We start from the raw sequence: 57,671 nt of genomic DNA, 5'->3' as shown, positions 1-57,671 counted from the left end.
CCTGAACGCGCACGGCATTGTCGGTGAGATTCTCCACACCGGCACGAAGTTCCCAGCGCTCGTCCAGATCGCCGATGGCCACGAACCCGTTGATGCGTTCATAGCCGGGTTGGCGCAGCACTGGAGAATCCGTGATCTCCGTCGCCACTTCCGACCGGTACGATCCGTCGATATGGATCGTCAGAGCCAGATTGTCGGATATCGGCCGCTGCCAGGTCGCGCCCAGGCTGGCGTTGAAATCGGGCGCGTTGACCGGGCGCCTATCGCTGACGTCGGTAACCGCACCGCCGACCAGAATATCGAATTCGCGATACTTCGCATCGAGCAGACCGAGCGATCCGGTCAGGGTTAGCTCGTCGGTCGGGCGGGCGGAGAGCTCGAGTTCGGCGCCATAAGCGCGCGACGACGCGGCATTGGTGAACAGGCTGACGAACACACCGGTCACGGGATCGGAGCCGAAGGACGTCACCTGAACATCGGTATAGTCGTTATAAAACAGCGCGGCATTCACCATCAGGCGGCCATCGAGCCAGCTCGTCTTCGCCCCTGCCTCGTAGCTCCAGACATATTCCGGACGGAACGGTCTAAACCCGAAATCGGTATTCGCGCGCCCGTCGAACCCGCCGCTCTTGAACCCGCGCGAGGCGGACAGGTAGACCATGGCATCCGGTGTCACGTCATAGCTGATCGAAGCGCGCGGCGTGAAGGCCTCGAAGCTCGCCTCGCCGGAGATCGGGGTTCCGGCTACACCTACGCCCATCAGGAAATCGGGCGTGTTCTCGATTACCGAGACCGTGGGATCGAAGAAGTTCTCGAACAAGCGCGCCGAGGTGCGGTTTTCCCAGGTATAGCGCGCACCGGCCGAGAGGGTGAGCCGCGGGGTTAGCGCATAGGTGAGGTCGGCGAAGATCGCATAGCTATCGGTCTTCTGGCGGGTTTCCGCCAGGCTGGATGTCGGGAACCCGAAAGCGGTGACCGGAAAGCCGAACAATGTTGCCGCGCCATTATCGACCCCTGAAAAGGTCGTGTCGTCATCGTGGAAATAATACAGGCCAGCAGTCAGGCTGAACCGGTCCCGATCGTCATAGGTCAGCCGCAGTTCCTGGCTGAACTGTTCCTGTTCCTGAAGCAGCAGGATATCGAGGATGGGCAAGGGCGATCCATCGGTGTCGAGATTCAGGTCGAATTCGAACGACCGGAAAGCCGTGATCGATTCCAGCGTGATCCGGTCGCTGGCATCGAAGCGGCTGGTCAGTGCGAACCCATAGCCGGTCTGATCGTTGAGACCGTTGGCATTTACATCGACACGGTAGGGATCGTCCGATGCTGAATAGGTGATGTTGCCCGTCCCATCGAAACCGGTGATCGGCGTTTGGCGCACGGGGCTGCGCGAGGTATCCGGCCGGTCGATCCGAACATCGCCGCTGAGCAGGAATTCGAGAGTGTCGGTCGGCTGGAACAGCAGGGTCGCGCGGCCCGCAAATGTTTCGACATCGCCGTCATCTTGGCCGGTGACGCTGTTGCGCGCATACCCGTTCCGCTTGGTATAGGCTGCGGCCAGTTTGCCTTTCAGCACATCTCCCGCGATCGGGCCGCTGATCCGGCCCTTGGCGGTGACGAAACCGAAATTGCCAGCCCCCGCCTCCATATATCCCGACAGGTAATTGGTCGGCCGGGTAGACACGAACTTGATCGCACCGCCGATCGTGTTGCGGCCGTAAAGCGTGCCCTGCGGCCCACGCAGGACCTCGATCCGTTCCACATCGAACAGTTCGAGAAACGCCGCCTGCGAGCGGGCAATGAAGACATCGTCGACATAGACGCCGACCCCGGGATCGGCGAAGGCGAGCGAATCGTTCTGGCCGACACCGCGGATATAGATAACGGCATTACCGGCATCGCCCTGGTCGAGATACAGATTGGGCGTGGCATACTGGATACCCGACAGCGTATCCGCCTGGAGGTTCGAAAGCGCTTCGTCGTCGAAGGCGGAAATCGCGATGGGCACTTCCTGAAGCGATTCCTCACGCCGGCGGGCGGTGACGATGATGGTGTTCGCTTCCTCGGCAGTCGGTTCGGCCGTCGGCATTTCCTGCTGCGCCAAGGCCGGAAGGGCCTGGATCAGGGCCGTAGTGGCACACAGGGTGCTTACGAGACGCGCCCGCTTTTTCGCGATATTCATAGATGTCCTCCCATTCGGCCGCGTCTATTCGGCGTCCGTTATTTGCGGGAGACAGTGCGCGGAAGCCGGCTACGGTGTCGAGGACGCGCTCGCGCAATCAGAGAGGACATTTTCGCTCACAGTATCGGCGGCAAAGCGCGCGGGGGTCGTTCCGGTCCATTGCTTGAAGGCCCGCGCAAAACTGCGCGCGTCGGCAAACCCGAGCAGGTCGGCGACCGCTTCCGGCGAGCGCCCCGCCCCCAGCAGGCGCCTCGCGCGGCGATCGAGCATCTCGGCCCGGAGCTGGCGGAAACCATGGCCGGTCTCGGATAGCTTTCGGCGCAGGGAGGCCACGCTCATGCCGAGTGCTCTTGCGACCTGGCCCTGATCGTCCAGCCCGCTTTCAAGCTTGCTGCGAACTCTTGAGACCAAGTCGCCCGGCTGGTGTGCATCCGCTCCATCCGAGCGAGCCAGAGAGGTCAGGATGCGATCATAGACGTCGATTGAATCGAGCGTCTGAGCCGTAGAGCCAGGGGCGAGATCGCCTGCCGCTCCGGCGTATTCAAGCATATAGGCTGGCGCTCCCAACCGGACGGGCACCGACCAGTAGCCCAGCATGGCATCGCCTCCGCGCCGGGATCGGCGACTGTGTACCGCGCGCAGATGCGAGGTCAGCTCGCGTCCTGCCCACATCTCCAGCAATGTGTGAACGAAGATCAGGACTCCCTCCATCACCGTCGCGCGGGTCGAAGGGCCGCCAGCGAAGGTGAAGGGAAATTCGGCATCGTCCATCCGGTAGAGGATGCGGTTGCCCTGTCGTTCGATACGATTGTAGCTCCCGCCGTGGAGGAGATTGTAAGTCTGCGCGGAAAGGCGCATGGCATCGGCGAGGCTGGCCGCATCGCGAATACGTTCGCCAACGAGATTGGTCGCACCGAGCAAGAGCGGCCTGCTCGACAGAGCGCAGGTTTCGTCCTCGATTTCCGCCAGCCGCACCCGCATCATGCCGAAATATTCGCAGGGCGACAGATCGGGATCGATGGCGGATGCGCCATCCGCCGGATCGCGATGCTCACCCTCACCGATGGAAGCTCGTCCTGGCATCGCAAAATGCTAGGTCCCTGCCCCACAGGCGTCAATTGTCCACCGGATTTCCTGCTGCGCCGAGAAACGGCACGCCGGTCCTGCTTAGCCAGGCGCGCCGCCGACTGCCTGATACAGCCCGACAAGCGTGGTGAGTTCGTCCGCCCTCGTCTGGACGAGCGAGAGCTCCACGCCCAGCAAGGCACGCTGGGCATCGACCTGCTCGATATAGGGTGTGTAGCCCGCTCGATACCGATTGCGGGCATGGCGTAGCGCATCGGCAACCGCCGCGCGCTGGGCCTGAAGGGCGGTTTCCTGTTCACCGAGATGCGCCAGTACCGCCATGCGGTCCTCCACTTCCCGCAAGGCATTGAGCACGGTCGAACGATAGGCCCATGCCGCTTGGTCGCGCTGCGCGGTGGCGCCTTCGAGTTGAGCTTCGAGCCGCCCGCCTTGAAAGATCGGCGCCAGGATACTGCCGCCGAGCGACCAGATGCCGATGGGGTTGGCGAGCAGATCCGACAGGGCGACGCCTGCTTGGGCACCGAGATCGATCGACGGCAGGAAATCGGCTCGGGCCGCGCGCATATTCGCATCCGCGGCCACGATCCGATATTCCGCAGCGGCAATGTCGGGCCGACGCCGCAAGAGCTCGGATGGAAGAGCTGCCGGAGGTGCGGGCGCGCGCAAATCGTTGAAAGTCCCGCCGCGCTCGATTTCACCCGGCAACCGGCCGGTCAGCACTGCAAGGGCGTTTTCCTGCCGCGCGATCTGCGCTTTGAGCTGGGGAACCAGTTGCGCCGTCGCCTGGTATTCGGCCTCGGCCTGTCGCAATTCGAGTTGCGAGGTGTAGCCGACTTCGGCCCGGTCGCGCGCAAATTTGCGTGCCTGGCCACGAGCGTCGAGAGTCTGTTCGAGCACCGCCAGACGAGCGTCGAGTGCGAGCAAGGTGATGTACCCGCTGGCTGCGGCTGCTGTCACCGATAGGCGCGCGGCTTCGGCGCCAGCGACGCTCGCGGCAACACCCGCCTCCGCTGCATCGATACGCGCGGCGTTCTTGCCGAATAGATCGATTTCGTAGGATGCGCGAAACGCCGGTTGCACGGCTACCGATTCCTGCGCTCGCCCGAACGGCGAAACCTCGCGCCGAATACCGCCGTCGACCCCCACGCCCAGCGCAGGCAGAAGCAAGCCGCGCGAGCCGCGTTCGGTAGCGCGCGCTTCCTCCACCCTAGCTACGGCGAGCTGCACATCGGGATTGTTGCGGCGTGCTTGCTCGACAAGTCTGGAGAGCTGGGGGTCCCCGAAGCTTTCCCACCAATGGGTTTCGACAGGCACGACCACGCCCAGCGACGTGCGCCAATCGGCGGGGGGAACAACTGCCGCGCCTGGTGGCGCATCCTGCAGCGTCGGGGCGCAGGCGGACAGGAACAGTGCAGAAGTTGCAAGATAAAGACTGGCTCGGCGGATCACGGTCAATCCTTCGTGTGAACGGTTGCGATGACAGACATGCCAGGGCCAAGCCGCGCCGCTGCGTCCTGCCCAGGATCGAGAACGATACGCACGGCGATGCGCTGCGGAACCTTCACGAAATTGCCTGCGCCAGTGTCCGGTTTCACCAGGCTGAACTCACTGCTTGCCGCCGGAGCGATGCTTTGAACGCGCCCGGTGAGTTCGAGCCCGCCAAGCGCATCCACCTCGAGTGTGGCACGTTGCCCCACAGCCATGTCCGCAGTCTGCGTTTCCTTGAAATTCGCCACCACCCACAATTCGTCCGGGACGATGTACATGAGCTGCGTACCGGCGGTCACCAACTGGCCCACGCGGGCAGTCACTTCGCTTAGCCGGCCCGGACGCGATGCACGGATTTCGGTGCGCGAAAGTTCGAACTCGGCGAGCCCCTTGGCGGCCTGGGCACCGGCGACCTGCGCTTCCAGCGCGCGTCGGCCCACATTCACCGATCGCACATTCTCGAGCGCGATGGCACGCTGCGCCCGTGCCTGCCGAACAGCCGCTTGCGCCTGCTGGAGAGCGGCCCGTGCCTGATCGCGCTCACGCAGGGATACCGAACCCTCACCGACCAGTTCGGCAATACGGTTCATGTCCGCCTGCGCCCTTTTCAAGGCGGCTTGGGCACTCGCCACTGCGGCGTCCTGCAACTCGACTTGGGCCTGGGCCGACCGCAGGCTCTGGTCGCTGTTTGCCAGCGAAGCCTTCTGCGCGGCAGTATTGGCCGCACCTTGCTGCACTTTTTCCCGGAACGGCGTGTCGTCGATCCGGGCCAACAGGTCGCCTTTCTCAACGCGTTGGAAATCGGTGACCGGCACGTCGACGAGATATCCCGCGACCTGCGGACTGACCACTGTCGTCCGGCCACGGACATAGGCATTGTTCGTGGTTTCATCGCCACCCGCAAAGGGGGGGAGATTCCAGGCAAAGAGCGCTGCGAGGATACCGGCCAGAATAAACAGGACCGCAACGCCTATCCGGCGCCGCGACGCATTGGGAGACCAGCCCTTGTCGGTTTGCGCTTCAAGGGATTCGTCCTCGTTGACCTCGGCGTCTGCCACAGGCGGAAGAGCGGAATTCGTCATTTCCTTGTCCTTGCAAGCATGGCCTCGAGAAAGGCCAGTTCCTTGGCGAGCGGATTGCGCCCGCGAATCTTGTTGATGAGCCAGGGCATGGCCAGAACCGCGAAAGTCGCGGCGGCCAGCGTGCCGATGAGAAAGAAGACATCGTTGAACGCGAGTACGGCGGCCTCACGCCCCACCTGCTGCGAGATGTTTGACGCTGCCGCTTGCTGTTGCAGCGCGGGGTCTGCCTGCGCGGGAGCGACCCGCTGTACAGCATTCGACAGAGCCTCCGCGAACTTTGAATTGCCAAGTGTCAATGTGCTTCCGGCATCGATGAGATGCGTTTTCAACCTGATGGTATGGAAACCGGACAGCAGCGAGATCCCCGCGAGCCCTCCGATCGATTGCGAGAGCGAAAAGACGGCGATGAAGCTGATCACATAGCTTTGCCCCGCCGCCAGCGCACGAAGCATACCTTCCATCATGATCGGACCCATGGCGAAAACCGCAGCGAATGCGATGGCCGCCTGGGTGGCATACAAATCCTGCGGGCGCGTCATCACACCGGTTCGCGTATCGGCGAATGCAGCCACACAGATCACCGCCACGGCAAAGAGAACCGGCCGCGTGAGATCCTTGGGGTCGAGCCGGACGACGGAAAGGACCACGCCGCCGAACGTCGCACCGGCGAGTATCCAGAAATATCCCGTCAACTGCTCATTGCCATAGCCCAACGCGGCGAACAGGCCGCTTGCCCCGAAGCCCTGTTCGGCGACGAGAATGCGGACCGTCGCGCCGATCGCTGCAAGACCCAGAATGGCGCGGCTCGACAACCAACTAAGGTCCAGCATCGGGCTTTTGCGGTTGGCCTCGATAAGAAAACACCCGCCGAGGCCGACGATCGCTGCCACGAGAGCATAGCCGAGCCACGGCGTGTCCCACCACTGGATACGTCCCTGGACGAGGAATGCGCACAGTGCCCCCACCCCCAGCATGAACAGGGCGATACTGGGTATGTCGAGCTTTTCGAAAGTGCCTTTGCGCAAGCCAGGCGGCAGGCGCAGCCAATAGACCAGGCCGAAACCCAGCAAGGACATGGCGAACTGGAACTGGAAGACGTGATCCATATCGCCATCCACGAGAAGCGCGGGCGATATGGCGCGCGTCAACGGGAAAGCGAATTGGATGAGCCCAAGCGAGATAATGAGGCCGCCGACCCGCAAGGCAGGCGGCAACCCTTGCATGAGATAGTAGACCGAAAGTGCGGATAGCCCGCTCGCGGCAATTCCCGCGACTGCCCGTGCGGCGAGTTCCGGGTAATAGCCAGGCCCCATCATCTGGACGAAGTTGGCGGCCACCAATCCCGCCATGGCCCAGCGAACGAAGGGCTGAACGCCATACTCCTGCCGAACGCGAAACAGCAGCATGCTCATACAGGCATAGGTCGAATAGAAGGCAACGGTCAGCCACCCCTCCTCGACCGGAGTCAGCGCGAAACCGGCTCGCAAGGCGGGTGAATTGGCGATCAGGAAACCGTTCTGCGCGCCCCCGATCAGGCCCAGCAGGATGCCGATCCCAAGATAGGCCGCGCGCCGCCCCGGGGGATGATCCGGGTTTGCCGGTGATCCGGGGAGGATCGGCAGCTCGTGCGGCTTGAAGCGATAGCCGTCCACGTCATCGACAAGGGAGTGGCGGTCAGTCACCCGGCAATACTCCGTCGATCAGGGTCGTCACCAGCGCCTCTTCGAATGCCGCATCGTCCGCCAGGCTTTCGACAAGCCTGGCCAGCCGTTCGCGCCGCGCGACCGTGCTGGCCGCCGAATAGATGAAATTGGCGATCCGGAACTGCATATGCGAAGGCGGGTTTGCAACGCTGGCTGCCGCGGATTGCGCCAGCTCGAAGAAATGCCGATGGAGCGGCGTCGTCAGTTCGTTGAGAAGCCACCGGGATCTATCGGTATCGACAGTGATATCGCGCAACAGCAGGCGTGGTACTTCGGGGCGCGCCAGAAGGTAGGCAAGGAACGCTTTCATCGAATATCGCAGACGTTCGGCGTCCGTCTCCGCCTCGGCATTCGAAAGCGCATGGGCAAGGGCATCCCGCAAGTCGGAGGCAGCGTCCGACACGATAGATTTCCACAGACCCGCCTTACCGCCGAATCGATAGGAAATAAGCGCGACATCGACATTCGCGTCGGCTGCGATTTCGCGCAGCGATGTGGCCTCATACCCTTGCGCGGCAAAGCGCAGCAGCGCCGCCCTGGACAAGGCCTGACTCGTGTCCTGTTCGGTTTGTCGAGGCCGCCCGCGGCCGCGTCGCTGCGCCATCTATCACTCCTTGGAGGAGGGGATATAGGGCAGCCGAACGTATATTCAATACACGTTGAATATTTACTGCGGCTCGCAATCTCGCCATGCGGGGCTGGAAGTGCAGGCCAAGACACGAGCCATATTGCAACGCCGCACATGCGTGCCATCTCCAACAGTATTGTCGGACGTCCAGCTCCCCTTCATCGTACAGCAAGCATCCATGCGCGATGGCGCGCGCGTCGCAAGCCTGCGGCGTTCGAAATAAGGGACGGAAATCAGTCGATGCGACGCGCAACCATCGCCGCACTTCTCACGGCAACGCTTATCCTCGGCGGATGCAACACTGTTCGCGGGCTTGGCGACGATCTGAAATCGGTCGCAAATGCGGTCGATGAGGAGACCTGAGCGCTCTAGAACCCGAACCGCACCCCGCCCCACACGGTGCGCGGAACGCCCAAGTCGATCGAACCGCCCTGATTGCGCGTGACGATCGTTTCGCCAACCAGATTCTCGCCGCGAAAGACGAGGGATATCCCGTCCGAGATCGGAACGCTGGCGAAAGCATCGAGCGTCGTTACGGCGGGTAGAATATCGGTTTCCAGATCGTTCTCGAACTGCGCGCCGACATGGCGCAAGCTCATGGAAAACACCCAGTTCTCTGCCGGTCGGTAAGACAAGGTGGTCTCGCCAACGAAGCGGGGCGTCTGCGACGGACGGTTTCCGTCGAGGGCAGCGGCAAAGCCGGACCCTTGCGATTCCGCATCGGTCCAGGCCGCGGACGCTATCGCATCGAAACGCCCGAACCTCGCCGACGCGGAAAGCTCGACACCGCGTGCGTGGATTGCATCGATATTGCGGCGCTGGCGCAAATTCGTACCGATGGTGACATTGGCGATAGCGTTCTTCACGCGATTGTCGAAGGCGGTGAGCGCGATCGCCACCCCGTCGGCCGGGGTCAGATCGACACCGGCCTCGACCCCCTCGAGCCGTTCGTTTTCAAGGGCCGCATTGGCCTCGGTCACGATTGGGAAGACGACGAATGGCCGGTAGAGTTCGTTCAGCGTCGGCAAGCGCAAGCCCGAATAGGCCGCCGCGCGCAGAGCTATCGCATCGCTGGCCCGAAGAAAGGCACCGCCCCTGAACGAGGCATCCCACCCGGCCCGGTCGGAATAGGCACGCGATACAAGCGAAAACCCGTCACCATCGCGCTCGTCGAAGAATCCGTCACGGATGGTCCAGCGGTCGAGCCTGGCGCCCGCGGTCAGGACGAGCGAGCCGATCGTCCAGTCATTCTCCACGAACAGGCCGAGATCGGTGTTGGTGCCGCCGGCATTTCGCCGAGCGCGGACCGCGCCGGTAAAGGCGCTGATCGCATTCTCGTACAATTCCCCATCCGACCGGCGATAATCGACACCCAGCCGCAAGACATGCGCGTCGCCAACCGGTGGGCGCAGTTCGAGCTTGCCGCCAAGGCCCGTGGCCGGGGTGTTCCGCTGGTCGAGGACCGGCACGAAGCGCGTGGAGGAGATGATCCGATTGGTGAAGTTGCGCGCCTGGATATAGGCAATGGCATCGAACTGCCACGCGCCGCGCCCGACCAGGCGCAGGCTGGCATCCTGCCCTTCGATAGTGCTGTCCGCACCTTCGAAGCGGAGCGTCCGTTCATCGCGATAGGCGAGCCCGCGAAACTGGAGTTCGATATCGTCTGCCAGCGGCGCCACTCCGCGTATCTGCGCCGACCAGCCATCGAAGGCCGCCCGCGCGGAGAAAGGAACGCGATCTGCCCCGGGAGTTGAGAAGAACCCCTGCCCGCGATCCCATCGACCCGATGCGACGAGAAAACCGCTACCCAGCCGTGCTGCGGCAGTGGTCGAGACTTCGGTCTCTCCGCGATCATTGGCAAGGACGTGCCCGGCAACGCCTTCCAGAACATCGATCCCGGCGCTTTCCAGTTCGATCGTCCCGGCCAGCGCCCCGGCGCCGAACGGCCCGGAACCGCCACCCCGCGTGACACGGATCTGTCCCAACCGCTCCGGCGCGAGCGCGCTGAACGGGATGTAACCGAAAAAGGGATCGCTCATCGGCACGCCATCAAGAAGCACCAGGGCGCGGCTGGTCGCATTACCGCCTAACGCACGCAGCGTAGCGCCCTGAGCCGAGGCATTGGCCGAACGGCTGTCCGAGCGGCGGAACTGCTGGAATCCGGCAATTGACGACAGGGCATCCTCGATCCGTCCCGAAGGCACCGACAGAAGCGTCTCGCGGTCGATCGTCCGTGTGTCGTAAGCAGGCGCGGCCGGTGTTTCGCCCAGACCTTCGCCAGTGACGACGATCACCTGTCCACCATCCTCGGCCGCAAGCGGTGTCACCATGGCCAGCGCAAGGCCGGTACCGGCCATCCAATATCGGGAAATAGGCATCGCTCCGCCTCTTAACGGGTGATCCTCGGCAATGCGAGAGCGAGCTAGGCGATTGCACCTTCGCGGCGATTGCCTAGAGATGAGGGTGGAAGAGGAGAGATGAAATGGCCGACGCAGGTGAGCGTGCGGAATGGGTCAAGCGGCCCGCCGCAGCGATTGAAGGGACAAATTGCACGCTCGGGGATTATCAGTCTCTCTATGCGCGCAGCGTCGAAGACACGGACGCATTCTGGGCCGGCCAGGCCGAACGTCTCGACTGGTTCGCTCAGCCGACGAAGATCGCCAACTGGTCCTTTGATCCGGTGGCGATCAAATGGTTCGAGGACGGCGCCCTCAACATTTGCCACAACGCGGTCGATCGTCATGTCGATGCGGGCCATGGTGATCGGCTCGCGCTAATTTTCGAATCCGATGCACCCGATGGCGGAGTCCGCCGTATCACCTATGCCGAATTGCAGGCCGAAGTCATTCGCATGGCCAATACGCTCAAGGCGATGGGCGTCGCAAAGGGCGACCGGGTCACGATCTACATGCCGATGGTGCCCGAAGGCGCCTTTGCCATGCTCGCCTGCGCGCGGATCGGCGCGATCCATTCGGTCATATTCGGTGGGTTCAGCCCCGAGGCGATCGCGGGCCGGGTGGAAGATTGCGAAAGCGACTGGATCGTCACTGCCGATGAAGGGCTGCGCGGCGGCAAGCATATCCCCCTAAAGGCCAATGTCGACGCGGCGCTGGAAAAGGTAACGGTGAAGGCAGTCCTCGTGCTGCGTCACACTGGCGGCGATGTTTCGATGACCGAGGGCCGCGATCACTGGTATCACGAACTGTCGGCAGACGGCGCTGCCGAATGCCCGTGCGAGCCGATGAACGCGGAAGATCCGCTGTTCATCCTCTACACATCGGGTTCGACCGGGAAACCCAAGGGCGTACTTCACACAACCGGCGGCTATGCCGTTTGGACCGAAACCACCTTCCGCTACATCTTCGACTATCGTGAGGGCGAAGTGTTCTGGTGTACGGCGGATATAGGCTGGGTCACCGGTCACAGCTACATCGTGTACGGCCCGTTGTTAAACGGGGCGACAGCGGTGATGTTCGAAGGCGTTCCGACCTATCCAGACCACGACCGCTTCTGGGCGATATGCGAAAAGCACAAGGTCAACATCTTCTATACCGCCCCGACCGCGATCCGCGCCCTGATGCGCGAGGGTGAAAGCCATGTGCTGAAACATGATCTTTCGGCCTTGCGGCTGCTCGGCAGCGTCGGCGAACCGATCAACCCGGAGGCGTGGCGCTGGTATCACGAGACCGTCGGCAAAGGCGAACTCCCGGTAATCGACACTTGGTGGCAGACCGAAACCGGCGGCTGCATGATTACCACCCTTCCCGGTGCGCACGATATGAAGCCAGGCAGCGCGGGCCGCCCGTTTTTCGGGGTCTGTCCGCAATTGGTCGATAATGAGGGCGAGGTACTCGACGGGGCAACCTCGGGCAATCTGTGCATCACCCGCAGTTGGCCCGGCCAGGCCCGGACGGTCTATGGCGACCACGAGCGGTTCGTGCAGACATATTTCAGCACCTATAAGGGCAAGTATTTCACCGGAGACGGCTGCCGCCGGGACGAAGACGGCTATTACTGGATCACCGGACGCGTCGATGACGTGATCAATGTGTCGGGCCACCGCATGGGCACCGCCGAGGTGGAAAGCGCGCTGGTGCTACATCCGGACGTGTCGGAGGCTGCGGTCGTCGGCTACCCGCACGACATCAAGGGCCAGGGAATCTATTGCTACGTTACGCTCAATGCGGGTGTCGGAGAAAGCGAGGAACTGACCGCGGAACTGCGTGCACATGTGCGCAAGGAAATCGGCCCGATCGCAACCCCCGACCACCTCCACTTCACCTCTGCCCTTCCCAAGACCCGCAGTGGGAAAATCATGCGCCGGATCCTGCGAAAAATTGCCGAAAACGAATTCGGCTCTCTGGGCGACACCTCAACCCTTGCCGACCCGGGTGTTGTTGCAGCCCTGATCGATGGCCGACGAAACCGATAGCCGGGCTCCTGCCCCGGAAATCCCGACTTCCGTGTGAGACGCATGGAGTTATAGGGCGATTAACCCCGATTGTGGCATAGGGTAACTATGTACGAGGCGCGGCTACAATGTGGATCGTAAAGCAGATCGTTTCGCGTACTCCTAAATCGGGCTGGCGCGGTTTCTTTCTCATCGGCTGCGTCGTCCTTCTCGCTTTGCTTCTCGCAGGCACGAGCTGGAGTGCGTGGCGATCCTCGATAGAGCGTGCCGCTGCCGACGAACGACAATACAATACCATCGAGGTCCTGTTGGCGACCGGTAGATTGCGGGCCGCAGCACTGCAGCAGATTCGCGGTGGACGAGGATATCTCCTCACGGGAAACCCCCTTTTTCTCGAGCCGCATGCCCTTGGCAGGCAAGAGGCCGAGACGGCACAGGTCCAGCTCGCTGAGCTAGTCGGAAGCGATAGCGAGCAACAAGCGCGTGTTGAAGCGCTCGCTATACATCTTGCGCATCTGGACGCGGCCAGCGGGTCGATGATCGACAGCATGGGAAAAGGCGAGTCGCGCAATGCGTTGGCCACCATGCGCAGCGGGAGTGACCGCGATGCGATAGAAGCCATACTGCGCACTCTCGACGCGATCGAGGGCGCCGAACGCGCAGCATTGGACACCCAGACCGCGATCGCGCGACAAAGCGCCATAGCCAATGAGCGCTACCAATACCTTCTGGCCATCGCTGGCCTTGGCCTGCTCGTCCTATCGATCCTCGCAACCATCTATGTGCGAAGAGCACTCGATGCCGAGTATGCTGCGCGAAAGCAGCTCAAGCACTTTGCATCGACCGATCCGCTGACGTCCCTGCCCAACCGTCGAGCTTTCATGGAGGCCGCCTCTCAGCATATCAGACAATCGCTAGGCGACCCCGAGCGCAAGCTCAGTCTGGCTATTTTCGATATCGATCACTTCAAGCGCATCAACGATCGATTCGGCCATCCGGTTGGCGACGAGGTTATCAAGGAGGTCGGCCAGAGGGCGATCTCCGCGCTGCGCAAGCACGATTTTGTCGGCCGGATCGGAGGCGAAGAATACGGTGTCCTCCTCCCACGCACCGACCTTCAGACCGCCCACACCGTTTGCGAGCGTCTGCGTGAAGCCATCGCCGGTTCGCCGATCGTCCGGAACGACGCGATCATATCGTTCACGGCCAGTATCGGGATCACCGAGCTCTGTCGCGATGACGATGTCGACCACCTTCTGGCCCGCGCGGATTCAGCCCTTTACGACGCGAAAACCGGAGGACGAAACCAGGTCCGTGTCGCAGCCTGACCCTTGCGCCTCGTGATATGGGCGGCCTAAGCGCGCTCCATGGCAAAACATCGCATATTGTTCGTCTGCCTCGGCAATATCTGCCGGTCTCCACTTGCCGAAGCGGCCTTCAAGAAGGCCGCGGACGAAGCCGGGCTGGACGCCGAAGTCGAGAGTGCCGGGACCGCCGACTACCATGTCGGCGAGCCTCCCGACCCGCGCAGCATCCAGGAGGCCGAGCGTCGCGGGATCGACATAACCGGATATCGCGGGCGACAATTGGGCGCGCGCGATTTTCACGAGTTCGATTTCATTCTCGGCATGGACCGATCGAACATGACCGACATCGCTCGCATCGATCCGGGCGACGGCAAGGCTCGGATCGCGATGCTACTCGACCTCGTGGCGGGCCAGGAGGGGCGCGAAGTGGCCGATCCCTGGTATGCCGGACCGGAAGGCTTCGCGACGACATGGCACGAAGTCGATGCCGGTGCCCGCGCCTTGCTCGCGGTACTGCTCGATGAAACGGCTTGAGGACGCCGTAGAGCGTATCTGCGGGACGCAGGTCGCTGCGACCCAGCCCCTCGCAGGGGGCGATATTTCGGGAGCGTCTAGAGTAACGCTGGCAGATGGCCCCAGCGTCGTGGCCAAGCACGGCCCACTGACCGACAGGGAAGCGGCGATGCTTCAGGCCATGGCACAGCTTGGCGCGCCCGTTCCCGCGGTGCTGGGCACGATGCAAGGCTGGCTGGTCATGCAGGATGTGGGAGCCTCGCAGCGGTTCGATGATGCGGCCTGGCGCTCTCTCGCCCATGCCCTTGTCCCGTTGCGGGGCGCCGCGCAGAACAAGAGTTTCGGTTGGCATGAGGACTACGGATTCCGTGATATCATCGTTCGTAACGCGCGCCGTGCCAACTGGGTCGAATTCTGGCGTGAGAACCGCTTGCTGTGCCATATCGCAGCGCTCGACGTGTCGCTTGCTCGCAGGGTCGAAGCGCTGGCATCGCGCTTGGCGGGCCTGATCCCCGAAGGGCCGGACATCAGCCTGCTCCATGGCGATCTGTGGGGCGGCAATGTCGTCTGGAACGGCACCAGGGCATGGCTGATCGACCCTTGTGCCTATTACGGCGACCGCGAGGTCGATGTGGCCGCGCTCACCGTTTTCGACAATCCGCCCGCTGCGTTCTTCGATGGGCTTGCGCTGGAGCCGGGGTGGCAGGACCGCCTGCCGATCTATCGCCTGTGGATGTGGTTGGTCCACGTCCGCCTGTTCGGCGACAGCTATCGTGCAGCGGCAGAGCGCGATCTCGACGCGCTGGGTTTCTAGCCCCCCCGCAGCGTTTTCACCCCGAAATCCCGCTCGAACAGATAGAGCAGCACCCGCGCCGCCTCGCCTCGCTTGCCTTCCAGCCCGCCATCGCGTTCCATCAGCAGGCGCGCATCGTCATAGGCCTTCGGCAGCAAATCGGTGATCTGCTCCAGGCTCGCGACGCTGAACGGCGTGTCACCGGACTGCCGCGTCCCGAGCAACTCACCTCCACCGCGCAGGCGCAAATCCTCTTCGGCCAGATAGAAGCCATCCTGGCTTTCGCGCATCAGGGCCAGGCGCTTCTGCGCGGTTTCCGACAAGGTTTCGCCGTGCAGAAGGACGCAAAAGCTCTTCTCGCTCCCCCGCCCCACACGGCCGCGTAGCTGGTGCAATTGCGCCAGACCGAAACGCTCGGCCTGTTCGATTACCATCAGCGTCGCATTGGGTACGTCGACCCCGACTTCGATCACCGTGGTCGCCACCAGAAGCTTCGCCTCGCCGCGGGCAAAGCGCTCCATCGCCGCATCCTTGATTTCGGGTGCTAGCTGGCCATGAACCATGACCACATCCTCGCCGAACCGCTCCCTCAGCGCTGCATAGCGCGCTTCGGCGGCGGCGATATCGTCCGGCCCGTCCATTTCCCGCACCATCGGGCAGACCCAATAGGCCTGACGGCCCTCCGAGATTTGGGCGGCCAGTCGCTCGACCAAAGCGCCGATCTTGGCCTGGCCCATCACCACCGTGTCTATCGACTGCCTGCCGGGAGGCAATTCGTCGAGCTTGCTCACGTCCAATTCGCCATATTGCGCCAACGTGAGAGTGCGCGGGATCGGCGTCGCGGTCATTGCAAGCACATGCGGAGCGCGCTTGCCCTTGCTCGCCAACATCAGCCGCTGGCCGACACCAAAACGGTGCTGTTCGTCGATCACCACCATGGCAAGGTTCTTGTAAGCGACCTTGTCCTGAAAAATCGCATGTGTGCCGACGACGATGTCGATACTGCCATCGAGCAGGCCCATCAGCGTCGCCTCGCGCGCTTTGCCCTTGTCCCGGCCAGTCAGCAGCGCGACCCGTGCGCCGGTGGGTTCGGCCATTCGGCGCACGCTGTCGAAGTGCTGGCGTGCCAGAATTTCGGTCGGCGCCAACATGGCCGCCTGCGTCCCGGCCTCGACAGCGATCAGCATGGCTTCGAGCGCGACCACCGTTTTGCCGGCGCCGACATCGCCTTGCAGCAGCCGCAGCATCGGGGCTTCCTGCGCCATGTCGCCCTCGATCTCGGCGATCGAACGCCTTTGCGCGCCGGTCAGCGGAAATGGCAGCTCGAGCCTGCCGCGATAGCTGCCATCGCCCCGCAAGGGCTGCCCCTTGCGCTTGCGATTGTCTGCCCGCACCAGCATCAGCGCCAGGCTGTTGGCGAGCAATTCGTCATAAGCCAGCCGGTCGCGCGCGGATGTATTTTCCCCCTTATGCGTCAGCACGAGCGCATCGCGCCAGGTGGGCCATCCCTCCTTGTCGAGCTGCGAGGGCTCGATCCATTCGGGCAGTTCGGGCGTACGCGCCAGCGCCTGTTCCACCAGCCCTGCGATTTTGGGCTGGGTCAGTCCCTCGGACAGGCGGTAGACAGGCTCACACAGCCGCTGGAGTGTCTCGCCGCCTTCCTCGACCACATGGTCGGGATGGACGATCTGGAGCATGTCGCCGAACCTTTCCAGCTTGCCCGCCACCCAGCGCGTTTCGCCCACCGGCAACTGTTTCTTTGCCGTATAGAAAGCACGGCCGAAATAAGTCAGCGCGAGGACATTGCCCACGCTGTCCTGTGCCAGCACGCGATAGGGCGCGCGTGGGGACCGACCGCCGCGATGCTCCGTGACGGTCAGCCTGACCACGATCTGCTCGCCCTCGCCCGCCTCGTCGACATCCTCTACCGCCCGGCGCGTGACGAAACGTTCGGGCAGGTGATAGTCGAGATCGCGCACCCGCGTCAGGCCGAGCCGGTCGAGCGGTTTTTTCATTTTCGGCCCAACGCCCTCGAGCGTTTCCGTCTCGGCAAACAGCGGATTGAGAATATCGGGGCGCATGGCCCTTCCATAAGCACTATCGTCATCCCAGCAAAAGCCGGGATCTCCCACGATCCGCTTGGTGCTTGTGGAAAGAGATCCCAGCTTGCGCTGGGATGGCGTGCAGGATAGTCGCCCCCCCATGCCCGATCTGCTCACTTTCGAAGGCCGCAAGCAGCGCGCGAAATTCCGCGCCTGGCACCGCGGCACGCGCGAGGCCGATTACATGATCGGCGGTTTCTTCGATCGCTATCATGCCAATTGGGGTGAGGAAGAGCTCGCCTGGTTCGAAGCCCTGCTGGAAGAAGACGATGTCGATGTGATGGCCTGGGCGCTGAAAACGCAGCCCGCACCGCCGCGCTTCGAGGGCGATCTCATGCGCGCGATGCAACAGCTCGATTACGTCGATATTCCGCGTTGACGCCCTGCCTCCGGGCACTATCTCGCCACTGACGAATTTCCCCAGCACCCCTTCCCGTCCGGGCGGGGGGCAATCGTGCGTGTGCAGCCCGCAGCGCCCCGAACGCCAGGACACCGATGCCCGACCTTTCCCGTATCCTGAAAGCCGATACGCCCCTCACTCTGGCGCAGGTCGCGCGCGGCGCACAGCCGCTCGTGATGGCCGACCTTGCCCGAGCCAGTTCAGGTCGCGCGGTGTTCATCGCGCCCGACGATGCGGCGATGCGCGGGATCGTCGATGCAGCGGCCTTTTTCGCTCCCGAACTGGAAGTGATCGAATTCCCCGCATGGGATTCGCTACCCTATGACCGCGCCAGCCCTGCCCTCGCCATCAGCGCGCGACGGCTGGCTGCGCTATTCCGGCTTCAGGCTGGCAAGGCCAAGGCACAGCTCGTTGTCACTACGGCCAACGCCGTACTCCAGCGCGCGCTCACTCCGTTTCGCATTCGCGAGAGCGTGCGCGAGTTCAAGCCGGGCATCGAGATCGGGCGCGAAAGCCTATCGCTGCTGCTGCAGAAACAGGGCTACAGCCGGAGCGACACGGTGATCGACAAGGGCGAATATGCCGTACGCGGTTCGATCGTCGACATTTTTCCGAGCGGCATGGACGAGGCGCTGCGGCTCGATTTCTTCGGCGACGAGCTGGAGAGCCTGCGCACCTTCGATCCCAATACGCAGATAAGCACAGGGCGGCTCGACTCGCACCTGCTGCTCCCGGCGAGCGAAGCGCTGCTCGACGAGGACAGCATCAAGCGCTTCCGTGGCCGCTATCGTGAGATGTTCGGGGCGCATGCAACGCAGGACCCGCTTTACGAAGCGGTCAGCGAAGGTCGCCGCCTTGCCGGGATGGAGCACTGGCTGCCCCTGTTCGAGGAGAAGTTGACGACGCTTTTCGATCACTTGGGCAAGGACGACCTCGTCGTGATCGACCAGGCGTCGTTGGCGGCCGCCGACGAGCGTGTAAGAGACGTGGCCGACTATTACGAGCAGCGCACGGCCATCACCGGGCAGACCAAGGGCAATTACCGCCCTCTCGAACCTGATGCGCTCTACCTGACGGGCGAGGAGTTCAAGCAGGCTCTCGCCAGCACGCCTGCCCACCGCGCCACGCCCTTCGATGAACCCGAAAGCGATAGCGTTGTGTCCTTCGGATTCCGGTCAGGTCGCGATTTCGCGCCCGAACGCGCACGCGGCGACAATGTCTATCCGGTGCTGGCCGAGCATCTGAAGACGCTTTCGAAAACGGGCAAACGGCCATTGTTGGCGGCCTATTCGATGGGCAGCCGCTCGCGCATCGCCTCGATTCTCGAGGAAGCGGGTACTCCGGTGCAGCTAGCCGACACCTGGCAGGAGGCGCTGGGCCTGTCGGCCAAAGGCAAACCGGCCGCGATGGTGCTGCCGATCGAGGCCAGCTTCGCGAACGACGAGATGGAGCTGCTGACAGAGCAGGACATTCTCGGCGACCGGCTCGTCCGCCGCAAAAAGAAACGCAAGGATGCAGACGCCTTCCTCGCCGAATTGCAGGCCCTCAGCGTCGGCGATCTCATCGTCCACACCGAACACGGGATCGGCAAGTATCTCGGCCTCGAACCGATCCCGGTGGGCAAGTCGAAGCACGATTGCGTCCAGCTCGAATATAAGGGCGGCGACAAGCTGTTCATTCCGGTCGAAAACATCGACGTTCTCAGCCGCTATGGTTCATCCGAAGAAGCAGTCATGCTCGACCGGCTGGGCGGCGAGGCCTGGCAGAAGCGCCGCGCACGCCTGAAAGAGCGCATCCGCGAAATCGCGGGCGAGCTGATGCAGGTCGCAGCCCAGCGCGCGCTCAAGAAAGCACCGGTGCTGGAAGTGGAGGATGGGGCGTACAACCAGTTCCTCGACCGTTTCCCGTGGGAGGAAACCGACGATCAGGAACGCGCGATCGAGGACGTGCTGCGCGACCTTGAAAGCGGCAAGCCGATGGATCGCCTCGTCTGCGGCGATGTTGGCTTCGGCAAGACCGAAGTCGCGCTACGCGCTGCTTTCGTCGCGGCGATGAACGGACAGCAGGTCGCGGTGGTCGCCCCCACCACTCTTCTCGCGCGCCAGCATTACGAGAATTTTGCGAATCGTTTCCGTGGCTTTCCGCTCAAAGTTGGCAGGTTGTCTAGGCTCGTCCCGGCCAAGGAAATGAAGGAAACGCGCGAAGGTCTTGCCGATGGCCAGGTCGACATCGTGGTCGGCACGCACGCTATCCTTTCGAAGCAGACCAAGTTCAAAAATCTCGGCCTAGTTATAGTCGACGAGGAACAGCGCTTCGGGGTCACACATAAGGAAAAGTTGAAACAGCTCCGCGCGGACGTGCACATGCTCACGCTTACCGCCACACCGATCCCGCGCACGCTGCAAATGGCGATGACCGGTCTGCGCGAACTGTCCACCATCCAGACCCCGCCGGTCGATCGCCTGGCGGTGCGTACCTATGTCATGGAGTGGGACGACATGGTGATGCGGGAGGCATTGCTGCGCGAACACCATCGCGGCGGACAGAGCTTCATCGTCGTGCCGCGCATCTCCGACATGGAAGCCATCGCCGACTGGCTGCATGAACATGTGCCCGAGGTAAAATTCGTCTCCGCTCACGGCCAGATGAGCGCGGGCGAGATCGAAGAGCGGATGAGCGCCTTCTACGAGGGCAAATACGAAGTTCTCCTCGCCACCACCATCGTCGAGAGCGGGCTCGACCTGCCGAGCGCCAATACGATCATCATTCACCGCGCCGACATTTTCGGCCTCGCCCAGCTCTACCAATTGCGCGGGCGCGTCGGTCGCGCGAAACTGCGCGCCTATGCCTACCTGACCTACGCCTCCGATACGCAGTTGTCCGAAGTGGCGGAGAAGCGCCTGAAGGTGCTGGGCGATCTCGACAGCCTCGGCGCGGGCTTCCAGCTCGCTAGCCACGATCTCGACATTCGCGGGGCCGGCAATCTGCTCGGCGACGAACAATCGGGCCATATCCGCGAGGTCGGGTTTGAACTCTACCAGTCCATGCTCGAGGATGCGATCCTTGCCGCGAAGGCCGGTGAGCTGGGTTTGGAAGCCAAGCCCGAGAAAATCAGTCCGCAGATCACGGTCGATGCCCCGATCATGATCCCCGAGGATTACGTGCCCGACCTGGCAGTACGCATGGCCCTGTACCGCCGCCTCAACGATGCCGAAGACAAGGCCGAGATCGAGGCGCTCGCCGCCGAAATGATCGACCGGTTCGGCGACTTGCCGCCCGCGACGGCGAATTTGGTCAAGCTGATCGAAATCAAGCACCAGGCGATCGAAGCCAATATCGCCAAAATCGATGTCGGCGCGCAGGGCACGCTGGTTACGTTTCACAATGACGACTTCCCCGATGGGCCGGGCTTGATCGCCTATGTCGACCGGCTTCAGGGCACCGCCAAGCTGCGCCCCGACATGAAGCTAGTCATCAGCCGCGCGTGGAATTCGCCCGAAAGCAGGCTCAATGGTCTGTTCCAGCTCACCAAGGGACTATCGGGTATCGCAAGGAAAGCGAGAAAGCGCGACAGGAAAGCAGTTTAACTCTCTACGATTTCGAGAAATTCATCAGCGCTCATCGGCTGGGCGCGCAGAAACCCTTGATAGGATTCACACCCTTCGTTGCGCGCCAAATCGCGCTGCGCCTCGTTCTCGACTCCCTCGACCAGGACTTTCAGATCGAGCGCCACGGCCATTGCCAGTATGGCGCGAAACACGGCAAGGTCGCGCTCGTCATCGAGCACACCGTCGAGCATCGAGCGATCCAGCTTGATGCAGTCGATCGGCAGGACCTTGAGATAGCGGAAGTTGCAGAACCCCGCGCCGAAATCGTCGAGCGCGATCCGGATGCCGAACAGTTTAAGCTGGTCGAGCACGCGGCTGACACGGTCGAGATCGGCAAGCAGAACCTGCTCGATAATCTCCAGCGTGATTCGTTCGAGCGGAAAACCGATCTCTTCTGCCATTCCGGCGAAATCGAGCGCGAAATTGTCCGCTGCAAGATCTGCGGGCGTGATGTTGAGCGAGAGCCGCAAGCCGTCCGGCCACTCGCGAGCCTTCTCCAGCGCGCGCCTGGCGATGTGCCGCGACAGATGCGCTACGTGGTCGGCGCGTTCGGCGATCTGGAACAAGGTTCCGGCACCGATCCGGCCGATGACCGGATGATCCCACCTGGCCAATGCTTCGGCACCAACCATCCGATCGTCTGCGAGTGCATATTGCGGCTGGAACAGGATCTCGATCTCGTTGCGGTCGATCGCTTCGAGAAGGTCGGCCTCGAGCTGCTGGTTGGACCGCCCGGCGCGGGCCACTTGCCCGGTCGACCAGTCGATCCGTCGCCGATTGCTTACGCGCATGCGCGCGGCCACTTCGGACAAGCGGTCGAGCACGCTGTCGGGATCGTCGTTTTCGGTCACGCGCATCAAGGCCAGTCGCGGCCATAGGCGCAAGCTCGCCCCGCCTTCCGGATTGGCGATCGGCATCGCGATCGCGTCGGCCAGCGCTTCGGCCAGCCACTGCCAGCGTTCGCGGCTGCATTCCTGCCGCGCGACCAGCAGGAAATTCCCGCCGCTCAGCCGTGCCGCGAACCATGCGCTCGAGCTTTCCAGCTCGTCTCCCGCGAAATGCTTGATGCGCTGCGCGATCTCGACCAGCGCGCCATCACCGGCAGTCTCGCCGAACGCGACGTTTACCGTGTCGATCCGGCCAAGCGTGATCATCATCGCCTGCATCGGGCAGGCGATCGATTTGTGCGGCCAGTCACGCTGCCATTGCGCGATGGTTTCGCGCGCTTGCGCCTGATCCGCCAGGCCGGTGAGCGTATCGCGGGTTTCGTAGATCATTTCTTGGGACAAGCTCGCCATGCAGCGTTCCTTATCGCGGCCTTCGCCGAGCTTTGCCAGTTTTTCCGGCATGTTGCCAAATGGGACGCGCAACCATAGGTAGCGCGGCGTGCCCGGATAGCCTTGGCCGGGACGGGAGGATACGAGGGACGATGTCCGAATTCAGTCGTTTGGCTCTGGTCGTGTCCGACGCGCCGTTAGCGCGCGAAGCCGCCGAAACCGAATTTCGCAATGTCACGGACTGGGTGCCGCTGGACGAAGCCGAGGCCGTGGTGGTGCTCGGTGGCGACGGGTTCATGCTGCAAACATTGCATGGCATGCTCGATTCGGGTCGGATCATCCCCGCTTACGGCCTCAACCTTGGCACGGTCGGTTTCCTGATGAACCGAAACCGCAATCCCGAAACCCTGGTCAAACGGATCAATAAGGCCAAGCCGCACCATATCGCCCCCCTGCGCATGTGCGCCGTCACGCAGGACGGCAAGAAGCATACCTTCTGCGCGATCAACGAAGTCAGCCTGCTGCGCGAAACGCGCCAGACCGCCAAGCTCGAAGTGATGGTCGACGACAAGGTGCGGATCCCCGAACTGGTCTGCGATGGCGTGCTGCTCGCAACCCCTGCGGGATCGACCGCCTACAATCTCTCGGCCGACGGGCCGATTTTGCCGCTCGATTCCAACTTGCTGGCACTGACTCCGATCAGCCCCTTCCGCCCGCGCCGCTGGCACGGGGCGATCCTGCCCGACCGCAGCCGTATCTCGCTGCGCGTGCTGGAAGAGGAAAAGCGGCCGGTCTCGGTGGTGGCCGACCAGCGCGAACTGCGCGACGTCGCCCGGGTCGACCTCGAGATCGCGCGCGACAGCGAATTGACTCTGCTGTTCGACCCCGGCCATGCACTCGACGAACGCATTGTGGCCGAACAGTTCGTGGTCTGAGAACACTTTCTCACCGCGCCGCACAATTTTTGCCATTTGCCCGCTTGCCAAACCGGAATCGCGCCCATATAGGCGCACCCCTGCCCAGCGGGCTGCTCCCCGATAGCTCAGCGGTAGAGTAGGTGACTGTTAATCACTTGGTCGTTGGTTCGAATCCAACTCGGGGAGCCACTTTTCTCACAAATTCAACAGCAAGCGCCCGCCCACCCAGGCGGTAAGCGCGGCTGTGCCGAGCCGAATCCAGCGTTGCGGCAGGTATTTGAGTGCCAGCAGGCTGCCGATCTGACCACCGATGGCCACCGCGACGATGAGAGGGAGGCCGAGGTCCACAGCCGTGCCCAGGCGCCCCGCCCCGCCTTTCAGCAGCTGTCCGGCGAGACCAAACAGCGAATTCACCAGGATGAACAGGCTTGCAGTGGCCGCAATCGCCCGCGCACTGTCCCATCTCGCAAGATGAAGAAACGGCGCGAGGAAAATTCCGCCACCTATTCCGACCAGGCCCGCAAGATAACCGAACGATGCCGCGAGCAAGGGCATCACACCGGCAAGCCGCATCGGATGTTTTTTCGGCGTTTCCTGCACAGGCACGAGCAGCGTCAGTGCCGTGAGAACCAGGCTGACGCCGAGTATTCCCAGAAAGACTTTTTCCGAAATCGGAGTAAGCCCGCCGAGAAACGCCGCCGGCGCTGCGATCCCGGTGAGGACCAGCGCTCCACGCCAGGGCGTTATCCCTGCGCGGGCGAAGCGCAGCGAGCTACCCGCAACGACCACGATATTGCAGGTCAGGGCGAGCAGGGGGAGAATTCTGTAGTCCACCTGCGCAAGCGCCAGCAGAGCCGTATAGGTCGATCCTCCGCCGAAACCCACACTGGCATACAGCAGGGCTGTAACGAAAAATGCGATTGCGAGGGCGGGCATGCAAGCCGTCTAGACCGACATTGCGGGGCGGGCTAGCATCTGCAAGTTAGGAGGGAGGCTGAATTGCTGACAAGCGATATCGATCTGGACGGGACGCTTGCGCGTGCTGGCCCCGGCGATGCCGACATGATCGGCGATATCACCGCCGACGCTTTTCGCCACGATCCGTTCAACCTGTGGGTTTTCCGCAAATTTGCGGGGATCGAACACCTCTTCCGTTTGCAGGCGCGCCGCATCTATGTCCCGCGCGGCTTCTGCTATGCTCGGGGGGATGAGGGCGCCTGCATGTGGATGCTGCCGGGCGGAGACGGGAACTTCGGGCTACGGGACTATGCGGCTTTCGTTATGCCAACCCTGCTGCACTGCGGTCTGGGTGCCGTGAGCCGCGCCGTTCAAACGGGCAAGGCCATGGAAGACCGGCACCCAACCTTCGAACACGCCTATCTTTTCAGTATCGGTGTTCGCCCAGCGGCACGCGGCAAGGGGCTTGGCCGTAAGCTCATCCAGCCCGTGCTGGATGCTTGCGACCGCCAGGGACTTCCCGCCTATCTCGAAAATTCGAACCCGGCGAATACCGGATTCTATAGCTCATGCGGTTTCGAACCGCTCGGCCAGCCAATCCATCCCGAACCGGGCTGCCCACCGCTCATGCCCATGGTGAGGCAGCCCCGGCGCATCTAGCATCGGGGCTGCCATGCCCGCTCACGCCCTTGCGCTGATCGCGCCGTGGCAGTGCTTGTATTTGTTGCCCGAACCGCAGGGACATGGCGCATTGCGGCTGATGTCCATTTCGGCATAGGGATTCTCTTTCGCCGAACCGCCGGGACCGACGGCCGCGCGGGCGCTGCCGGCCAGCGCACCGAACAGGGCTTCGCGCCCCCGCGAACCATCGTCATCATCCGAATTGTCGATGCCGGTAAGCGGATCGATGTGGCCGGTCAGGAAATCGGGAAGCTCGGGCAGGTCCACATCCGGCAGCGGGGCCGGCTCGACCAGCTCGAGGCGGATCAGTTTGTTCGTCACGGTTTCGCGCAACTTGTCGAGCATGGATTCGAAAAGACTGAACGCTTCCTGCTTGTATTCGTTGAGCGGCTGCTTCTGAGCATGGGCGCGCAGGCCCACGACCTGGCGCAGCGCGTCGAGCGTGGCGAGATGGTCCTTCCACTGCCCGTCAAGCTCTTGCAACAGGACGCTTTTCTCGATCCGGCGCCAGAGTGAAGGGTCCGCCGCCGCGATCTTGTTTTCCATGATGCGATCAGCTTCGGCAGCCAGGCGTTCCTCGATGATCTCGGGTTCGACCTGATCCTCCTCGACCCATTGTTCCACTGGCGCATCGAAATTCAACACTTCGTGCACGCGTGTCTTGAGGCCATCGATATCCCACTGTTCGGGATAGGAGCCCGGCGGGCAGGCTTGGGACACGATCGAATTGATCGCATCGTGGCGCATGTCGACAACGACATCTTCCACTGCTTCGCTGTCCATGATTTCCGCGCGCTGCTCGTAGATGACCTTGCGCTGGTCGTTCATCACGTCGTCGTACTGCACGACCTGTTTGCGGATTTCGTAGTTGCGCGCCTCGACCTTCTTCTGCGCAGTCTCGATGGCCTTGGACAGCCATTTCGAGCCGATCGCCTCGCCATCCTCGAGGTTGGAATTCATCATCTTCGCAAACAGCGTATCGGGGCCGAAGATGCGCAGCAGATCGTCTTCGAGGCACAGATAGAAGCGTGAAAGACCCGGATCGCCCTGACGGCCCGAACGGCCACGAAGCTGATTGTCGATACGGCGGCTTTCATGCCGCTCGGTGCCGAGCACAAAAAGCCCCCCCGCATCGAGCACCTTCTGACGCTCCGCAGCGACTTCGGCCTTGATACGCTCGATCTCGAGATCCTTCTTGGCGCCTTCTTCCATGTCGCGGAGTTCATCGTCGATACGGAAATCCACATTGCCGCCCAGTTGAATGTCCGTCCCGCGACCGGCCATGTTGGTGGCGATGGTCACGGCCCCGATACGGCCGGCCTGGGCCACGATATGGGCCTCCCGCTCATGCTGGCGTGCGTTGAGGACTTCATGTTCGACACCTTCCTGCCTGAGGAACTCACTGAGCAGTTCGGATTTCTCGATCGAGACGGTGCCAACCAGCACCGGCTGCCCTATGGCGTTCTTCTCGGCGATCGCCTTGGCGATGGCTTTGAACTTGTCTTGCGTGTTCTTGTAGAATTCGTCGTCCTCGTCGATGCGCGCGACGGGAACATTGGTCGGGATTTCGACCACGTTCATCTTGTAGATGTCCCAGAACTCCGCTGCTTCGGTCGCCGCGGTGCCGGTCATACCCGACAGCTTGGGATACATGCGGAAATAGTTCTGGAAGGTGATCGAAGCGAGCGTCTGGTTCTCGGGCTCGATCTTTACACCTTCCTTGGCCTCTACCGCCTGGTGCAGGCCGTTCGACCAGCGGCGCCCGTCCATCATGCGGCCCGTGAATTCATCGATGATGACGACCTTGTCGTCCTTCACGATATAATCCGTGTCGCGTTTGAACATATGCACCGCGCGCAGGGCCTGGTCGAGGTGATGGACGACCTGGGTGTTTTCGACATCGTAGAGGTTTTCGGTCTCGAGCAGGCCACGCTCGATCAGCAGTTTCTCGACCTCCTCGGTACCGTCTTCGGTGAGCTGGATGCTGCGCTGCTTTTCGTCCTTCTCATACCAGTCCTCGGGGAACTGCTTCACCACCTCGTCAATGGACATGTAGAGGTCGGACTTGTCCTCGGTCGGGCCGGAAATGATCAGCGGTGTGCGCGCTTCGTCAATCAGGATCGAATCGACTTCATCGACGATGGCGAAATTGAAGGGACGCTGGACCATCTGGCCCCGCTCGTGCTTCATATTATCGCGCAGATAATCAAAGCCGAGTTCGTTGTTGGTCGAATAGGTTATGTCCGAATTATAGGCTTCGCGGCGCTGGTGTTCGCTCAGGTTGGGGACAATCACACCCACAGTCAGGCCGAGGAACTTGTGCAAGCGGCCCATCCATTCCGCATCGCGCGCGGCGAGATAGTCGTTGACGGTAACGACGTGTACGCCCTTGCCTTCAATCGCGTTCAGATAGGTCGCCAGCGTCGCGACCAGCGTCTTGCCCTCGCCGGTGCGCATCTCGGCAATCTCGCCGCGATGGAGAACGATACCGCCGACCATCTGCACATCGAAATGCCGCATGCCGAGCACACGGACCGACGCTTCGCGCACCGTGGCAAAAGCTTCAGGAAGAATATCGTCGAGCGCTTTGCCATCGGCCAGTTGCGTGCGGAACTTGTCGGTTTGCGCGGCGAGTTCGTCATCGCTCAGAGCCTGAAGCTGCGGTTCGAGCGCGTTGATCTGGTTGACGATCTTGCCGAGAGATTTGACGTAGCGGTCATTGGATGAGCCGAATACGGCCTTCATTATGGAATTGAGCATGTGAGGGGCCTTCGAGCCTTCCTGATGAACTATGGCGGGAACACCCGCGCACAATCATGGTGGCGGGAGGAAATCGGATGTCTTGGGAGAGCGCGCGCTATTCGTAGGCGCGGTCAATGCCCAATTGTACGGTCGGAATGAAAACCGTAACAAAGGGTTCAGGCTTACAAGGCTTCGCGGTGCGCGGGCCGTCCAGCGACCGGCGAGCCGCGGCACGGCGTTCGCAAGCCTCGCCCTTGCAGGGCTTTTCGGCCCCGGCAGCAACTTCGACACCCGACGCGGCGCTATAGACAACCGCATGCGCAGGCGCACCAGCGGCAGCAAGGCCGGTTAAAAGCGCAAGCAGGGTAATCAGGCGACGAAGCATTGCATCGCTCAGATAGGGCGTGTCACCGAGCGCGTCCACCCCGCTTGACCGTTTACCCCGGGCCAGTCTGCCCCTATTCGGCATGCGCAATGGAACTCGATCGCTCTCCCCTCGCCCGCCCTTTCCCCGAATTGCCGCATATCGACGGCGTGACGCTGCGCGTGGCGCGCGCGGGTTACAAAGCGTGGGAACGTGCCGATCTGACCTTTGCCGAACTGGCTGAAGGCACAGCGGTGGCGGGCGTCTTTACCAAAAGCGCCTGCGCCTCGAGCGAGGTCGAGATGGGGCGCGAGCAGATCGGGCAAGGTCGTGCCCGCGCGCTGATCGTCAATGCGGGCAACTCGAATGCCTTCACCGGCTATCGCGGACGCGAAGCGGTCGAGCAGATCGTCGAGCAGGTTGCCGGTGCGCTGGGTTGCGAGAGCGAGCAGGTCTTCGTCTCCTCGACGGGTGTGATCGGCGTGCCGCTGCCCAAGGACAAGGCACGCAGCGGGGTCGAAGCCGTCCTCGCCGCCGAACCCTGCGGATGGGAAGCGGCAGCTACCGCCATCGGCACGACCGACACCTTCACCAAGGGCGCGCATACCTCCGCAATGCTCGGAGAGACGCGGGTCGAACTGGCGGGTTTCATCAAGGGCAGCGGGATGATCGCGCCCGACATGGCGACGATGCTGGGCTATATCTTCACCGACGCAGCCGTGCATCCCGCTTTCCTGCAGGAAATGCTGTCGAAGGCGAATCAGGCGAGCCTTTCCTGCATAACGGTCGATGGCGATACCTCGACCAGCGACACGGTGCTGCTGTTCGCGACCGGCAAGGCCGGCAATGCTCCGCTTGCCGCCTGGGAGGATGCCGGGGCGGACGCATTCTACGCAGCCCTGCTCCAGCTGTGCCGCGAACTGGCGCAGCTTGTTGTTCGCGACGGCGAAGGCGCGCAGAAGTTAATCGAAATCGCGGTGGCCGGAGCGGCGGACGACGCCAGCGCGCGCCGCATCGGCCTTTCCATCGCCAATTCCCCGCTGGTGAAGACCGCGATCGCGGGCGGCGATGCCAATTGGGGGCGCGTGGTCATGGCCGTCGGCAAGGCAGGCGAACCGGCGGACCGAGACAGGCTCTCTATCGGGTTCGGCGGGACCTGGGCTGCAAGGGACGGACAGCCGCTCGCCGATTACGACGAAGCGCCGGTCGCGAAACATCTGGAAGGCCAGGACATCCGGATCGATGTCGATCTGGGCATCGGCGATGGCCGCGCCACGGTGTGGACCTGCGATCTGACCCACGGATACATATCGATCAACGCGGATTATCGCTCGTGACCCCGAGGAGTACCGAGACCCTCGACCGCGAGATCCTCGCATTGATGCGGCGCGTGACCGAACGGGCGATCATGCCGCGCTACCGCAATCTTGCCGCGGGCGAAGTCGAGGACAAGGGCGGCAACGATCCCGTAACCATCGCCGACAAGGAAAGCGAAGCGCTGCTGCGCGAAGGTCTGCTGCAAATCGACAGTACGTCGGCCTTCGTCGGCGAGGAAGTGGCTCATGCCGATCCCGCGGTGCTCGACCGGCTCGACCGGCCCTGCTGGATCGTCGATCCGGTCGACGGAACGCGCAATTTCGCCACTGGCAAGCCGCCTTTCGGGATCATCATTGCGCAGGCAATGGACAGCGAAGCGCAGTCCGGATGGATTTACGATTGCCTATCGGGCCGCTTCTGCGCCGCGCATAAGGGAAAAGGCGCCACCATCGACGGCGAGCGGATCGTTGCGCGACCGACCGGAAAGGCGCCGCCAATCGGCGCGATCTCGCTGATCTTCATGGAAGAGGAACGCCGCGAGGCCACGCGCCGCCATATCTCGCCCAATTACGAACTGGTCGACATTCCGTTTTGCGCGGCTGAGCAATACCCTCGGCTGGCGCTGGGTGTAAATGACGTCTCGATCTTCGAGCGCACGCTCGCCTGGGATCACGCGGCGGGCGTTTTGTGGCTCAACGAAGCGGGCGGCAAGGCAGCAAGGCCCGACGGATCCGCTTATCGTGTCGACCAGTGGGATCGGCCGGGCCTGTTGGGTGCGGCAAGCCCGGCCCTGTGGGACGAACTTGCCGAACTATATGCGAAAATGAATTAAAGTTCGCTTTCAAGCCACTGCTTGAGCTGGCCTTTGGGCGCCGCGCCGCGCATCTGCGCCGCCGGTTCGCCATTCTTGAACAGCACCAGATAGGGAATCGACTGGACACCCATTTCGCCGGGAATGCCGGGGTTCTCCATGATATCCATCTTGGCAATGGTGACCTTGTCGCCCAGTTCCTCGCTCAGTTCCTCGAGCGCGGGTGCGATCATCTTGCAGGGACCGCACCAGTCAGCCCAGAAATCGACCAGCACCGGCTTGTCGCTTTCGAGCACGTCGGACTTGAAGCTGGCATCGGTAACGGCGGTGGTTGCCATGGGGTATCTCCTGGAAACATCGTATAGCGCCCGATGTGGGCGGCAGTCTGGATTACTCAATGGGTGGCAGGGCAAAACTTTCCTGCGTCTCCGCAAACGCGTCCTTGTAGGCGGCAAGGCGGGCGACCGGCAAGGCGAAGAGCTGCGGCGTCTGGGTATAGAGCACGGCCGCCTCGATGGCGCGTCCCGGATAGATGATTTCGAGCGCGGCGACATAGGCGGCCATCTGCTTCATCGTGCTCTCGGGTATCGCGTCGAGCGATTGGGGGGGCCTGCGAGCGGTTTTGAAGTCGACCACGGTGACTTTCTCGGAAGTGACCAGAAGGCGGTCGGCGGTGCCCATGACCACCTGCCCCTCGACCGTCGCGGCAAGCGGGACCTCGGCCAGTGCCTGCGGCCCGAAGACCTCGGCAAATTGCGGATCGTCGAGCACGGCCAGCGCACTGCTTAGCATTTCCTCGCGCTCGACCTCCCCCAGATCGGCAGCCTGCCGGGCAAGCCACTCGCGGGCTTTTTCCGCACGCGCATCGGGTGCGATTTGCGGCATCCGCTCGAGCAGGGCATGGATCAGCGTGCCGCGCCGCGCAGCTTCGGTCGCCTGGCCCGGCGGAAGCGGCGGGTCGCTGCCCTCCACCTCGCCCAGCCCAGATGGGGCCAGCGGACGCGGAGGGCGTGGTTCGGGGCCGATAGGAGCAAGCGCCCAAGCGGGGAGCGCCGGCTCGGCATTGGACATCGAAGGCTCCGAGGCGACTTCCACGCTCGGTGCCCTCTCGCCGATCTCCCAGCGGGCACCCCAGATGTCGTCGGCAAGGCCTTCATCCTGGCCGAACAGCGGTTTAAGGCGCGCATACCAACTGTCCTCATGCGGGCCATTCTTCGCATCACGCGGGCCGAGCGAGCCGGTAATGAACAGCGCCTCCTCCGCGCGGGTCAGCGCGACATAGAGCAGCCGCCAGTGTTCCTGCATCGCTTTGGCCGCCTCGGCCTCATCCGCTAGCGCGACCGGACCGACCTTCTCGTCCTTGCCCAGCGCGGGAAGCGGAATTTCGCGCAGCTCGCCGCCTCCCGGCAAATCCTCGCGCAGCACCAGATCGCCCGCCCCATCGGGCCGGATCGCCGCATCGGCCAGGATAACGATGGGCGCCTCAAGCCCCTTCGAGCCGTGGACGGTCATCACGCGGACCTGGTCGCCGCCTTCGCCCGCTTCCCGCTTCAGCTCGCCGTCGCCCGCGTCGAACCAGCGGATGAAGCCCTGCAGGCTCGCCGTATGCGCACTGGCATAGGCGTTTGCGGCGTTGAGCAGCTCGTCGATCGGATCGTTCGCCTCGCGACCGAGCCGCGCGACCAGCGCGCGCCTGCCGTCCATCGGCCCAATCAGCATCCAGTGGAGCAATTGCTGCGGGCTGTCGTAATCGGCGCGGCGCAGGATTTCGCGCAGGGCCGCGACCGTTTCGGCAACAAACGGCGTATCGCTTTCGCGCAAATGCTCCCACAGGCGCTTACCCCTTGGCCGATGACCATGGGCAAGCAAGTCTTCCTGGCTCCAGCCCAGGAGTGGTGAGACCAGCAGGCTCGCAAGCGTGAGATCGTCGAGCGGCTGCGCGGCGAAACGCAGCGCCGCCATCAGGTCCTTCACCGCCAGCGGATTACCCAGGCGCAGCCGGTCGACCCCTGCCACCGGTACGCCGTGACGGTACAGCCGCGCCACGATCAGCGCGGCCAGTTCGCGCCGCTTCTGGACGAGGATCATGACATCGCCCGCCGTGGCGCGACGCTTCTTGCCCTTCGATAGCGTGAAGCCCTCGCCTTCCGGGTCTAGCCATGCGGCCACCTGTTTCGCGATATTGTCCGCTAGCTTCCGGTCGTGTCGGGCGAGCCACCCTTCCCGCTCGCCGTCCTCGTCCTCTTCCTCGGCGACACGCACCACCTGCCACAGGCTGACCAACCCCGGTTCGCGGCTGCCACTATGCGGGTCGGAAGGCGTATCGAGACCAAAAGCATCGTATCCGATCGCATCGATCGCGCGGTCCACAAAGCCGAGCACTTGCTGGTTGGTGCGATAGCTGCGGCCGAGGCCGTATTTCTCGAGCGGGCGTAAGCGGGGGCCGCCACGTATCGAACCCGCCGCCTCGGTTGCACCGCTGATCCTTGCGTCGAAATAGTCCCGCGCCTCGCGGAAATTTTCCGGACTCGTGCCCTGGAAACCGAAGATCGCTTGTTTGTAATCGCCAACCGCGAAGATCGTCCGCACCGCCCCGCCCTGCGCGCCCTCGCCATCGAAATAATCACCGGTCAGCGCTTTCACGATGGCCCATTGCGCGGCATTGGTGTCCTGCGCTTCGTCGACGAGGATGTGGTCGAAGCTGCGGTCGAGCTTGTAACGGATCCAGTCGGCCATGGCGCTGTCGGACAGCAGAGTGGCCGCCCGCGCGATCAGGTCGTCGAAATCGACCAGCCCCTCGCGCTCCTTGGCCTTGTGCCAGGCAAGGGCGAAAGCGCGTCCGGCCTCGAGCTGCGGCGCGAGGAAACCGGCGAGACCGAGCAGCGCCCGCCTCTCGCCGACCTTCGCCACCGCCTCGGCAATCGTTTGCTGGTTGTCGGGAAAGGAGGGATCGGCCTTCTCCGCCCCGCCCATCTTGCGAGGGCTTCCGTCCTTCTTGAGCAGCGTGTCGAGGAAACCGTCGAGCCTTGCTAGGCGCGCTTCTGCATCGCCTTGCAGCCAGCCGTCGATGAAATCCGCTGCCGCCTGTCCGGTCTTGGCCGACCATGCACGTGTTTTTGCTTGGCATGCCCGCAAAGTGGAAACGGGAAAATCTCCGTCCGAGCACGCCTCTGCCACCCAAGCCTCGTCCGCATCGGCGGGAATTCCGAGCAGCCGGTGTACGCGCGGCCCCATCGGTGGTTGCCAGCTTCCCGGCCCTTCCCACAAATCCATATGCCGTGCGCAACGCATCAGCCAGCCGCGCACCGCATCGGGACCCTTGCGCTTGCTCATTTCGGCGATTGCTGCGGTGATGCGGGGATCGCCTTCGGCCAGCAGGTCGGACAGAACCTCGCGGCTCAGCAGGTCGCGCTCGCGGTCCTCCATCGGGCGTGATCCCGGCAGAATGCCCGCCTCGCCTGGAAAGGCTGCGAGGAGATATTGCGCAAAGGCATGGATCGTATCGATGCGCAGCCCCCCACCCGGGCAATCGAGCACGCGGGCGAACAGCGAACGCGCGCGAGCCTGCGTTTCGGGATCGATAGGCGCACCGAGATAGCCAAGCTCTCGCGCAAGATCGGTGCTCTTCAACCGCACCCAGCGCGCAAGCACGGCGTTGACGCGCACTGCCATTTCCGCAGCACCTGCTTTAGTGAAGGTCAGGCACAGCACCTGCGCGGGATCGGCCCCCGGCTCGAGCAGCAGCCGCAGCACGCGCGCGGACAGCACCTGCGTCTTGCCCGTTCCCGCGCTCGCAGAAAGCCACACGCTGCCCAGCGGATCGACCGCGAGGCGTTGCTTGTCTTGCAGTTCGTAGACGGTCCCGCTCATGCCTCGTCCCCACCGTCCTGATGGGCAATCCATTCATCGAGGCGCATGAGCTGGTCGTAAGTGTCGTAGGCCGGGTAGTCGGGGTTCTCGCGCGCCGTGAAGGGATCACGCCCCTTGATGAAGCGGTTGATCGCGAGCGCGAGCTTGTCGGCGGCGAGTGGCAGGAAATCCTCCGGCAGCACGCCCGAGGTCTTGCGCCCAACCTTCAGCGGAACATCGACATAGCCGAAACCGAAGGGATTGTCGTCATTCGCCTTGCCCAGCGACCAGTATTCATAGCCCTCCGGATCGCCAGACAGCCCTTCGAACCCGCCGCGTTCGGCGATGAGGCCGAGAATACCGAGTTGCAGTGCAAAGCCCTGTTCGACCATCGCCGCGCTGGGCGGTTTTCCGGTCTTGTAATCGATGATTGCGAGGCTGCCGTTCTCCAGCCGGTCGATACGGTCGGCACGCCCGTGAACCGGCACGCCTTCGAAACTCATCCGGCCTTCCTTTTCGACTGCAAGCACGCGGCGACCCTCGTAGCTCTCGACCTCGTGCTCGACCCACTGAAGCGCGGATTCGAGCCGCGGTTGCCACAGCCCGCGCATCAGCGGGTCGGCATTCTCCTCCTCGAGCACGGCCTCCGTGATCGGCCCAAGCGACGCGCTATTATCCTTCTCGCTCGCCTCGTGCCAGCGCTGGAGGATGGTATGCGCGACATTGCCCTGCCACAGCGCCGACGGCTCGGCATCGAGGACGTCGAGATCGGACAGGCCCATGATCTTGCCCGCGTAGAACTGGTACGGATCGCCCAGCAGCCGGTCGAGCGCGGTGGCGGAAATGTCGACGTCGCGCTGTTCGGGCGTGGGGTTGGTCGCAGGACGCGGATAGCGTCCGGCCATGGCGGCACGGGTCATGGCGCGCGCGAGATCGACCGCCTCCTTTTCCTCATATCGGTCCAGCATTTCTCCGAGCAACGCCTGTACCCGCAGGAGGAAACGCGAGGGGATGGCAGGTCCGGCCTCGTCGCGCTCGGAACGGGAAAGCACGACCTCGGGCGCCCCCATGGCCCCAGCGAGATCGTGCGCGGACAGGCCGATGCGGAAATCGGAACCGGGAACGCCCAGCGCGCGCAAGACCGGCGGTGCGAGCAGCGCATCGACCCCGCCCCGCGTCGGCCAGACGCCCTCGTTCAGGCCGGCGCAGATCACCAGCTCCGCCCGGTTCATCCGGCTTTCGAGAAGGCCGAGGATCTGCACACGCGCATGGCCGCCATAGGGTGGCCGCACCGCGACCTGTTCCATCGCATCGCGCAAGGCAATCGCGGCATCTTCGGGTGCGAGGGCAAAACCCGCCTCGCGCGCATGAAGGCGAAAATCCTCGACGAAAGCGGCGAGCGCGCGGCCGTCTTCCTTGGCCCACAGCTTCTCACCGCATAACGCCTCACCGGTCGCCGCCAGCATATCGAGCAGTTCGGCGAGGGAAACGTGCGGCCGATCGCTCAGCGAAAGCAGCGGATCGAGTGCCTCTTCGACGACGACAAACCACTCCCCGACCCGCGCATGCCGTTCGGCCAGTCTGGCGGCAATCTCACCGATCGGTTTGAGGCCACCCGCCCTGCGCGGTCCGCGCAGTTCGCGTTCGACGCGGCGCAACTGGCGCAGCCACACACCGCGTTCCATCCCGCCATCGACCAGCGGGTGAGCCAGAAGTGCCATCAGGGGCACGGGAGGAGCCTTGTCGGCCATTATCTCGGCGAGCAGCAGCAACAGGCGACCGGCGGGTGTTTGCGACAGGGGCCGCCCCGCAGAATCATCGGCTGCAATATTCCAGCGGTCGAGGTGATGGACCACGCGCCGCGCCAGAGCGCGGTCGGGCGTGACCACGGCAACGCGCTTTTCCGGTTCCTCCAGCGCCTCGCGCACCAGCAAGGCAATAGCCTGCGCCTCCTCTTCCGGATTGGCGCATGTCAGGATCCTGACGCCCGAGAGGCGGCGTTTTTCGGCTGGCAGATCGACCCAGCCCTTGCTCGCTTCCGGCGGGAGGAAGAGCGACCCGATCGCATGGCTGCGCTTCGGCGGCGCGGCGGCAAGACCCTTGCGATGCCAAGGCTGCACTTCTGCGCGCCCGACGCCCATCCGATTGAGCAGCAGCTTGAGATGGTATTGCGGGTGCGTCACCGCATCGTCGCGTGCGAAAGGCGTATCGCCAGGCTCCGGTGCTGCACCCGCCCGACCCAGTTCGTCCCACACCGGCTGGGATAGTGTGAGATCGAAATCGGGCAGGACGACAGCGCCGTTTTCCAGATCGGCGATGACCCGCAGCAGTTTCGCCAGCGAGGGCGCCGCGCTGGTCACGCCGACAGCGACGATGGGTGTTTCCGGCGGATTGTCTTTCCACCGCCGTCCGGCCCATTCGAACAGGCGATTGCGCCGCGCGGCGGCATCAAGCAGCCCCTCCCGCGCAAGCTCCTGCTTCCACAGGATCTGGACTGCCGAGAAATCCCGCAGGCTGTTCTGCCAATGGGCGGACAGATCGGGATAAATGCCCGTCACCGCATCATCCAGCAGGTCCGCGGGATCGATATCTTCCACCAGGAGCCGATCCATCGTCGCCCCCGCCTCCCGCGCGAGGCGCAGCAAGGTCGCCCCCTTGGGTGCGCGCTCGCCCATCACGCCGGTCAAGAGCTTCGCCAGTTCGAACAGGCGCCGCTGAGGATCGATGGCCGGCGGTATGTCCGCCGCCCCCAATGGATCGAGCAACGGGCCGAGCGTTTCATCGAGGTCGAGATCGCCGACCACCGCCATGCGCGGCATCAGCAGCCCCGGTCGACCCATTTTGCCTGCGTGACGGATGAAGGCTTCGGAAATCGTCCGGCGCGCACGGCTGCTAGGCACCAGCAGCGTCAGCCCCGCCAGCCCGAATTCGGCATCGGCATAACGCGGGACGAGGCCCGCAACCAGCGCATCGGCGAACCCGCGATGCGCGGCGATCGAATAGACCTTCGGCTGTGCGCGCTCAGCCACCCGTGAGCGCCTCCTCGGTCGGGCGGATATGGGCGGGCGTGCCGACTTCGTACCACTGGCCGGTAAAAGCCACACCGAACAGACGTCCCTCGGCGATGGCCCGGTCCCACAACAGATTGGTGGAGAACTTGCCGTCCGGCGCATCGCGCAACAGGCGGTGCGAGACGATCTGAATGCCGGTATAAATGAACGGCGCGATCCGGCCCGGCAGCTTGCGCTTCAACTGCCCCGAACCATCCATGTAGAAGTCGCCCGTGCCATCGAAATTGAAGGCGCGCGAATGGGTAACGACCAGCAGCAACGCATCCATCTTCTGCGGATTCCAGCGCGCCGACAGGTCGGCAAAGGCATTGCGCGGGCCATCGAGCCAGATGCTGTCGGCATTGCAGGCGAAGAACGGGTCGGGAAGCAGATCGTCCGCCCGGGCTTTAACCATGCCGCCGCCGGTTTCGAGCAGAAGATCGCGCTCGTCGGAGAAGGTAATCGCGGGAGCCTTGCGCTGCCCGACATGTGCCTCGATCGCATCGGCAAGGTAGTGGACGTTGACAACCGCCCGGGCCACGCCCGCTTCCTCCAGCCGGTCCAGCGCGCGGTCGATCAGGGCCTTTCCCGCTACGCGCACCAGTGGCTTGGGCGTGGCGGCAGTCAGCGGGCGCATACGCTTGCCCAGTCCGGCGGCCATCAGCATGGCAGTATCGGAAGCGAGCTTCGTCACTGGATTTCCCCTCCGAAAGTATCGCGAATTTCCTGCGGGATATTGGCCGCGAACCACTCGGCCACGGGTGCCATGCCCTCATGTGCAAGATCGCGCTCCATCGCTTTCCAGACACGCGGGATCATCGCGAGATAGCGAGCCTTGCCATCGCGCTTCCACAGGCGGGTGAAAATACCGACGATCTTGGCATTGCGCTGCGCGCCCAGTCGCGCATAATCCGCCTCGAAATTTTCGCCCGGCTGCGCCGCCACGCGGTAATGCTCGAGCATTGCGGCTTCGAGCTCCTGCGACACGTCGCGGCGTGCATCCTGCAACAGGCTGACGAGATCGTAGGCGGGATGGCCGACGAGAGCGTCCTGGAAATCGATCAGCCCCTGATCTCCACCAGGTTTGCCGGGTTCCAGCAGCATGATGTTCTCGGCGTGGTAATCGCGCAGTACGGTAACGCCGGGATTCTGCCGATCAAGCAGCGGAGCGAGCGCCCGTTGCCACGCCTCGACCCAACCCTGGCCATCCACGGCAAGGCCCATCGCCGGGCAATACCACTCGACGAATAGGTCCACCTCGCGCTGGTAAACAGCCATGTCGTACGGCTCGAACGGCCCGGGCGGCAGTTCGTGCAACCGCACCAGCGCATCGATAGCCCTGGCGTAGACACCGCGTTCTTCGTCGGAGTGGTCGTCGACCCGCTCGCGCATACGCTGATCGCCGAAATCCTCGATCAGAACCCAGCCTTCCCCTGCGTCTTCGGCGAAGATATGCGGAGCGCGCATCCCGTTGTTCTCGAGCCAGTGCGCGACTTGGAGGAAGGGCTTCGGATCCTCGTGCGGTGGCGGCGCATGCATCAGCATTGCGCTCCGTCCGGCCATACGCAGGCGGAAATAGCGACGAAAACTGGCATCGCCGACAAGCGGGGCGATTTCCGCCCCTTCCCATTCGGTATCGCCAAGAAAGCTATGTAGGCCGTCGGGCAGCGCGTCACTCATGGCCAACGGCTTTGCCAAGATGTACCGGGCGTTACAACGGCTTCGCGCCCGTCTCCCACTTTTTCGAGCGCTATCGAAAGGCAACCCGCCTCGTGTGCGAAACCACCTGCGTGATCGGGCCATTCGGCAAGCAGCACGGCCCCTTCGCGATAGTCGTCGAGGCCGAGTTCCTCGACTTCGGACGGATCTTCCAGCCGGTAGAAATCGGCGTGAACGAGCGGCAGCCGCGTATCGTCATAGGTCTCGATAATCGTATAGGTGGGCGACGGCACTTCGCCGACATGGCCGAGCGCCGCCACGATCGCTCGCGCCAAGGTCGTCTTGCCGGTGCCCAAGGTCCCCGTCAGCGCTACCACGTCTCCTGGAGCCAGTTTTCCGGCGATCCGGCGGCCGAAAGCGTCCATGGCTACAAGGTCGGGAAGTGCGATCCTCATGGCAGGGTGATGGTGGCGGTGGTTCCGCCATTCTTGCGGCTTTGAATGTCGAGCGTCCCATCGTGTGCCTCGATCAGCTGCCGTGCGAGCGGGATGCCCAGGCCTTGCCGACGTTCGATACCCTTGCCGCCCGGCGCCATCCGAATCCCTTCGAGTGCGCGCGCCAGTTCATGCTGGCTCATCCCACGCCCATTGTCGGATATAATGATTTTCGTTTCGCCGCGCTTGCGCCCGATATCGACAACGATCCGGCCCCCCCGCGGAGTTCCTTTGATGGCATTGTCCAGCAATTGGGAAATCGCGCGGCGCAGTTGTTGCGGATCGGCCGTCACCGACTTGTCGGGGTTGCCTTTCAAATCCAGCGTCAGTTCGCCATCAAGAATGCGGCCTTCCTGCTTGCGAACGATCTGGGTGATGAAGGGTAGCAGCTCGAGCTCGGTCTTGCGCAGCGGCATAAGGCCCGCTTCGGACTGCGACAGGTCGAGCACGTTCTCGACCTGCTCGGTAAGTTTGCCGACCGACAGCGAGATTGCCTGGGCATATTCCTTCGCCTGCGGGGTCAGCTCGCCGGCAATTCCACTCGTAAGCAGCTCGGCGAATCCTCCGATCGAAGTCAATGGCGTCCGGAATTCGTAGCTCATATTGGCGAGAAAGCGTGTCATCACCGCATCGGCTTCTTCCAAAGCGCGGTTGCGTTCGCGAAGCGCCTCTTCCGCCTGGCGCGAGGCCGTGACGTCGAGCACAGTCAATAGGCCATTGCCATCGGGCAGCGGCACGCCTGCGAAATCGAGCGTGCGGCCATCGGACAGTTCGATGCGGTCATCACTTTTCTTGCGGTCCAGCGTCGCCGCGCGGATGACCTGGTTGATGCGCGACACGGCCGCCGGATCGGCAAGGTTCTTGGCGATCGCTTCGAGTAAGTCCTCAGCCTGCGGATGCCCGTCCAGAACCTCGGGATCGATCCCCCAAGCGCCCGGAAAGCCGCGATTCCACAGCTCGAGATGTCCATCGGGCGCAAAGACCGCGAGCGCCTCGAACAGATTGTCGAACGTCGCCGTGCGAGTGCGGAGCAAAGTGTCGCGCGTGGCGGACAGCGCGAGTTGTTCGGTGCGGTCTTCCGCGATCATTACCAGGCCACCATCGGGCAGCGGCTGCGCGATAATCCGCAAATGGGTGCTATCGGGCAGCGGCCACGCTTCCTCATGCGGTTCGTCGCGCAGGAACCATTCGGCGAGCTCGTTGCGCCAGGCGGGGAAATCGCGCACTTCGGGAATGCGACCGTTTTCGCGGGCGATCAGCAGCATCTGCTGGAACGTCGTCCGCTCGTTCACCACACCGGGAGGCAGGGCGAACACGCGGTGGAACGGCTGGTTTGCAAATGTCATGCGGTGCGCGGCATCGAACTGAGCAACCCCGATCGACAACTGATCCAGCATCGAACGCTGCGCTTCGCGGAAGGCCCGGAACTCGCGCGCCTGCTCCTCCATCTCCTCGATATCGACCGCGTATCCGGCAATCCCCTCGCCCATCAAAGGCAGGTCGGTAACGCGAATGGTGCGACGCGCATTGTCGATCGTGGCGCTCAGGATACGCTCGATCGGTTGGCGGCGATCGGCAGCCTGCTGCGCGACCTGAGCTGCGGTTCTGCCATTGACGGTTTCGACGAGTTCGATCTGGTCGGCAACGACCTGATCGGCGCTTTCGGCGCCGACTGCGGAAACATAAGCCTTGTTGACCAGCCGCAAGAGCATGTCCGCACCGCGGAACCACATCGGCATGGGGGCGGCTTCGATCAGACCGACCAGGGCACCGAAATCTTCGCGGGCGCGCGCTGCCTCTTCCCGCAATTGCGCAAGCTCCGCCTCGCTGTCGCTGAAATCGAAGACCCAGACCAGCGCCGCTCCACCGGGCGAAACTGCGGGATCCGCCAGCGATCCATGCATAGCCAGCGACTTGCCAGATCCCGGCACGACGGCAACCTCCATGCGAAACGGGCGTGCCGTCCTCTGGGTACGGCGGACATTGCGTGTGAGATCGTCGATCTGCTGCTCGGTCAGCCCGCGCCCGTCGGGACCGGACAATTCGCTGAGATAATCCGGGACCTTGTCAAGCCCGATCCACCGCGCGAGGCGATCCGGAGCCTCGATACGGCCATCCGCCCGGACCAGCAGTGGTATGGCCGGCCCCTCCTCGATCAGGCGCGAAAGCCGAAGGGCAAGCTTGCGGCTGGCGAGCGATTTCTGCTCGCGACCGCTGGCACGCAACATCACCCACACCGCACCGGCGGTCCACAGCGCAAGCAAAAGGCCAAGCAAGGCCGACAATGCGGGAGAACTTTCCATTACCCGCCAGCTATGCCGACCCGCGCGGGAGTGCAATGCCCCCGCGCGAGTTCATGCGATGCAATTTCCGTCGCTTGCGACGATCAGTAGCGGTAATGTTCGGGCTTGAACGGCCCCTCTACCGGCACGCCGATGTAGTCGGCCTGCTTCTGGCTGAGCTGAGTAAGTTTAACGCCAAGCTTGTCGAGATGCAGCGCAGCGACCTTTTCGTCGAGGTGCTTGGGCAGAACATACACGTCGTTCTGATATTCGTCGCCCTTGGTCCACAGTTCGATCTGCGCCAGCGTCTGGTTGGTGAAGCTGAAGCTCATCACGAAGCTGGGATGGCCCGTCGCGCAGGAGAGGTTCACCAGTCGCCCCTTGCCCAGGACGATGATTTCCTTCCCGTCGGGGAACTTGACCAGGTCGGTGCCCGGCTTCAATTCGTTCCACTCGTAATTGTCGAGCGCCGAGATCTGGATCTCGCTGTCGAAATGGCCGATATTGCAGACAATCGCCTTGTCCTTCATCGCTTTCATGTGCTCGGCGGTGATGACGTGTTCGTTACCCGTGGCGGTGCAGAAGATGTCGGCGACCTTCACCGCTTCTTCCATGGTCACCACTTCGAAACCGTCCATCGCCGCTTGCAATGCGCAGATCGGATCGATTTCGGTCACAAGCACGCGCGCGCCGCCATTGCGGAGCGACTGGGCGCTGCCCTTCCCGACATCGCCGAAACCGGCGACGCAGGCGACCTTGCCCGACAGCATGACGTCGGTCGCGCGGCGGATCGCATCTACCAGCGATTCGCGGCAGCCGTAGAGATTGTCGAACTTCGACTTGGTCACGCTGTCGTTCACATTGATCGCCGGGAACGGCAGCTTGCCCTGCCGGGCGAGATGATAAAGGCGATGAACGCCGGTCGTGGTTTCCTCCGACACACCGACAATGTTCCTGACCGATTTGGTCAGATAGCCCGGTTTGTCCTTAATGAAGGCCCTGAGCGCGCGCTGAAATTCGATTTCTTCGGCATTCTGCGGTTCGGGCAGTTCCTCGCCCGCCTCGAGGCGCGCGCCCCACAGGGCGAACATGGTCGCATCGCCACCATCGTCGAGAATGATATTGGCCGTGCGGTCGGCATCGTCCTCGGTCGACCAGTCGAATATCCTGCCGACATAATCCCAGTAATCGGCAAGGCTCTCGCCCTTGATCGCGAACACCGGAATGTCCTGCGCGGCAATGGCGGCAGCAGCATGATCCTGCGTCGAGAAAATATTACAGGTAGCCCAGCGGACATCGGCTCCGAGCGCGACCAGCGTTTCGATCAGCACGGCGGTCTGGATGGTCATGTGGAGCGACCCGGTGATCCGCGCACCCTTCAGCGGCTTCTCCGCATATTCCTCGCGCAGGGCCATCAGCCCCGGCATTTCGGTTTCTGCAATGGCGATTTCGGCGCGGCCATAATCGGCGAGCGCGATGTCCTTGATCACGTAATCGGTAAATTCGGTCACGAAGTAGTCCTCGGCTTTCGGAATGGTGGCTGCACTAAAGACAGGGCAGCCGCCCTATTGACGCCGCCCCTAGGCTTTCAGTGAACGGAGGGCAACAGCCGCTATCGCACGCCTCACGGGGCGTGCCCACCGCGCCACTTGGCCAAACGATCCCTGCCCCGATGCAGAGCTTGCCTAGCATGACTTGTCATCCTACCTCACTCGGCGGACGGGATAGACGGAGTTTCCAACATGACGATTTCGGTAGGCGAAAAACTGCCCGACGTAACGCTGGTCAAGGCAACCGATGCCGGACCGGAACAGGTGAGTTCGAGCGATTATTTCAAGGGCAAGACCGTTGCACTTTTTTCGGTGCCCGGGGCCTTTACGCCGACATGTTCGGCGCGCCATTTGCCTGGATATGTCGAAAAGGCCGGAGACCTGAAGGCAAAGGGTGTGGACGAAATCGTCGCCACCGCGGTCAATGACGCATTCGTCATGGGCGCTTGGAATAGCGCGGCCGGTAGCGACGACATCACCATGCTGGCAGACGGCAATGGCGAGTTCGCCGAAGCCGTGGGCCTGACGATGGATGGTTCGGGATTCGGCATGGGCAAGCGTGGGCAACGCTATTCGATGGTGGTCGAAGATGGCGTGGTGAAGCAGCTCAATGTCGAGGCCCCGGGCGATTTCTCGGTCTCGTCGGCAGAACACATGCTGGGCCAGCTATAACGCCCGGGCAGGTCGAACCTGTGTATCGTATTGCCCCGCCCGGCTCCTGCCTGGCGGGGCAATTGTCATGCGGGGCCGAAGGGATTGAATGGCTCCGACCGGATGGCCGGGCGACGAGGAACAGGTCAGTGTTCTGCGGCTCCATTTTCAATGGTGCTTACTGGCGGGCGCATGCACCCCCCTCGTCCATCGGGCAGACAAACGCCATTCTTCCGACATGGATTGCGGTATCAAGTGAAAGTGTCGGAATTCGGCGAAAATTTACAATACCGAATCATATTGTTGTGAAAGCGTTCACCGTGACGGGTGGGCATGGCGGTCGGGTGACGATCTCGACTTCCGCTTGAGCACACGACGTCGAAAAGGCTGGTCATGAATGTACCATCGCCGATCCTGAAACAGACGCGGCACCACGCCGAAACGCGGTACTCGTCCCGGCCCATCGCCGGCGGAGGAGGCAGTCTCCCTGTCGAACCATATCGCTCGCCGCATGCCCCAACCGCCGCCCCCTTGCACCCAAGCGGCGAAACGGGACACCGGCGCGATTTGTCTTGCGCGATGAGGCGCACGACAGCGCTTCACAAGCGCATGAGACAGAGCGGCAAGGTCTTCGGGGTGCGAAACGACCTGCGGCCGCCGCGACGCCCCCTGCTGCGTATAAATGCGATGCCAAAGCCGCCATTCGCGCGCGGACGGCGGTGTTGCAGAACCCATGCGCTCCGGTCGATCCCGATCCGGTTGGGGTTGGCGAGCGGCGACGATGTACCAAGGCAAGATCGCGGCTTTCTGCCCCGGCCGGGCGGCGAACGTATTGCGCGCCTAAAAGCTGAAAGGACCTGCGCATGAATGGCGAATTCTTTGCAGATGGTCTGAAAAAGGCCCGGCCCCAGTATGAACGGACCACCGCCGATCTACACGCGCAGCGCCTGAAAGAACGCTTGTCGGAGCGAGAGAATCAGGTTCTTCAACTTCTTATCGGAGGCTTCACCGGACGCGAGATCGCTTCCAGGCTGAATATCAGCGTACGCACGGTGGACGTCTACCGCGTCCTCATCAATCAGAAACTGGACGAGAGCGAATCCACCTTCGCCTTTACCCGCTCATATCCACCAGGCTAGTCGGGCGTGAAAGCCATGGGCAACGGGCATCGCGGTGCCCCTGCTCTACAGGGAGGCGGGACTGCGCGAATGCCTCAGCCGTAACCCATCAGGCCCATAACCTCCTCGCGGCTGCGCTGGTCTTCGAGAAACGTGCCCATCATCCGACTGGTTACCATGCTGACTCCCGGGGTCCGCACTCCACGCGCGGTCATGCAGCTATGGGCCGCTTCGATCACCACCGCCACGCCCTGCGGCTGGAGGTTGTCCCAGATACAATCGGCGACTTCGGCGGTCAGGCGTTCCTGCACCTGCAGACGGCGCGCATACCCATGCAGAACACGGGCCAGTTTCGAAATCCCCACCACGCGGTCATTGGGCAGATAAGCGATTGCGGCCTTGCCGATGATCGGCGCCATGTGATGTTCGCAATGCGATTGAAACGGAATGTCTTTGAGCAGAACGATCTCGTTATACCCGCCGACTTCTTCGAAGACGCGGCTGAGATGATAAGCGGGGTCCTCGCCATAGCCGAGGCAGTATTCCTTCCATGCACGGGCGACGCGAGCCGGCGTGTCGAGCAAACCCTCGCGCGATGGATCGTCGCCGGCCCATTCGATGAGTGTCCGAATGGCGTCCTGAACATTTTCGGGCACCGGAGGCTTGCCTCGGGGGTCATCCTCGTCGGGTCCAACTAGGCTGCTCACGATTCTTCAATCCTCCTGAACCTGTCGCGAAAGCGTGCGAGCCTGCTCCCCTTGCGGAAAAGACCGCCCTTTGCAAACGGCTCGAACATGTCTTCCGGCCCTTCCGGGTCCAGTATGGCGCTTTGTGCCAGGGTTTGCTTCACACCATTGAGTTCGGGAGGATGGTAGCGCCGCAAAAATCGCTTTCGGTCCCCTTGCGCATGATCGATCAGCCCCGCCATCGAACCGTGGCGCGCCAGAAGCTGGCCGACCTCCTTCTCCTCCAGATCGCAGTGCTCGCCCAGTAGCGAGCGCCGGAGCGCGGCAATGGCGTCACGCGCATGTGCGTTACCGTCGCGGTTCGAATCGATGAAGACATCGCATTCGCTGTCCAGCCCCATCGAGCGATTGTTCAGATTGGCCGAACCGATGCGCAATATCTCGTCGTCGACGATCATGATCTTGGCGTGAACGTAGATCGGCGTTTCCCCGGTGAAGGGCGACCAGATGGAAAACCGCCGTTTCTCATCCGCTTTTTCGATGGCCCGCACCAGTTCGGCGCGGGCATGGTCCATCGCCTGTTGTTCCAGCCAGCCATCGGCATTGCACGGATGCACGATCACGATCTCGGGCGGATCGGGTTCGCTCAGCCGTTCGATCATCGCCTCGGCAACAGCGCGTGACGCGAAGTACTGGCTCTCCGCGTAAATGAAGCGCTTCGCACCCGCGATTTGATCGAGATAGAGTTGCTGGATTTCGTCGACCTGGTCCCAGTCGCGATAGGCCGCCCGGGTTCGGGCGATGCCGATTTCGACATTCTCGAACTGGACCGCGAGCGCATCGGGCCAAGGCGTTCCCGGCCTTTTTTCGATGTCGGGAAGCGAACCGCCGCCCGCGCAGGTCCAACGGTCTTCGCCGAGTTCCGCCAGCGCATGGGCGACGTCGCCCTCCATCATCATAGCAGCATCGTGCCACGGCGCGTAAGGCCTCCCCCAAGGCGTCTTACGTCGTGGATCGTCTTCCTTATGTTCGCGCGTATCCCAGCGCTTGTCGGTGATATCGATACCGCCGCATACGGCGACCTGATTGTCGAGCACCGCGATTTTCTGGTGGTGAGTGCACCCCACCGGATGAGCCGTGTCGAATTTGAAGGTGATCCGCCGGTGCCGCACCCATCGGGCCAGATCCCACCACATCGAGGCACGCCCGATGGTCGAAAGAGCCCCTACGCTCCATTTGAGAATGCGGATATCGAGCTGTTGACGGTGGCGGGCGAGCCAGGCGAAGAAGCTGCCCAGCCGCGATGGGAATCCCCGCTTCCATGGCCGCTGCCACCATCGGCGCCCTCTTTGGAGATGGATGCGGGTATCGAAATCCCACCCGATCAGCAGGATGCGTCGCCGCGAGTTGAGCATCGCCTCCTGCATGAAGGCGAAGTAATCCGCCGCGTCCACGATGACGCTGGCCCGCGACGCCGAGGCGTAGCGCCACACCCCCGGCTCAACCGACGGCGCCAGACGGGAGACCCGGCTGGCATCGGGGGCCTCAGCCTTTGTCACGGCCCTCCCCATGCCGGGATCATTCCTTGGCATCTTCCTTCTTTTCAGGCGTCACCTCGGCATCGGCTTTCTCTTCCTGCTTGCGACGATCGAACACCGATTTCATGTGCTGCATATCCTCCTCGTCGAGATGCCTCTCGAAGTCGGGGAAATGGTCGTCCTCTTCCTCGTCGATATGATGGCGATAGCGATGATCGAAGCTCTTGAACTTGGTAAGCCAGCCGCCTTCCGACATGTCCGTGGCGGCGAGATCGTTCAGCGCCTCCTCGATTTCGTGATGTTCCGCAACCGAATGGCGCGTTTCACCCGTCGTCGGCGGTTTCCTCAGCATGGTGGAATAAAGCGCCTGTTCTTCGGCAGCGGCGTGCGACTTCAATTCCTTGGTAAGTTCTTCGAACAGAGCCTTGCGCTCGTCGCTATCGCCCGATGTCTCGAGTAGCTTGTCGAGCAATTCACGATGCTTGTCGTGATCCTTCTTCAGGCGCGCGAAAATTTCGGTGGCATCGGTCATGCAACTTTTTCTCCTTCGAGACATGAACAGGATACCGGCAGTGCGGTTCCAATCTTGTGTCGCTGGCCCGGCGATCCCATGTCGGCCAGGAGATGCACGACCGACAAGCCCCCACCAGATTGCAAATGCAGATGATGGCGGAAGCCGCGTTTGCGGCTCTGCCCGCGAAAATCCGCGAGCAGATGGGCGATGTCGTTCTGCGGGTCGAGGATTTCGCCACGCAGGAGCAACTTGCCTCGGTCGATATCGACAATCGCTGGCATCTGTCCGGCCTGTATGAGGGCGAGCCGCTGCCCGACCGATCGATATGGGAAAGCGGGCGCCTGCCGCCGCGCATTTGGTTGTTTCGCCAGCCCCTGATTGCCGAATGGCGTGAGACGGGCGTGCGCATGGACGATCTCGTCCGCCACGTGGTCGTACACGAAGCCGGCCACCATTTCGGCTTCAGCGACGAGGACATGCACTGGCTGGAGGACAAGGCCGACTGACCGGACACCCCTGCTCGCTCGCGACTGCTTTCATCGCTCGAGAATCTGGAAGCCCTCTTCCTTGCCCGAAAAGACGTGCCGCCGCGGACGGCAGCCCTACCCTGGAACCATAAAAGGCCACCCTCCCGGAAGAAGGATGGCCTTTTATGGCGCGCCCGAGATGACATTAATGGGCACTCAAATTATTGGGAAATTTTGATGGCGTTGATTTAATGAGTTGCGATTTACCGCCGCTGCGTAGGGTGTGCGCCCTAAGGCTTCCCCATTGCGAAGGTCGATGCGGTGATGATGCGGAATCGTTCTCAACGTCGATGAGTGACGAATAATCTAAGCTTCGCGAGAGCCGTTAGGACGGTTCATTAGAAGCAATATAGCACTTCCGGCTCCGATAATCGGTACGCCGAACCCCAGTCCGATGAGAAGCACGTCCAGCAAAGATGCCGAGCCGCTCATCAACGAATTAAGTGCTTTGGCAATGGATACGTCACCGAGAGCAACCGCAAACAAAGAAACAAAAAAGGCAATTGCTATCAATGCCTTTTGGTTCCTCTGCAACAGTACCGACGCTATCAACAAGATGGAACTCGCGGAAAGTATAATTGGGCAGAGTCCCGCATAAAGAGCTCCTTCACCCTGATAGAATGAGAGTAAGACGAAGCCTAAATGCAGAACGGCGACCCCCAATCCTGTAATGAAGCAAACTTGAAATGCTCTTGGGAGAAAGGTACTCGCCGTCATCAAAAACCTCCCGATTTCCAACCATTGAAGTCTTGATACAGGACCATCAACCGCGCGTTCGGATGCACACTCCGTATCCGCGGTGCAAAGCTTCTATCGCCTGGGCTCGCTCCTGACTGCACAATTTTCCGATCTTGGACTGCCCCGGCAATATCATTGAAGGGACTACCTTGCCCCGCAGGCACACCGGTTCCGGTATGGGTATGAGCTGCGAGTAAAAGCTGTTGCCCAGAAGCAAGCCCAGGGTCTACGGACGCGGGACTGAAGAAGCCACCTTCGGGTCCTTCGAATAGTTGCAATACATATTCGCCAGCTTCGGCATCGAGTGAAACCGTCACCGCATGCTCTCTCGAAAAATCGGACGCTTCGGTCAAGTTAATGGCGGCTTGCGCGTATACAGAAGTCCGTTCGTTGAGCGCCTGCGAATTCGAATTTCCATCGCTATCGGTCGTAGCAATTCTTTCTGATTGCAATAGCTGCGTACCTTTGTCGGTCCCGTAGGATTCGCTAGTTCGACTGCCGTCCAGCCTCTGACAAATCCTACTGCCCGTCTGCGTCTCGCACATCCCCGTCGGATCGACCCCATTAATCGGATCATTTGCGACATAGGCATAGAGGTTGAACTGGTCCTCATACCCAATCGGATCGGTCTGCAGGAACCGCCCCAGCGTGGGCGAGTAGATGCGGGCTTTGTAGTAATACATGCCCAGCTCGGGGATCCACACTTGGCCGGTGTAGCGGAACCGGCCCTTGGTGGCGATGTCGTCGCCCGAGGCGGTGTCGGGGATGCCGTATTCGTCGTAGCTGTTGGTATGAAGCGGGGCGCCCTGATAGTTCGTCACCATCACGATCGAGCCGCGCGGATCGGCGTGGAGATAGCGCCGCGAGGCAGCGCTCACCCCCGCGCCTTCATAGACGAAGCGCTGCGTGCCCAGGCTGCCCCCGCTGACCTGATGGAGCCGCCCGAGCGGATCGTAATGCAGCCGAACCTCGAGCGCGCCGGTATAGGATAGCGCGGCGCAGTTGGTGTTGGTGCTGCCCTGCACGCGCCGCTCGACCAGGCGGTTCTCGACATCGTAGAGATAGACGCTCGTCCCGTCGGCGGTGAGATTGCCATTGGCATCGTAGCAGAAGCTCGCGCTCCCGGCGCCAGTATACTGGTTGAGACCGTTGGTGGTGTAGGCGCGGACCGCATCGACATGGCCATCCCAGCTATAGGCATCGTTCGACTGCGTCTCGGACGCGATCTGGGAAGCGAACTGATCGACACCATGCTTACCCGCTACCACGCACAACACGGACAGGAGAGCGCCAACGCCGCCTGATCCCCTCTCAGCCGCTCCCTAGCGGCAAGTCAGCGCGGGAACGACGACAAGGGGCCGGGACAAACCGCAAGCCCCCAGGCGGAGCCTTTTGGCTGCTCTCAATACGATTGGATCAGGACGGCGCATCACCGTTGCAATCGCTCTCCCACGCACCGCCCGGTTGCAACCCCTTGCAACGCCAAGCCACTGACATCGCACAACAACCACGCTGCCCACGCGATCTTGCAACCCGTTGCAACTTCTCCGAACACGCCCTCCGCGCCCGCAAGCCTCTGGATTTGCGCGGCTATCTCGTTGCAACGACGCACGGTTCTACCGTGTAGGGTGTGCTTACTTAAGGGACTGGACCGCTGACCTCGATTCTGAGCCGGTCGGACTGCTGCGAGGTGGGGTGGTTTTTCGCCTGGAACGGGCCGCTGACAGGCGGAACATGACCCCACCGCACCGCCTCGATTGCATGGAGCGCACCGCAACCTTGCGGGTCAAAGTGACTCAGTCGAGGCGCGGAGGATTTGTCAGCTATCGCAACGGCTTGGAGCGCGATTAGCACGTGCTGTGCCGCAGATTTGCCACCGGGTCACAACCGGCACAGAAGATGCTATCCGCCAAAATCAGCCGTAACTCGCTGATCTAACTCACCTTCATCAACAGCAGGCGCTGTGTACGGTGTGCGCCCTAAGGCTTCCCAAATTGCGCAGGGGCGATCCGGTCACTGAGCCGGATCGTTCAATGAAGGGATTAGCGGGGCACTTTGGGACGAAGTTTGAGCGCTAGTCGCTTTGCGAGCCCTCCGATCAGATAGACGATCGGAAGCGGAAGGACGAAAATAAGCAGATTCTCGGTGCCCTCGATTGGGTTGAGGGCAAGGAAAATGAGTGCCGATAGCGTATAGGCTCCGACGCAATAAAATCCAAAGCGCAGGCGATCCTGAAAAGCCAAGTGAGCTGCTAAACTGGTCACAACATATAGGCTTACGATGAAGAACGTGAAAACCAGCGCGAATGAAAGATAGAGCTGCCTGATCCAATCCGGGTTCTCGTCAGGGTAGAGGACGATTGCGTAGACCAATAGGGCGACGGTAAATAGAACTACCTCCGCTGCCTTCGCGATGATGTATCCAATGAACTTATTCATATCAGCAACTTTTTATACGAGTTCCAGTTTGATCACATGCGCCCGATCTTCTTGCATCTCTGACCAGAGCATTCCCGATCGCTTCACGGTCAGACTGGTTCGCAAAATCGATATCTCGCCCAAGGTCTTCTCTGACACCATCTAGCACTCGCATGTAGCTCCTGTCAGAAGCAAACTGAGAACTCGCAGTCCTTTCAAGCAAGCCTCCATTCAGCAACCCATTGATCTCCCCGATAGCGCTCGCGTAGCCTTCGGGGTTGTTTTGAGCGAAAGAATCGAGACCCGCCTGAACTGCAGTTTGTTCGTAGTGCACAAGCCTCGCGTCCAGATTTCGACCGCCCCACTGGCCCGTTGCCACTCGCAATGCGGCGGTTTCGTTCGCGCGCTCCAAGCCGGAGCTGATCGCTCCTAGCAGTGATCGCGTTGTCGAGCTGGTGAACATTCGCCCGGCAATCGGGTAGTCCATGTTCGCGAGGAACTCGACTGTCCGCGCGGCTGCTGAGAAAAACCGCGTTTGTCCTCGCAAAGCAGCATCGTAGCCACGATATTTCCGAGCGCGAGCGCAATAAGGACTGCCGCTATTTAGAGCTACGCATGCCTGCCCCGTCGGATCGACCCCATTAATCGGATCATTCCCGACATAGGCGTAGAGATTGAACTGGTCCTCATACCCGATCGGATCGGTCTGGAGGAACCTACCGAGCGTCGGCGAGTAGATGCGGGCTTTGTAGTAATACATGCCCAGCTCGGGGATCCAGGCCTGGCCGGTATAGCGGAACCGGCCCTTGGTGGCGATGTCGTCGCCCGAAGCGGTGTCGGGGATGCCGTACTCGTCATAGCTGTTGGTATGGAGCGGGGCGCCCTGATAGTTCGTCACCATCACGATCGAGCCGCGCGGATCGGCGTGGAGATAGCGCCGCGAGGCATCGCTCACGCTCGCGCCCTCATAGACGATCAGCGGATCGTCGGCCTCCATGCTCGGGCCATGGACATAGCGCCGCCGCAAGGTGCCGGCGCTGTTGTATTCACCGATCAGCGCATTGCCATCGTAAAGGAACCTTTGCGTGCCCAGGCTTCCGCCAGAAACCTGATAGACTCGGCCTGTAGGATCGTACCGCAACGCAGCCTGTAGCGTGCCACTATAAGAGAGCGCTGAGCAATTGGTGTTGGTCTGCGCTCTTTTGGATATCAAGCGGTTCTCGACATCGTATTTGTAGACGCTTGATCCGTCGGCAGTCAGATTGCCATTGGCATCGTAGCAAAAGGCCGCGCTGCCCGCGCCCGTGTATTGGTTGAGACCGTTGGTGGTGTAGGCACGGGTCGTATCGACATGGCCATCCCAGCTATAGGCATCGTTCGACTGCGTCTCGCTGACGATCTGCGAGGCCGGATTGCGCGTGTAGCTCCAACTGACATCGCGCGTGGAGCCGTGCAGATTGAGCGCGATAGAGCCGAGCCGACCGGCACTGTCATAGGCCAGTGTCTTCGCATGGCTGCTGGCCTTCTGATAGGTCCAGGCCATTTGCGACGGAAGGCCCCGTGCATTGTAGCTCGCCACGCCCAGCACGGTTCCCTGCTGGCGCACCCTGATGACACGGTCGAGGCCGTCATAGTCGAACGTCCAGTACTGCCCGTCCGGATGCGTCACGCGCGTGCGGTTGCCATTGGCATCGTATCGCGAGGATACCGTACGGCTGATCCCATCGGTGTTCTGCGTCTCGGCCGTGAGGCGCCCGAAGCCGTCATAGGTGTAGGTGATGCCCGCACCCGTTAGGCTATCGAATCGCGCCTTGGTCTGGAGCCCACGCAGATCGTATTCGTAGAACACATCGCGCCTGTGGGTGGATGGAATCGCCGAACAACTTGCGGTCCCGCTTGAGCACAGGTCTTTCTTGGTCACACGGTTCAGCGCGTCATAAGTGTAAGCGATCTTCTTCCCATCGCGCTTGCGCAGCGAAGTGCGATTACCATTGGCGTCGTAGCCATATTGCTCGTAATTGGCGGGATTGATCGGTCCGGCTGTCGCCAAGGCGGTCGCGGGGGTCGAGGGATTGAAAGCGGAAGGGCGGGCCTTGGACGGGAATATCCACTTGGTTTGCCGGTCGTGCCCGTCATATTCCAGCTTGGCCCGGTTGCCATTGGCATCGACGACATATTCGATCTTGCCATTGCGCGTGTAGCTATAGGTCACATCGGCAATCTCGATCGAAGTGCCGACCGCCTTGCGGACCTGTAGAACCTGGCCGGCGGCGTCGTAGATGGTCTTGGTGATGCGATCGGGGCCGTCGCCACCCTGTGCACCAAGCGTGCATGCGCTCACCGGCAGTGAACTGTAGATCGCGGGGTTCATCCGCTGGACCGAACAGAGTGGGCGATTGAGCCCGTCATAGTTTTGCTGGACCACCGAGACGGCCTTGTTATCCGCGCCCTTGACCACAATTTTTGTTGCGAGGCGCCGACTGTTATAGCTGGTGCCGACCTGCTCATGGGCTACGAAATTGAGCGAGGTCAAATCGGTAAGGCGACCCTGCTCAACTTTCTCGACCTGGTCATCGCCGCGATAGGTGATGCGCGTGGCGAGCCGTATGCCGTTACTGTCGACCGGTGAGATTTCCATGATCTTACGGCCGACGGTATCATAACGATAATGCACCGCATCGTCGGAACCCGGTAGAGGACCATCCTCGCTAAGCAGCCGCCCAGCCTCGTCATAATTATAGCGGGTTTCGAGAAAATTTGTCGGATCTTCCGGGTCTATCTGACGCACTGTTTCGGGCAGAAACGTATCGCGCCAGTAGGTGTACTCGGTAATGATGTCATAGCCATCGGCGCACGAAGAGTTATCGTCGCATACGCGTTCGGAAATTTTTCGCGTGAGAGCGATGACGTTCCCATATCTATCTATAAAGTCTGTAGGATGAATCTCATATTCGACATCGGTCTTGCGTCGTATTCCTGAGTTATCTTCCGGTTCGAGCCTCGAAGTTAATTGGCCGCGCGAATTATACTCGTAATATGTACGCTGACTTCTAAAATTTTCGGTCCATTCCGGCCTCCAGCACCTGACGGTTTGATGGCAATAGGGAATTAGGCCGTATCGTGAGGTAGCCAGCCTTCTGACGCCGGTATAATTGTACTTGGTCTTTTCGGTTATTGCAGCTTGCCCCAAACCGGGTTTAGGAGATACCGTTCTTTTTTCGATGCTGCCGTTAACGTCATAAGATAAATCGATACGGTTGCCCTCGGGAAAGACCGAAGAAACCAATCGACCATTGCCATCGTATTCATAACGCGTGGTTCGGTTAAGTGAATCCGTAACAGTTTCGACACGGTTATAATATCCTAGCCAATTGGGATCATTTGTTACATTGGTATCGTAGACCATCCTATAGCCTTGTGGCCCCGTTACCGTAACCTTATCGAAAAAATAATTACTTCCCGTTCCGATTTCAATATCCGAATAGCTATAGTTATACCGGACCTCATCCGCTGTTATGGAATCAATCACACTGTACCCAGATTTTTTTCGGGCTGTTACCGTTGCCCCCGTCTCGCCTGGCAGGGTCATCGTATATTGGGCCCCCTCTAATGGGCGACCAAGTGAGCCTCCCGTCACCCCGGCATAGAACCGACCCGCAAGATCGGTCGCACCCTGGTCCGTGTAGGTAAATCGGGCAAGCGGAGTGTTTGGATCGGCATCGCTGTAAATCGCAACCACTGATGGCTTGCCCCATCCGATATCTCCGAAATTCTGCCCTCGATAGCTAATTGTCATGTGATACCCGGTATTAGTGGATATCCTAACCGGTCGAATACACTTTTGGCCAAACTCACTACAGGTTCCAGCGCTGTCATAAGCAAAAGCAAGAACCTCCCCGTCCGGGTAGGCAATCGTAGTCACGGAGCGATTAAAGTACCACTCTTTGTATAAACTGGTGTTCGCAGGAGAGGAAAGCGTTGTATAACCAAACGTATAAATAGCACCGGTGCCACGTTCGGTGAATATACTACCCGGATAATTCAGCGCCGATCCAGAATTATCTTTACTATGGCAAAATCGGAAGCGATCCCCCTCATCTAGTTCATCGCTTTCACAATGAAACGTTTCCGATGTGCCGTCATATTTATGAACCGTATAGGTTCCGGATATGCCCGCACCATAGTCCGTCCAGTCCTCTACACCCTTCCCGCTAGAGAATGGCGCTGCGTTCTGTATGGTGTCGAACCTTAAGCGCGGCGCAGCGGGTATCGACAGCGCAGGAACCTGCGGAGTAGCGCGCCCAGTTGCGATGTTCACCCCGTTCGGGTCCGACTGAATCACGATCGGCGAGAGTTCCGGAATAGGCTCGCCCTGGGCAAAACCCGTTTGCGACAAGCACATAAACGCCATCCCTGCGCAGATGCTAACAGCCCTCGCACGCGTGACTTTCGTCACAAATTGTAAAGCAAAATTCATATCTATTTCTGCTCTGCCCCCGAACTTCAGTAACTTCTGGCTATCAGAAGATTTAAGCCCTCGCTTCGCCGCAATTCGCGACACAGACCATGTGAGCTTGTCAGCAAAAAAAGTCGCCACACATTGGATCGTCATCATCGTCGAGGATGGTCCCAACCCCTTGTGAGTCCGCAATCGTTGCGCCGACAGGATTGGACAAATTGATATAGAACCTCTCGTTAGCCTCTATTTGACTGTCCTGCTTGGTGGATACGGAAATTGATTTACTCGTCTGCCCAGCCGAAAAGGTCAGCGCACCAGACACGGCCGTAAAATCGCCTGAACCCGCCGTTCCGTTTGCGCTGGCATAATTGACACTAACACTTGAGCCAGAGGCCGCCGACAGAGTGACGGTAAAACTCATGGCTCGTCCTTCTACGGCACTACCGTTGCTGATCGCGATGGACGGCGTCGGAGAAGGCGTCGGTGTGGGAGTGGGCGGAGGAGGAGGCGGTGGTGGTAGCGAGCCCTGTGCACAGGCCGGAATCGCCCGGTTACTCCGCGCGTCGTAACTCGTTCTGTTCCCCGCAGCATCATAGCAGATTGCATGCGCATCGCCATCATTCGCGCCACCAGTGGTTACAACCGAAATCAGTCGACCTAGTGCGTCGTAGTCGTAAACCTCGGTGCTCGATTGCGCTGAGGCAACATCTGCGCAGGCGATGGCAGCCAGAGACACACTCAAAAATAGTTGCTTCACGATGCCACGCCCCTGTTCGATACTTCTAAACAGGGAGTATTTCATCACCTATAGGGTGTGTCCAGTCACTTATAACAATATTGCGGTTGATATTTTGAATGAGATAGGCAGCCTATGCACTTGGAGGTTTCGGTTCACTTCCCGCCTTTACGTGAGGATCCGAGCCAATAAGCACTGCTTTGGAGAAATTAACTGGACTCCACGCTGCGTACGGTGTGCTCGCCAGATTCCCCATTTCACAGGCGTGATCCGGTAATTCAGCCGGGGCGGTCAATGGAGGGTATCATTAGCTGAAAGATGCTTCAGGTCTCGTGGTCTCCGCTAGTAGAACTGCCGCCCGCCGATCCTTTCCGTAAATTCGACCAAACCAGATAAGCCAGTTCCACGAATCCGAACGCCGAAAGAAATCCAAATATGATGCGAAGGCCGACAGCTGCCTGATCGTAATTCAGGATGAAGAACAGGCCGCCGAACGCGAAGATGAGCGCGGCTATCACATTAAAGATGAACTGGCTCGACATGCTCAACCCCCACCCGGAGCTTGGCATGATCCGTCGGCGATGTAGCTGAGCTGATCGAGCCGATCTTGGATGCCATCTACGTAGGCATCATAGTGCGCATACGTGGCGGCACCGAGAACCATACCAGCTCGGCCTCCGGCCTCAACGGCACCTTTCGTCGGAGCAGCCGGGTTCCAGCGGTTGGCATACACAACGATAGCTCCCAGCGCACCCAATACACCGCCATCACGCCGGTTGTCTTGATATGTAAGCTGGAAGAACCTCAATGCTGCGCGATCATTCCATACTTTTGGCACGGTAACTCGACCTAGCAGAGCGTCGCGAGCCCTTGCTGCCGCATTATGCAAATCTTTGCATATCTGCGGCTCCTCCTTTTTCGGCTCTTCTTTTTTCGGCGGGCGACGTCCACCTCCACCAGGACCAAATGGACCGGACGGGGGACCAGAAGGCCCGCGCGAACGGGGCGGGGGACCGCCGCCGCCGCCTTCTTCA

43 protein-coding genes and 1 tRNA gene (1 of these 44 running past the window's edge) are annotated in these 57,671 nt (G+C 61.7%); 15 read left to right on the top strand and 29 right to left on the bottom strand.

The genetic code is table 11. The features are described 5' to 3' along the window. The 6 genes from L5849_RS00215 to L5849_RS00190 all read right to left on the bottom strand — a co-directional run. A protein-coding gene (locus L5849_RS00215) for a TonB-dependent receptor (RefSeq protein ID WP_236923800.1) crosses the window boundary here: on the bottom strand, positions 1–2,182 show its 5' portion. Its footprint begins 89 nt before the window's first position; the window shows 2,182 of its 2,271 coding nt (coding positions 1–2,182); its start codon is at positions 2,180–2,182; its stop codon lies off the left edge, out of view. 69 nt (positions 2,183–2,251) lie between these two features. Further along, positions 2,252–3,265 carry an AraC family transcriptional regulator gene (locus L5849_RS00210; RefSeq protein WP_236923799.1) on the bottom strand — a complete coding sequence of 338 codons (1,014 nt, stop codon included), beginning with the start codon at positions 3,263–3,265 and terminating at the stop codon, positions 2,252–2,254. An 84-nt stretch (positions 3,266–3,349) separates the two neighbouring features. After that, entirely contained in the window at positions 3,350–4,717 is a 1,368-nt protein-coding gene (locus L5849_RS00205; protein WP_236923798.1) for an efflux transporter outer membrane subunit, read from the bottom strand. A gap of 2 nt (positions 4,718–4,719) precedes the next feature. Continuing rightward, positions 4,720–5,838 (bottom strand): HlyD family secretion protein, encoded by a 1,119-nt coding sequence (locus tag L5849_RS00200; protein ID WP_236923797.1) that lies wholly within the window; start codon positions 5,836–5,838, stop codon positions 4,720–4,722. Then, on the bottom strand, positions 5,835–7,520 hold the full coding sequence (locus tag L5849_RS00195; RefSeq protein WP_236923795.1) for an MFS transporter: 1,686 nt from the start codon (positions 7,518–7,520) through the stop codon (positions 5,835–5,837). The genes L5849_RS00200 and L5849_RS00195 overlap by 4 nt, the downstream gene beginning before the upstream one ends. Then, complete coding sequence (locus L5849_RS00190) at positions 7,513–8,145, bottom strand: TetR/AcrR family transcriptional regulator (RefSeq protein WP_236923794.1); 633 nt, start codon at positions 8,143–8,145, stop codon at positions 7,513–7,515. The genes L5849_RS00195 and L5849_RS00190 overlap by 8 nt, the downstream gene beginning before the upstream one ends. A 264-nt stretch (positions 8,146–8,409) precedes the next feature. Between L5849_RS00190 and L5849_RS15860 the strand changes: the two genes are divergently transcribed. Next, positions 8,410–8,532, top strand: a complete 123-nt coding sequence (locus L5849_RS15860) for a hypothetical protein (RefSeq protein WP_255703634.1) — start codon at positions 8,410–8,412, stop codon at positions 8,530–8,532. 5 nt (positions 8,533–8,537) lie between these two features. On the opposite strand, the gene L5849_RS00185 is transcribed toward L5849_RS15860, so the two are convergent. Further along, positions 8,538–10,547 (bottom strand): TonB-dependent siderophore receptor, encoded by a 2,010-nt coding sequence (locus tag L5849_RS00185; protein ID WP_236923793.1) that lies wholly within the window; start codon positions 10,545–10,547, stop codon positions 8,538–8,540. Positions 10,548–10,651: 104 nt separating this feature from the next. Between L5849_RS00185 and acs the strand changes: the two genes are divergently transcribed. The 4 genes from acs (at position 10,652) to L5849_RS00165 (ending at position 15,214) form a co-directional block, all read left to right on the top strand. Further along, a complete protein-coding gene (gene acs, locus L5849_RS00180; protein ID WP_236923792.1) occupies positions 10,652–12,601 on the top strand; it encodes an acetate--CoA ligase in 1,950 nt (649 codons plus the stop codon). Positions 12,602–12,708: 107 nt separating this feature from the next. After that, positions 12,709–13,908, top strand: a complete 1,200-nt coding sequence (locus L5849_RS00175; RefSeq protein ID WP_236923791.1) for a diguanylate cyclase — start codon at positions 12,709–12,711, stop codon at positions 13,906–13,908. Positions 13,909–13,947: 39 nt separating this feature from the next. Continuing rightward, positions 13,948–14,421: a low molecular weight protein-tyrosine-phosphatase gene (locus tag L5849_RS00170; protein ID WP_236923790.1), complete on the top strand. Its 474-nt coding sequence runs from the start codon at positions 13,948–13,950 to the stop codon at positions 14,419–14,421. After that, complete coding sequence (locus L5849_RS00165; RefSeq protein WP_236923789.1) at positions 14,408–15,214, top strand: fructosamine kinase family protein; 807 nt, start codon at positions 14,408–14,410, stop codon at positions 15,212–15,214. Before L5849_RS00170 ends, L5849_RS00165 begins: the two co-directional genes overlap by 14 nt. On the opposite strand, the gene recG is transcribed toward L5849_RS00165, so the two are convergent. Then, positions 15,211–17,274: an ATP-dependent DNA helicase RecG gene (gene recG / locus L5849_RS00160; protein WP_236923788.1), complete on the bottom strand. Its 2,064-nt coding sequence runs from the start codon at positions 17,272–17,274 to the stop codon at positions 15,211–15,213. The two genes, L5849_RS00165 and recG, sit on opposite strands and share 4 nt — an antisense overlap. 121 nt (positions 17,275–17,395) lie before the next feature. On the opposite strand from recG, the gene L5849_RS00155 reads away from it, so the two are divergent. Beyond that, positions 17,396–17,674, top strand: coding sequence for a succinate dehydrogenase assembly factor 2 (locus L5849_RS00155; RefSeq protein WP_115416593.1), 279 nt, complete (start codon positions 17,396–17,398; stop codon positions 17,672–17,674). Between the two features lie 116 nt (positions 17,675–17,790). Next, positions 17,791–21,282: a transcription-repair coupling factor gene (mfd, locus tag L5849_RS00150; RefSeq protein WP_236923786.1), complete on the top strand. Its 3,492-nt coding sequence runs from the start codon at positions 17,791–17,793 to the stop codon at positions 21,280–21,282. Here mfd and L5849_RS00145 read toward each other — a convergent pair. Next, positions 21,279–22,601, bottom strand: coding sequence for a bifunctional diguanylate cyclase/phosphodiesterase (locus L5849_RS00145; RefSeq protein ID WP_115417871.1), 1,323 nt, complete (start codon positions 22,599–22,601; stop codon positions 21,279–21,281). The genes mfd and L5849_RS00145 overlap by 4 nt on opposite strands. A gap of 131 nt (positions 22,602–22,732) precedes the next feature. On the opposite strand from L5849_RS00145, the gene L5849_RS00140 reads away from it, so the two are divergent. Together L5849_RS00140 and L5849_RS00135 are read left to right on the top strand one after the other, a co-directional pair. Continuing rightward, the gene (locus L5849_RS00140; RefSeq protein ID WP_115416591.1) at positions 22,733–23,515 is read left to right on the top strand and encodes an NAD kinase; all 783 of its coding nucleotides are present in this window, start codon (positions 22,733–22,735) and stop codon (positions 23,513–23,515) included. A gap of 96 nt (positions 23,516–23,611) precedes the next feature. Further along, positions 23,612–23,686 (top strand) — tRNA-Asn (locus L5849_RS00135). 6 nt (positions 23,687–23,692) lie between these two features. Here L5849_RS00135 and L5849_RS00130 read toward each other — a convergent pair. After that, positions 23,693–24,433: a sulfite exporter TauE/SafE family protein gene (locus L5849_RS00130; RefSeq protein ID WP_236923784.1), complete on the bottom strand. Its 741-nt coding sequence runs from the start codon at positions 24,431–24,433 to the stop codon at positions 23,693–23,695. Between the two features lie 63 nt (positions 24,434–24,496). Between L5849_RS00130 and L5849_RS00125 the strand changes: the two genes are divergently transcribed. Beyond that, complete coding sequence (locus L5849_RS00125) at positions 24,497–25,114, top strand: N-acetyltransferase (protein WP_236923782.1); 618 nt, start codon at positions 24,497–24,499, stop codon at positions 25,112–25,114. 21 nt (positions 25,115–25,135) lie between these two features. Here L5849_RS00125 and secA read toward each other — a convergent pair whose 3' ends face one another. Together secA and L5849_RS00115 are read right to left on the bottom strand one after the other, a co-directional pair. After that, entirely contained in the window at positions 25,136–27,895 is a 2,760-nt protein-coding gene (secA, locus tag L5849_RS00120; protein ID WP_236923781.1) for a preprotein translocase subunit SecA, read from the bottom strand. A gap of 97 nt (positions 27,896–27,992) precedes the next feature. Next, positions 27,993–28,301 (bottom strand): hypothetical protein, encoded by a 309-nt coding sequence (locus L5849_RS00115; protein WP_115416587.1) that lies wholly within the window; start codon positions 28,299–28,301, stop codon positions 27,993–27,995. Between the two features lie 50 nt (positions 28,302–28,351). Between L5849_RS00115 and argJ the strand changes: the two genes are divergently transcribed. Then, positions 28,352–29,578: a bifunctional glutamate N-acetyltransferase/amino-acid acetyltransferase ArgJ gene (argJ, locus tag L5849_RS00110; protein ID WP_236923780.1), complete on the top strand. Its 1,227-nt coding sequence runs from the start codon at positions 28,352–28,354 to the stop codon at positions 29,576–29,578. Between the two features lie 44 nt (positions 29,579–29,622). Further along, entirely contained in the window at positions 29,623–30,390 is a 768-nt protein-coding gene (locus L5849_RS00105) for an inositol monophosphatase family protein (protein WP_236924591.1), read from the top strand. Here L5849_RS00105 and trxA read toward each other — a convergent pair. The 8 genes from trxA to ahcY form a co-directional block, all read right to left on the bottom strand. After that, positions 30,387–30,707, bottom strand: a complete 321-nt coding sequence (gene trxA, locus L5849_RS00100) for a thioredoxin (RefSeq protein WP_115416585.1) — start codon at positions 30,705–30,707, stop codon at positions 30,387–30,389. The two genes, L5849_RS00105 and trxA, sit on opposite strands and share 4 nt — an antisense overlap. 52 nt (positions 30,708–30,759) lie before the next feature. Beyond that, positions 30,760–34,239 carry a double-strand break repair helicase AddA gene (gene addA / locus L5849_RS00095; protein ID WP_236923779.1) on the bottom strand — a complete coding sequence of 1,160 codons (3,480 nt, stop codon included), beginning with the start codon at positions 34,237–34,239 and terminating at the stop codon, positions 30,760–30,762. After that, the gene (addB, locus tag L5849_RS00090) at positions 34,236–37,247 is read right to left on the bottom strand and encodes a double-strand break repair protein AddB (protein ID WP_236923778.1); all 3,012 of its coding nucleotides are present in this window, start codon (positions 37,245–37,247) and stop codon (positions 34,236–34,238) included. Before addB ends, addA begins: the two co-directional genes overlap by 4 nt. Next, positions 37,240–37,962: a nucleotidyltransferase family protein gene (locus tag L5849_RS00085; RefSeq protein WP_236923777.1), complete on the bottom strand. Its 723-nt coding sequence runs from the start codon at positions 37,960–37,962 to the stop codon at positions 37,240–37,242. Before L5849_RS00085 ends, addB begins: the two co-directional genes overlap by 8 nt. Further along, positions 37,959–38,948, bottom strand: coding sequence for an aminoglycoside phosphotransferase family protein (locus tag L5849_RS00080; protein ID WP_236923776.1), 990 nt, complete (start codon positions 38,946–38,948; stop codon positions 37,959–37,961). Before L5849_RS00080 ends, L5849_RS00085 begins: the two co-directional genes overlap by 4 nt. Continuing rightward, positions 38,945–39,382: a tRNA (adenosine(37)-N6)-threonylcarbamoyltransferase complex ATPase subunit type 1 TsaE gene (gene tsaE / locus L5849_RS00075; protein WP_115416582.1), complete on the bottom strand. Its 438-nt coding sequence runs from the start codon at positions 39,380–39,382 to the stop codon at positions 38,945–38,947. The genes L5849_RS00080 and tsaE overlap by 4 nt, the downstream gene beginning before the upstream one ends. Beyond that, positions 39,379–41,724, bottom strand: a complete 2,346-nt coding sequence (locus tag L5849_RS00070; RefSeq protein WP_115416581.1) for a PAS domain-containing sensor histidine kinase — start codon at positions 41,722–41,724, stop codon at positions 39,379–39,381. Before L5849_RS00070 ends, tsaE begins: the two co-directional genes overlap by 4 nt. Before the next feature lie 83 nt (positions 41,725–41,807). After that, positions 41,808–43,214, bottom strand: a complete 1,407-nt coding sequence (gene ahcY / locus L5849_RS00065) for an adenosylhomocysteinase (RefSeq protein WP_236923775.1) — start codon at positions 43,212–43,214, stop codon at positions 41,808–41,810. Between the two features lie 231 nt (positions 43,215–43,445). Here ahcY and L5849_RS00060 point away from each other — a divergent pair, with 231 nt between their 5' ends. Then, complete coding sequence (locus L5849_RS00060; RefSeq protein ID WP_236923773.1) at positions 43,446–43,925, top strand: peroxiredoxin; 480 nt, start codon at positions 43,446–43,448, stop codon at positions 43,923–43,925. Between the two features lie 842 nt (positions 43,926–44,767). Next, on the top strand, positions 44,768–45,043 hold the full coding sequence (locus L5849_RS00055; protein WP_236923772.1) for a LuxR C-terminal-related transcriptional regulator: 276 nt from the start codon (positions 44,768–44,770) through the stop codon (positions 45,041–45,043). 74 nt (positions 45,044–45,117) lie between these two features. Here the strand turns inward: L5849_RS00055 and folE are convergent, their stop codons facing one another. Genes folE through L5849_RS00040 form a run of 3 tightly spaced genes read right to left on the bottom strand, consistent with a single transcriptional unit; the run spans position 45,118 to position 47,778 of the window. Beyond that, complete coding sequence (gene folE / locus L5849_RS00050) at positions 45,118–45,729, bottom strand: GTP cyclohydrolase I FolE (RefSeq protein WP_236923771.1); 612 nt, start codon at positions 45,727–45,729, stop codon at positions 45,118–45,120. Further along, positions 45,726–47,267, bottom strand: a complete 1,542-nt coding sequence (locus L5849_RS00045; RefSeq protein ID WP_236923770.1) for a phospholipase D-like domain-containing protein — start codon at positions 47,265–47,267, stop codon at positions 45,726–45,728. Before L5849_RS00045 ends, folE begins: the two co-directional genes overlap by 4 nt. A 19-nt stretch (positions 47,268–47,286) precedes the next feature. Continuing rightward, positions 47,287–47,778 carry a hemerythrin domain-containing protein gene (locus L5849_RS00040; protein WP_236923769.1) on the bottom strand — a complete coding sequence of 164 codons (492 nt, stop codon included), beginning with the start codon at positions 47,776–47,778 and terminating at the stop codon, positions 47,287–47,289. 92 nt (positions 47,779–47,870) lie between these two features. Here L5849_RS00040 and L5849_RS00035 point away from each other — a divergent pair, with 92 nt between their 5' ends. Further along, complete coding sequence (locus L5849_RS00035; RefSeq protein WP_236923768.1) at positions 47,871–48,266, top strand: metallopeptidase family protein; 396 nt, start codon at positions 47,871–47,873, stop codon at positions 48,264–48,266. Positions 48,267–48,593: 327 nt separating this feature from the next. Here the strand turns inward: L5849_RS00035 and L5849_RS00030 are convergent, their stop codons facing one another. The 6 genes from L5849_RS00030 to L5849_RS00005 all read right to left on the bottom strand — a co-directional run bounded on the left by L5849_RS00030 (position 48,594) and on the right by L5849_RS00005 (position 57,179). After that, positions 48,594–49,004: a hypothetical protein gene (locus L5849_RS00030; RefSeq protein WP_236923767.1), complete on the bottom strand. Its 411-nt coding sequence runs from the start codon at positions 49,002–49,004 to the stop codon at positions 48,594–48,596. Continuing rightward, positions 49,004–50,293: an RHS repeat-associated core domain-containing protein gene (locus L5849_RS00025; RefSeq protein ID WP_236923766.1), complete on the bottom strand. Its 1,290-nt coding sequence runs from the start codon at positions 50,291–50,293 to the stop codon at positions 49,004–49,006. The genes L5849_RS00030 and L5849_RS00025 overlap by 1 nt, the downstream gene beginning before the upstream one ends. 774 nt (positions 50,294–51,067) lie before the next feature. Continuing rightward, on the bottom strand, positions 51,068–51,463 hold the full coding sequence (locus L5849_RS00020) for a hypothetical protein (protein WP_236923765.1): 396 nt from the start codon (positions 51,461–51,463) through the stop codon (positions 51,068–51,070). A 1-nt stretch (position 51,464) separates the two neighbouring features. Then, the gene (locus tag L5849_RS00015; protein ID WP_236923764.1) at positions 51,465–56,057 is read right to left on the bottom strand and encodes an RHS repeat domain-containing protein; all 4,593 of its coding nucleotides are present in this window, start codon (positions 56,055–56,057) and stop codon (positions 51,465–51,467) included. Further along, positions 56,020–56,322, bottom strand: a complete 303-nt coding sequence (locus L5849_RS00010) for a Calx-beta domain-containing protein (RefSeq protein WP_236923763.1) — start codon at positions 56,320–56,322, stop codon at positions 56,020–56,022. The genes L5849_RS00015 and L5849_RS00010 overlap by 38 nt, the downstream gene beginning before the upstream one ends. Positions 56,323–56,960: 638 nt before the next feature. Continuing rightward, positions 56,961–57,179 (bottom strand): hypothetical protein, encoded by a 219-nt coding sequence (locus tag L5849_RS00005; RefSeq protein ID WP_236923762.1) that lies wholly within the window; start codon positions 57,177–57,179, stop codon positions 56,961–56,963. Positions 57,180–57,671: the final 492 nt, after the last annotated feature.

It is taken from the genome of Erythrobacter sp. SN021 (assembly GCF_021864455.1).
This window is presented reverse-complemented; position numbering and strand designations above follow the sequence as displayed.

Coding starts and splice junctions, on each gene's coding strand:
- acs (WP_236923792.1), top strand. CDS start 10,652: ATGGCCGACGCAGGTGAGCGTGCGGAATGGGTCAAGCGGCCCGCCGCA.
- mfd (WP_236923786.1), top strand. CDS start 17,791: ATGCCCGACCTTTCCCGTATCCTGAAAGCCGATACGCCCCTCACTCTG.
- L5849_RS00155 (WP_115416593.1), top strand. CDS start 17,396: ATGCCCGATCTGCTCACTTTCGAAGGCCGCAAGCAGCGCGCGAAATTC.
- L5849_RS00040 (WP_236923769.1), bottom strand. CDS start 47,778: ATGACCGATGCCACCGAAATTTTCGCGCGCCTGAAGAAGGATCACGAC.
- L5849_RS00030 (WP_236923767.1), bottom strand. CDS start 49,004: ATGACGGCGAGTACCTTTCTCCCAAGAGCATTTCAAGTTTGCTTCATT.
- argJ (WP_236923780.1), top strand. CDS start 28,352: ATGGAACTCGATCGCTCTCCCCTCGCCCGCCCTTTCCCCGAATTGCCG.
- addA (WP_236923779.1), bottom strand. CDS start 34,239: ATGAGCGGGACCGTCTACGAACTGCAAGACAAGCAACGCCTCGCGGTC.
- trxA (WP_115416585.1), bottom strand. CDS start 30,707: ATGGCAACCACCGCCGTTACCGATGCCAGCTTCAAGTCCGACGTGCTC.
- L5849_RS00210 (WP_236923799.1), bottom strand. CDS start 3,265: ATGCCAGGACGAGCTTCCATCGGTGAGGGTGAGCATCGCGATCCGGCG.
- L5849_RS00055 (WP_236923772.1), top strand. CDS start 44,768: ATGAATGGCGAATTCTTTGCAGATGGTCTGAAAAAGGCCCGGCCCCAG.
- L5849_RS00175 (WP_236923791.1), top strand. CDS start 12,709: ATGTGGATCGTAAAGCAGATCGTTTCGCGTACTCCTAAATCGGGCTGG.
- L5849_RS00105 (WP_236924591.1), top strand. CDS start 29,623: ATGCGGCGCGTGACCGAACGGGCGATCATGCCGCGCTACCGCAATCTT.
- L5849_RS00190 (WP_236923794.1), bottom strand. CDS start 8,145: ATGGCGCAGCGACGCGGCCGCGGGCGGCCTCGACAAACCGAACAGGAC.
- L5849_RS00145 (WP_115417871.1), bottom strand. CDS start 22,601: ATGGCGAGCTTGTCCCAAGAAATGATCTACGAAACCCGCGATACGCTC.
- L5849_RS15860 (WP_255703634.1), top strand. CDS start 8,410: ATGCGACGCGCAACCATCGCCGCACTTCTCACGGCAACGCTTATCCTC.
- L5849_RS00035 (WP_236923768.1), top strand. CDS start 47,871: ATGCACGACCGACAAGCCCCCACCAGATTGCAAATGCAGATGATGGCG.
- L5849_RS00010 (WP_236923763.1), bottom strand. CDS start 56,322: ATGAGTTTTACCGTCACTCTGTCGGCGGCCTCTGGCTCAAGTGTTAGT.
- L5849_RS00165 (WP_236923789.1), top strand. CDS start 14,408: ATGAAACGGCTTGAGGACGCCGTAGAGCGTATCTGCGGGACGCAGGTC.
- L5849_RS00185 (WP_236923793.1), bottom strand. CDS start 10,547: ATGCCTATTTCCCGATATTGGATGGCCGGTACCGGCCTTGCGCTGGCC.
- L5849_RS00130 (WP_236923784.1), bottom strand. CDS start 24,433: ATGCCCGCCCTCGCAATCGCATTTTTCGTTACAGCCCTGCTGTATGCC.
- L5849_RS00005 (WP_236923762.1), bottom strand. CDS start 57,179: ATGTCGAGCCAGTTCATCTTTAATGTGATAGCCGCGCTCATCTTCGCG.
- secA (WP_236923781.1), bottom strand. CDS start 27,895: ATGCTCAATTCCATAATGAAGGCCGTATTCGGCTCATCCAATGACCGC.
- L5849_RS00200 (WP_236923797.1), bottom strand. CDS start 5,838: ATGACGAATTCCGCTCTTCCGCCTGTGGCAGACGCCGAGGTCAACGAG.
- L5849_RS00140 (WP_115416591.1), top strand. CDS start 22,733: ATGTCCGAATTCAGTCGTTTGGCTCTGGTCGTGTCCGACGCGCCGTTA.
- L5849_RS00070 (WP_115416581.1), bottom strand. CDS start 41,724: ATGGAAAGTTCTCCCGCATTGTCGGCCTTGCTTGGCCTTTTGCTTGCG.
- L5849_RS00080 (WP_236923776.1), bottom strand. CDS start 38,948: ATGAGTGACGCGCTGCCCGACGGCCTACATAGCTTTCTTGGCGATACC.
- L5849_RS00060 (WP_236923773.1), top strand. CDS start 43,446: ATGACGATTTCGGTAGGCGAAAAACTGCCCGACGTAACGCTGGTCAAG.
- tsaE (WP_115416582.1), bottom strand. CDS start 39,382: ATGAGGATCGCACTTCCCGACCTTGTAGCCATGGACGCTTTCGGCCGC.
- recG (WP_236923788.1), bottom strand. CDS start 17,274: ATGCGCCCCGATATTCTCAATCCGCTGTTTGCCGAGACGGAAACGCTC.
- L5849_RS00015 (WP_236923764.1), bottom strand. CDS start 56,057: ATGATGACGATCCAATGTGTGGCGACTTTTTTTGCTGACAAGCTCACA.
- L5849_RS00020 (WP_236923765.1), bottom strand. CDS start 51,463: ATGAATAAGTTCATTGGATACATCATCGCGAAGGCAGCGGAGGTAGTT.
- L5849_RS00170 (WP_236923790.1), top strand. CDS start 13,948: ATGGCAAAACATCGCATATTGTTCGTCTGCCTCGGCAATATCTGCCGG.